A 46,992-nucleotide genomic window follows, 5' to 3' on the forward strand; every position below is an offset into this window, starting at 1 on the left:
AACGCCGGCATGCGCCCGACGGCCACTTCCGCCAGTACCAGCTCGAAGAGGAACACCGGCTGATCCAGGCCCAGAGTCTTGGCCAGCTCCGGATGCATTGCACCGAGGAAACCAACCAGGCGCCCTCCCCGCTCGATACGTGCGGTCTGGCCCGGATGCAGGGCCGGATGCTCGCCCGGCACGAAGCTGAAGGCATCGGCGGCGCCGGCATAGCCCAGCAGCGCCTCGACATCGGCTTTGAGGTCGTAGAAGTCCGCGCTCTCACGGCCATTGGCCCAGGCTTCCGGCAGGCGACTACCGCTAATCACACCAGCCAGCATGGCTTCCTGCTTCAGGCCTTCAAGCTGGCCGATGAAGCGCAGACCGCTCTCGAACAGGCGCACGCGCGACTGCTGACGGTTGAGGTTGTGCTCCAGCGCCTTGACCAGGCCCGGCCACAGCGAGGAACGCATGGCGGCCATGTCGGCGGAGATCGGGTTGGCCAACTGCAATGGCGCCATGCCCGGATTGAACAGTTCGAACAGCTTGGGATCGATGAAGCTGTAAGTGATGGCTTCCTGATAACCGCGAGCGACCAGCAGGCGACGCAGGGCCGGCAGCTCGGCACGGGCCTCGGCCTTGGCCTGCGGGGCCAGGCGAGCCTGCGGGTAACGTACCGGCAAGCGGTTGTAGCCGTACAGGCGGCCCAGCTCTTCGATCAGGTCCACTTCCAGGCTGATGTCGAAGCGGTGGCTCGGCACGCTGACCTGCCACTGACCGGAGCCCTGGGCGACGGTGCTCAGACCCAGCGCGTTGAGCAGGCGCTCGACCTCGGCGTCGTCCATGTCCATGCTCAGCATCTGACTGATGCGCTCGGCACGCAGGGTGATCGGCGCGACGTTCGGCAGATCGGCAGCGCTGGCTACTTCGATGATCGGACCGGCTTCGCCGCCAACGATCTCCAGCAGCAGCGCAGTGGCGCGCTCCATGGCGTTACGCGCCAGCTGCGAGTCCACGCCACGTTCGAAGCGGTGCGAGGAATCGGTGTGCAGACCATAGGAACGAGCCTTGCCGGCCACCGAGATGGTGTCGAAGAAGGCGCTTTCCAGGAACAGGTCACGGGTCTTGTCGCTGACGCCGCTGTGCTCGCCACCCATCACGCCGGCAATGGCCAGGGCGCGGTTGTGGTCGGCGATCACCAGAGTGTCGGCGCGCAGACTGACTTCCTGGCCATCCAGCAGGACCAGCTTCTCGCCCTCTTCCGCCATACGCACGCGGATGCCGCCGTTGATCTCGGCGAGATCGAAAGCGTGCATCGGCTGGCCAAGCTCGAGCATCACGTAGTTGGTGATGTCGACGGCAGCGTCGATGCTGCGGATGCCGGAACGACGCAGGCGCTCGACCATCCACAGCGGGGTCGGTTTGGACAGGTCGACATTGCGGACGACGCGGCCCAGATAGCGCGGGCAGGCCTTGGAGGCCAGCACTTCGACCGGGCGCACTTCGTCATGCGCAGCCGCGACCGGGGCGACGGAGACCGCCGTTACCGGAGCGGCATAGATGGCGCCGACTTCACGGGCCAGACCGGCTAGCGACAGGCAGTCGCCACGGTTCGGAGTCAGGCCGATCTCGATGCTGGCATCGTCCAGACCGAGGTAGTCGCGCAGGCTCTGGCCGACCGGGGCGTCTGCTGCCAGCTCCATCAGGCCATTGTTGTCGTCGCTGACCTGCAGCTCGGAGGCCGAGCAGAGCATGCCCTGGGACTCCACGCCGCGCAGCTTGGCCTGCTTGATCTTGAAGTCGCCTGGTAGCTCGGCGCCGATCATGGCAAACGGAATCTTGATGCCGGCACGGGCATTGGGTGCACCGCAGACCACTTGGAAGGTGGCACTACCGTTGCTGACCTGGCACACGCGCAGTTTGTCGGCGTCCGGGTGTTGTTCGGCGCTGAGGATCTCGCCTACCACCACGCCGCTGAACTGGCCGGCGACCGGGATCACGGCGTCCACTTCCAGGCCGACCATGGACAGGCGGGCCACCAGTTCGTCGCGCGAAACTGCCGGGTTTACCCAGCCGCGCAGCCACTGTTCACTGAATTTCATGCTGTCTGTTCTCCTTAAGCGAATTCGATACGGGGCGTGCGGCTAGCGGAATTGCGCCAGGAACCGCAGGTCGTTATCGAAGAACAGGCGCAGGTCATTAACGCCGTAGCGCAGCATGGCCAGGCGCTCGACGCCCATGCCGAAGGCGAAGCCGGAGTACTTCTCCGGATCGATGCCAGACATGCGCAGAACGTTCGGATGCACCATGCCGCAGCCCATCACTTCCAGCCAGCCGGTCTGCTTGCACACGCGGCAACCTTTGCCGGAGCACATCACGCACTGCATGTCGACTTCGGCCGATGGCTCGGTGAAGGGGAAGAAGGACGGACGGAAACGCACGCCCAGCGGCTTCTCGAAGAACACGCGGAGGAACTCCTCGATGGTGCCCTTGAGGTCGGCAAAGCTGATGCCCTCGTCGATCAGCAGGCCTTCGACCTGGTGGAACATCGGCGAGTGGGTGATATCGGAGTCGCAGCGATAGACGCGGCCGGGGCAGACGATGCGGATCGGCGGCTGCTGCGATTCCATGGTGCGCACCTGGACCGGCGAGGTGTGGGTGCGCAGCAGCATGTTGGCGTTGAAATAGAAGGTATCGTGCATCGCCCGCGCCGGGTGGTGGCCAGGGATGTTGAGCGCTTCGAAGTTGTGGTAGTCGTCTTCGACTTCCGGACCCTCGGCCACGCTGTAGCCGATATGGGTGAAGAACTGCTCGACGCGCTCGAGGGTGCGGGTGACCGGATGCAGGCCACCGGAGGCCTGGCCGCGGCCAGGCAGGGTTACGTCAATACGCTCGGACGCCAGCTTCTCGGCGAGCAGGGCCTGCTCAAGCACGGATTTGCGGGCGTTCAGCGCATCCTGAACCGAATTCTTGGCAGCGTTGATCAGGGCGCCAGCCTGCGGACGCTCTTCGGCCGATAGCTTGCCGAGGGTCTGCATCAGGGCGGTCAATTCGCCCTTCTTGCCGAGATACTGAACCCGGAGCTGTTCCAGGGTGTTCACGTCTGCGGTGTTTTGCACGGCCTCTAGCGCTTGCGAGACCAATGCATCCAGGTTTTCCATGTACGGACTCCAGATACGAAATAGGGGAAGAGCTTTAAGGCTCTTCCCCTATCTTTGACGTTGCCACCGGGCGAACCCGGTGATTGTCGGGGGACTTAAGCCAGAACGGCCTTAGCTTTCTCGACAATCGCAGCAAACGCCGCTTTTTCGTTCACTGCCAGATCGGCCAGAACCTTGCGGTCGATTTCGATCGACGCTTTTTTCAGGCCAGCGATCAGACGGCTGTAGGACAGACCGTTGACGCGAGCACCAGCGTTGATACGAGCGATCCACAGAGCGCGGAACTGACGCTTGCGCTGACGGCGGTCACGGTAGGCGTATTGACCTGCCTTGATCACAGCCTGCTTGGCAACGCGGAACACGCGAGAACGCGCGCCGTAGTAGCCTTTGGCGAGTTTCAGGATTTTTTTGTGACGAGCACGAGCGATAACGCCACGCTTAACACGAGCCATGAGTAATTACCTCTAAAATATCTTGACCGAATTAACGAACGCGCAGCATGCGCTCGACTTTTGCCTTGTCCGACGGATGCATCAGTTCGCTACCGCGAAGTTGACGCTTACGCTTGGTGGACATTTTGGTCAGGATGTGGCTCTTGAAAGCGTGCTTGTGCTTGTAGCCGGCAGCAGTTTTCAGGAAACGCTTAGCCGCGCCGCTTTTGGTTTTCATCTTTGGCATGTTTGGTACTCCGCATTCATTAACAACTGATAACCATCAGGCCTGCCAGTGCCCGGGAGGTTATTTACGCTTCTTGGGAGCGATGACCATCATCAGCTGGCGTCCTTCCAGCTTAGGATGCTGTTCTACGGTGCCGATTTCGGCGAGGTCGGTTTCGACCCGCTTCAACAGCTCCATACCCAGCTCCTGGTGGGCCATCTCACGACCACGGAATCGCAAGGATACCTTGGCCTTGTCCCCTTCATTAAGGAAACGTACCAGGTTGCGTAGTTTTACCTGGTAATCCCCTTCTTCCGTCCCTGGACGAAACTTGATTTCTTTAATCTGCTGCTGATGCTGGTTCTTCTTAGCGACAGCGGCTTGTTTCTTCTTCTCGAACAGGTGCTTGCCGTAGTCCATGATCCGGCAAACTGGCGGGACGGCGTCAGCGGAGATCTCTACCAGATCCAGCTTGGCTTCTTCAGCCACGCGCAGTGCCTCATCAATCGAAACGATGCCAACCTGCTCGCCATCCGCGCCAATCAGGCGGACTTCACGTGCAGTGATGTTCTCGTTGATCGGGGCCTTCGGGACGGCCCGCTTATCCTGTCTCATTTCACGCTTAATAGTGATTACTCCGAATCTTGGCGACCACGCCGGGAAACCGCTTGCTTGAGCTGCTCGGCGAACTGTTCCAGGGGCATCGAGCCCAGGTCTACACCTTCGCGGGTACGCACAGCAACGGATCGTGTCTCAACTTCCCTGTCGCCGATAACCAGGAGATAGGGAACCTTGAGCAAAGTATGCTCGCGGATTTTAAAGCCGATTTTTTCGTTTCTCAAGTCAGACTTGGCACGGAACCCGCTTTGGTTGAGAGTTTTCTCGACTTCCAGAGCAAAATCGGCCTGCTTGTCGGTGATATTCATGATCACCGCCTGAGTCGGCGCCAGCCAGCTCGGGAACGCACCGGCATAGTGCTCGATGAGCATGCCGATGAAGCGCTCGAAGGAGCCAAGGATGGCGCGGTGCAACATCACCGGTCGCGTACGGCTGTTATCTTCGGCGATATAGTTGGCATCCAGGCGCTCCGGCAGGTTCGGATCGTACTGCAGAGTACCGCACTGCCAGTTACGACCGAGGCAATCCTTCAGCGTGAACTCGATCTTCGGACCGTAGAAAGCACCCTCGCCCGGCTGGTATTCCCAGGCCAGACCCGATTCGTTCAGCGCATCGGCCAGAGCAGTTTCAGCGCGATCCCACAGCTCGTCGGAACCTACGCGCTTGGCCGGACGAGTGGACAGTTTCATGGCGATATCGGCGAAACCGAAGTCGGCATACACCTGCAGAGTCAGCTTGATGAAGTCAGACGCCTCCTTCTTCACCTGCTCTTCGGTGCAGAAGATATGCGCGTCGTCCTGAGTGAAGCCACGCACACGCATGATGCCATGCAGCGCACCAGAGGCCTCGTTGCGGTGGCAGGAGCCGAATTCGGCCATACGCAGCGGCAGATCACGGTAGGACTTCAGGCCCTGGTTGAAGATCTGCACGTGGCACGGGCAGTTCATCGGCTTCACCGCGTAGTCACGGTTTTCCGAACTGGTGGTGAACATGTTCTCGGCGTAGTTCGACCAGTGGCCCGAGCGCTCCCAGAGGATGCGATCAACCACCTGTGGCGTGCGCACCTCGACGTAGCCATGCTCGCGCTGCACCTGGCGCATGTACTGCTCCAGCACCTGGTAGACGGTCCAGCCAGCCGGATGCCAGAACACCATGCCCGGCGCCTCTTCCTGCAGATGGAACAGGTCCAGCTGCTTGCCGATACGGCGGTGATCGCGCTTCTCGGCCTCTTCGATGCGCTGGATGTAGGCCGCCAGCTGCTTCTTGTCCGCCCAGGCAGTGCCATAGACGCGCTGCAGCTGCTCGTTCTTCGAGTCGCCGCGCCAGTAGGCACCGGAAATCTTGGTCAGCTTGAACGACTTAAGGAAGCGAGTATTGGGCACGTGCGGACCGCGACACATGTCCACGTATTCCTCATGGAAGTACAGACCCATGGCCTTCTCGTCCGGCATGTCGTCGATCAGGCGCAGCTTGTATTCCTCGCCACGCGCCTTGAACAGCTCGATGACATCGGCACGCGGAGTCATCTTCTTGATGACGTCGTAGTCCTTGTCGATCAGCTCGGCCATGCGCTTCTCAATGGCCGCCATATCTTCTGGCGTGAAGGGGCGATCGATGGCGATGTCGTAATAGAAGCCTTCTTCGATCACCGGACCGATCACCATCTTGGCGTTCGGATAGAGCTGTTTCACCGCGTGACCGACCAGGTGCGCACAGGAGTGACGGATGATCTCCAGCCCCTCTTCGTCCTTCGGCGTGATGATCTGCAGGGTCGCGTCATTCTCGATCACGTCACAGGCATCCACCTGCCTGCCGTCGACCTTGCCGGCCAAGGTGGCCTTGGCCAGACCGGCACCGATGGACTGAGCCACCTCGAGCACGGAAACGGGACGATCGAACGAACGCTGACTGCCGTCGGGAAGAGTAATGATGGGCATGGCGCCTCCTCTCCTAGTGGTGACCCCTACCAAAGGTCACATGGGCTGGGATGAGCCAGGAAGCGATCCGGCGGCGCGCCTGCCAGACGATGGCAGGAGCCTTGCGGCAAACCGGAACAGACCGCAGTCACTGGAGGTAAACGAATCGCGGATGCTTTCAGAAAGCCAAAGCCCTGACAAGCAGCCAATAAAAAAGGGGTCGTATTAACGACCCCTTTCGGATTTGGTAGGCACAATTGGACTCGAACCAACGACCCCCACCATGTCAAGGTGGTGCTCTAACCAACTGAGCTATGTGCCTGCAATGGAGGCGCATTTTAGGGATATTCGCCGGGGTGTCAACACCTTTTTTCGCTAAGCCTCTGAAAAAGTGGATTTTTTGCCGCACAGCGGCACGTTGAAAATTTTGCACAGAGGCTAGCCGGCGCATTTCGACTCGGGTAGCATCGGCTCATTCCGTAAAAAATAAAGAACATAGGTTCAAATATGGCGCACACTCCCTACCCCCAGTCCTACTACGCCGCTTCGGCCAATCCGGTTCCGCAGCGTCCGGCGCTGCAGGGTGAGACCGAGACCGATGTCTGCATCATCGGCGCCGGCTACACCGGCCTCTCCACTGCCCTGTTCCTGCTGGAGAACGGCTTCAAGGTCACCATCGTCGAGGCCGCGAAGGTTGGCTTCGGCGCCTCAGGCCGTAACGGCGGCCAGATCGTCAACAGCTATAGTCGCGACATCGACGTGATCGAGCGCACCGTCGGCCCGAAACAAGCCAAGATGCTCGGTGACATGGCCTTCGAAGGCGGCCGCATCATCCGTGAGCGCATCGCCAAGTACGACATCAAGTGCGACCTGAAAGACGGCGGTGTATTTGCCGCCAACACGCCGAAGCACATGAAGCACCTGGAGTCGCAGAAGAAGCTGTGGGAGCGCTACGGCCACACCCAGCTGGAGCTGCTGGATGAGAAGCGCATCCGTGAAGTAGTGGATACCGACACCTATGTAGGCGGCATGCTGGACATGAGCGGTGGCCACATTCACCCGCTCAACCTGGCTCTGGGCGAGGCCGCTGCGGTCGAATCACTGGGCGGCATCATCCACGAGCAGAGCCCTGCTATTCGCGTCGAGCGCGGCGCCAATCCAGTGGTGCATACCCCGGAAGGCCGCGTGAAGGCCAAGTTCGTGGTGGTCGCCGGCAACGCCTACCTGGGCAACCTGCTGCCGGAACTGGCCAGCAAGTCCATGCCGTGCGGCACCCAGGTGATCACCACCGAGCCGCTGTCCGATGAACTGGCCAAGAGCCTGCTGCCGCAGGACTACTGCGTCGAGGACTGCAACTACCTACTCGATTACTACCGCCTGACTGGCGACAAGCGCCTGATCTTCGGCGGCGGCGTGGTGTATGGCGCTCGCGATCCGGCAAACATCGAGGCCATCATCCGCCCGAAGATGCTCAAGACCTTCCCGCAACTGAAGGACGTGAAGATCGACTTCGCCTGGACCGGCAACTTCCTGCTGACCTTGTCGCGCCTGCCGCAGGTCGGCCGCATCGGCGACAACATCTATTACTCCCAGGGCTGCAGCGGCCACGGCGTGACCTACACCCACCTGGCTGGCAAGCTGCTGGCGGAAACCCTCCGTGGCCAGGCAGAGCGCTTCGACGCCTTCGCCAGCCTGCCGCACTACCCCTTCCCGGGTGGCCGCCTGTTCCAGGTGCCGTTCAGCGCCATCGGCGCCTGGTACTACAGCCTGCGCGACAAGCTGGGCGTGTAATACCGACCGCCAACGAAAACGGCGCCCAAGGGCGCCGTTTTTCATTGAGAGTAGAGACTCAGATGGCCAGGATCGCCTGAGCCAGTTGCATATCGTCCATCTGCAGGGTCGGCTGCTTGCCACGAACGTGCTGGAAGGCCGCTTCCAGATGCGCGCCACGGATGGCACCGGCGCTGGCCACGAAGCTGGCAGCATCGTCCTTGGCCTCGCGCACCACTTTGTCATCACCGAAGCTGGACGAGGTAACGTCGCTCGTACCCTCCACCGAGTTGACGATGCCATCGGTGGTCACCACGAAACTGGTAGCCCCTACCTGCAGGCTCAGCCCCATTGCCAGAACAGCCAGCCAGTGTTTGCTTTGCATGATGCGAACTCCTGTAAACTTGTAAATATGTAGATGCGGCCTCGGCTGACGAATGCCAGCGCCCTGATCAAGGTATAGCAGCCAATGAGCCTGTAACGCGAGCAGCAGGCTCCAGCAGACAGCAAGATCAGCGAGCCAGTTCAGGCACCTTGGCAATTACCGGCAATTTGAGATAGCGCATCACGTCGGCGTCTGATTTGAGACTGTCATCCAGAAACTCCACCACAAATGCCAGCCCAATCCCGCCGAACAGTCCCACCACCAATACACCCAGCAACACCAGCCAAAGCTTGGGGCTCACCGGGCGATTGTTGATCGCCCCCCAGTTCACTACCGAGACGTTGCCTATCTTGGCGGCCGCCTGGGCAGAGAGGAAGCGAGTCTCCTCAGTCTTTTCCAGGTAGAGCTTGCGAGTGTCGCGCAGCACATCCAACTGCTGCACCAGGCGCTTGTATTCCGCCTCCTGCGCATTCAGCACATTGAGCCGATCCAGTGCTTCGCGCTCCAGAGCCAACCAGTTGTCCAGGGCCTGGCGCAGGCCGGCCAGCTGCGAATCGCTCTTGAGCAGATCGTCACGCAGGCGTGCATAGAGGGGGTTGATACCCTTCTGCGAAGATGAATAGCGCTGCCCTTCCTGCTCCTTCAGCAACCTCTGCACCACGCCAATTTCCTCGCGCACAGAGCGCAAACGCGGGTCGTCGACCGAGAAGCGCTGGACGATATCGGCTTCCTGCCGCTGCAGGTCCGCCAATTGCTTGTTCATCTCACTGATGGAGAAGTTGTTGGCCGACTCGGCGCCCGATAACTGGGTAGTAGCAGGTACGGACGTCAGCTGGTCACGCAGCACCTGGTTCTGTCGCTCGGCCTGGCTCACCGAAACCTTGAGTACATCGATCTGTTTGCGCACATCGCCCAGCCGCTCCATTTGCTGGCTGCGCTGTTTATCGACATCGACGATCTGCTGGTCGCCTCGGAAGCGGTCCACGGCCTTCTCGGTATCCGCCAACTGGCTGTCCAGCAGCGCCAGCTGATCGGTGAAGAAACCCGCCTGCTCTCGCTGGTAGATGCGTACACGTTCGCCCAGGTACTGTTTAACCAGGGCATTGACTCCGTTGGCGGCTGCCTCGGGGACTTTGCTGCGCAGTGTCACCTCGATGATGTTCGAGCTCTTCACCGCCTCGGCACTGAGATCCTTGACGAAGCGGGTAACCGCCTGCCCCTCCACAGTGCGATCGGCCGAGAGCGGGAAGAAATAATTCTCCAACCCGTTGTATGCGCTTTTTGCCATCTGCACCCAGCCCTTGGGGGTATACCAGGGGTGGTTGACGTCAATACCTGGGAACAGTGCCTGCGGCGTCAGCTCCTGCACCACCTTCTGCGCCAGGTCGACGCTGGTGAGGATGCCCGACTCGGAGTGCAGCTGCTCCTCCCGCACCACCGACATCATCGGTGTACGGAACTGGCTGGAGGCCAGCACCGGCATATAGATGTCTTCCTGGCCGATACGCACCAGCAGGCGCGCGGTTGACTCGTAGGTCGGAGACACCAGCTTGAGACCGGCGTAACCACCGATCACAGCAGCGAGGAAGAAGCAGCCAATCACCAGGCGGCGCTTGAAGAGGACGTTGAGGATATCGCGGAGATTCATGGCGCACTCACCTGGTTGACTTCATTGCGCAGGGCCTCCGCAGCGGGACGCTGGGTGCCATTGGAACGGAACACCCCGAAGGTCCCAAGACCATCCGGGGATGGGTAGTCCTCGAGCGAGAACCAGTAAAGACGCTGTACGTTGGCGGCAAGCTCGCCCTGATTGCCCTGGCCGAAGGGCTTGTCGGTGAGACGAAGCTCGACGAAATCCACCGTATCGCGCAAGCGTCTGGCTTGCTCCGCGTCGGTGACACCGAGACGGTTGTCGGCCACGAAGTAGCCCATCTCGGTGATCCAGATCGGCTTACCCGGATACCCCTTGAGCGTCATCATCAGCTGCAGGTTGAAGACCTTGCCCAGATACCCCGGATCGTTGTGACTGCCCACCACGCCAAGGGCGGCGTACTCAGAATCGTCGTCATCCATCTCGTCGGGCTCACGCACACCATCCCACCAGTCGAACAGGTAGGGATGCACCGCCATGATGTCGAAGGTATCGCCATAGTGCGGATCGGCCTCCCACAACTGCCAGAAGAAGATCAGATCCGACTTGGATAGCCCCGCATGCACCAGCTTGGCCGCGGGCCGCAGCGCACGGGTCTCCCGCTGCACCAGGCGCATCAGGCGGGTGAAGGCAGCCGCATCCGGCTCCGGCCCCCAGAAATTCTTGATGTTCGGTTCGTTCCACACCTGCCAGTAGAGGATCGGTGTGAAAGGCACTTTGGCCTTGCCGCCCGGGCCATAACGCTCGATGCAGGCTTTGAGGAAGCGTGCATAGTCGGCAAAGGCCTCTTCCTTGGGAGCCATCTCGTAGACATCGGTCGGCTTGCTCTCCGGGCGCAATGCCCAGTTCGGCGCGTAGTGGACGATAGGTAGCAGCTCGATCCCTTCCTCATGCGCAACCCGCACCAGGGTATCCATGCTGCGCCAGTTGTACTTGCCGCGAGTCGCCTCCACACGGCGCCACTCCCAATCCAGCCGCACCTGGGTCACGCCCAAGGCGCGCGCCTTCTGGAAACGCTTGCGCAGAGTCGGCTCGTCACCCGGTCCCCACATGGCATTGATGCCGATGGAAAGTGGTTCGGCTTGGACATGCGGGAGCGCCAGCAGCAGGCACAGCAGCAGTATCCAATGCCGGACCACACCATACGGTGCAAGGCGGTCCGTCGTGTTCATCAGTTGTCTCCGTCGCCATCCCGATCGATGATGTAGTTGACGCCGAAGCCCAGCTGCACGCCCTTGAACAGCACCAGATCGGTGATGTACTGCTGTACCCACTTGTTGGCGTTGGCAATTGGCGACCGCGGTATGTAGACGATGTCCGACGGTGTAAGGGCGACCTGCAGATCCGGACGACCGGCGGCGATAGCCTCGTCGCTCAGGTCCAAGTGGTAGGGGATAGGCTCGCCCTGGCTGCCCTTGCGGATCAGCACGATGGACTCCATGTTGGCCGTCGGCAGCGTTCCACCCACCCTGTAGATCGCCTGCATCACCGACATGCCGCTCTCCAGGGAAACCACCTGGGGCACGGCCACTTCGCCGCCCACGTAGGCGCGGAAGCCCTTGAAGGAGCGCACGATCACCGAGATCGCCGGATCCTTCAGGTGCTTGGCGTATTTCTCCGTCAGCAGGTCATCCACCTGCTGCGGCGTCAGGCCGGCCACTTTCACATCATCGACCAGCTGCAATGAAATGTAGCCGTCGGGGCGCACCACGGCCGTGTCATTCAGCTCCTGGGTGTAAAAGAACTTGATATCCAGGTCATCCCCAGGGCGGATGTAGTACTGCTGGTCCGGCACCAAGCCGTCCTGGCCGACCAGTGCCAACCCATCGGCGCCCGGCATGTTTTCGACTTCGATGGATGTACATCCCCCAGCCAGCAAAGCTGCCAGCAGCAGGAAAACCCTGCCTCCCCCCAGTACCGCCATAACGGATAGTCCCTTCGCAAGAATGATTGATCGCTTCACAACCAGCGGTACAGCCAGTCGGGAATGAAGTTGAGGCTGCGATTGAGCACCAGGCCGAGCAGCTCCCCGCCACTCTCCTGCAGACGCCGTGCCGCATATTGCGCAACCTGGCGACGCGTGCGATTGGCCTGGGCCACCAGCACCACACCGCTCATGCACTTGGCAGCCACCATCGCCACCGGCGACTGGGTAGGCGGAGGCATATCCCATAGCACCAGGGCGAAGCGTTGGTTGAGGCGCTCGAACAAGGCTTCGGTGTCCGCGTTGCCGATACCGAACAGGCGCAGGGCATCCGCCAGAGAGAGGCCAACCCGGGCCACCGAGCGTCCGGGGCTGCACAGACGATCGAGGTCGCCCTCCAGCCCCTCGCCTGCCGGCGCCTGTTCGGACACCTCCACCACCAGCACCTGACCGAAGGCCGCCGCCAGCTCTTCGGCGGCCTGCTGGGTAATGAAGCTGGCGCCGACCCGGCGGGCGACGCCAACGAACATCAACTGATTGAACTGGCGCTCACGAGCCTCCCGCAGGACCCGGGCCATGAGCTCCTGCATCGGCTGCGCCAGGCGACGGTCCTCGGCGGGCAGCGGCAGGGGTTGAGGATTGACAGCGTTCATGGTGTTCCCTTCAGGCCTTGCTCAGGCGTTTGCCGATTTCGATGATGGGTTTCTCCAGCAGCACATGGGCTGCCATGCCCACAGCCAGGGTCGCCAGGAAGGAGGCGACCACCAGCATCCAGGCCGTACTGGCCGAGGGCATCAGATAGAGGTACAGCGTGCCGAACACCCCCAGCACAAAGGGATGGGTCAGGTAGATGGAGTAGGACGCATCGCCCATGCGAACCATGATGTCGCGCTGGGTCCACTGACGCCCTGCCTCACGCTGCACTTTCTCGCGGTTCAGCAGCGTCAGCAGCAAGAGGCTGTATGCGCCACCAAAAGCCAGCACCCGTATGGGGTTTTCCTGGTTGATCTCGCCGGACTCGGCGAACAGCATGCCCAGCACAACCAGAACGGCGGCGAGAGCCAGCGGGCGCCACTGACCGAAGCGGCGCAGCCACTCCCAGTGGCGATAGACCAGCGCCCCCATGGTGAACTGCAGCATGTACAGCGACAGCACATGGAAGTCCCAGAAGCTCACACCACCCCATGCCTGCAGGCACCACTTGCCAAGCGCCAGAGCCGAGAGCCCGAGCATCACCGCCAGTAGCCAGCGGGAACCGAGGAAGCGGGCTACCAGGAACACCGTGGCGTAGAACACCAACTCGTGCTCTACCGTCCAGCCCACGAACAGCAGCGGCAAGCGCTCCTGCGGCAACATCAACAAGGACTGCGTGACCGATCCCCAGTCATGCTCTCCCGAGCCCATGGTCATGCTCGGGTTGTACAGCCAGAGCATCACCAGCAGGCCGGTAAAGAACATGTACAGCGGGAATATCCTGAAGAAACGGCTGATCAGCCAGCGCCGCGGCTCGAAGCGCGTGGTAAAGGTGATATAGGACATGATGAAGCCGCTGATCACGAAGAACATGTCCGGCGCCGAATAGCCCAGACGGTCGATGTACAAGCGCCCGGCCTGCTCCCAGCCAGGCAACTTGTGGGCCACGTCCAGCGCGTGAACGATCAGCACCATGAACACTGCAAGCCCACGCAGACGCTGGACGCTGAGCAGCTCCCCACGGTGCACCACTGCCGGAGACAGGGCACGCCCGTAGAGGTCACTGACACTCCGCAGCAGGGTGGTCATCGACGGGCCAGCAGCAAGGGCTGGGATTCGCCCTTGACCGTTTTGATGGAGACCTCGCTGAAACCGATACGCTTGCACAGGTCGATCAGGTAACTCGACTCGTAGGCGACCGCCGCCTCGGGGTTGGCCAGCGACTCCACGGCGGCAGCGCCGATGCGATGGGCGAAGGTATGGCGGGTCATGAAGGTAGGCGGCGGGAAGTCCAGGCAGAACACGTACATGGCCATGCAACTGCCCGGCCGCAGGATGCGGAAGGACTCTGCGCAGTAGTTGTGCAGCTCCTCCTCCAGCAGGTGGGTGTAGAGGGAGGTAGAGAACACCAGATCGGCGCTCGCGTCGTCCAGGGGGATCGAGTAGAAGGCCTTGCGCCCAGCCTCGTTGCGATAGGTAGCGCTGCTGTGGGTGGACTTGATGAAGTTGAAGCGCTCTGCGTCGAAATGATCGCGACACCAGGCGAGCATCTCGTCGTCGATATCGATGCCGGTGTAGTGACCGGTGAAGCGCTCTCCCTTGAAGTCGTAGTCGCGCATGTGATGGGCGTAGCGACCGCAGCCAACGCCGATGTCGACGATGTGCGAGTCCAGGCCGACAAAGCCCTTCTCCATCATGTAGTACCAGAAGTTACGCGCGGCCGTCAGGTAGACGATCTGGTTGTGGAACAGCTTCGAGCCGGCACCGATGCGTACGCGCATGTAGTTCGGCGGCAGGTTGCGGAATTCCTGGAAGAGCAGCCCTGGCATGACGTCACCCAGCGACAGCACATGCTTGAGAATCGGGTTGTAACTCAGCGTGGCGAGCGAGGGGGCCAGCTTTCTTGCCCAGCGGATCATCATGGGAACAGCTCCTCCATCTTCAGCCCCGGGGACAGTTCCACCGAGATCAGGTTCTTGTATAGGTCGAGCAATGTGTCCAGGTGGCGGCTGCGGGTATGATTGCGCGCGACCAGTGAGCGGGCCTCGCGCCCCAGTTCTACCAGGCTGGAAGCCTCGTCCATGGCACGCTGCAATGTCTCGGTCAGGGAGGCGGCGCTGACGCTCCTGGTGAGAAAGCCGGTGCGCCCATCCAGCACATAGTCGGGAATGCCGCCCACCGGAAAGGCCAGCACTGGCGTCTCGAAGGCCATGGCCTCGATCCCGACCAGTGGGCCCGGATCGTCCCAGACCGAGGGCAGCACGAAGAGGTCGGCGCGACGGTAATAGCCGGCCAGACGCTCCTGGGTCAGCCACTCGATGAACTCAATGCGCTCGGCGATGCCCAGCCTTTGAGCCAGTGCACGTGCAGCCGGCAGGCGCGGACCGGACGACACGGATACCAGTCGCCAGTCGCCCTGCACACCAGCCAGGGCGCGCACCAGTACTTCAAGACCCTTGCCCTTGACCGCCTGGCCGGTGAACAGCAGATGCAGGGGCCGATCACGCCCCGGCACTCCGTCATGCTTGTCATCGCCCATGGGCAACACGCCCAGGGCCTGCTGATCGAAGCGGCTGAAATAAGGCACCACCCTCACCCGCTGTTCGGTGAAGCCGTTCAGCAACAGCACACGACTCATGTGCCGACTGCCCACCACCGAGGCCGAGAAAGCCTGATAGGCAGCGCGCTCTTCCAGTTTGCCCGGCAGGTCCTGCAGCGCAGGCAGGCGTCCTCCGCTCCGGGACGGGCCAACCAGGCAACCTTGCAGGGCGCAGCTCCAGCCCAGGGGCTTCTGGCAACGGTCGCCCGGGAAACGCCGGCGGCCGCGCCGCAGGCACATGGAGGTGTAATCGTGGAAGGAGCGCAGCAGCGGCACACCTAGGCGCGGCAACAAGCGCAGCAGCGGCAGGTCACTGCACAGGTGCAGATGCAGCAGGTCCGGACGCCAGACTTGCAGAGCCGCCAGTGCTTCCTCGGCCGCACCGAGCTGGGTCAGCCCGGCCTTGGTCAGGGGCAGCAGGGTCACTCCACGGCAGTCGAGGAACTCCGGTACCACTCCACCACCATGGGCCAGCGCGACGCTGTGACCGCGCTCGGCGCAAGCACGAGCCAGCTCTAGCACGTAGTTGGGCAAACCACCTATGGTCAGGGTCTCCACCAGCAGGAGTATCCTCATCGGGCCTCCTCCAGCCGTGCCAGACCGACTGCCTCGGCGCGACTGTCGCTCAGCCCCAGACCAAGCAGCACCACCAGCAGGAAGTGCATGTTCTGCAGCAGGAGCATGTCCACCGAGGCGAACACCATGTAGGCCGCCAGCGTACCGATCGCCGCCAGGGTGAAAGGGGCTGCGTCATCCTTCAGGCGCTCGCGCCAGCGCCGGGCCAGTGCGCGAGCCACGATCACGAGAAACGCCACATATCCCAGCAGGCCCAGCAGGCCCGTGCCCGCGAGTATTTCCAGGTAGGTGTTGTGGGCATGCAGGGAGGCGTAGCCCAGTTCCACATTCAGGGTCACGCTGCGGGCAAAGAACTCGTCACGGAAATTGCCCAGCCCGACGCCCAGCAGCGGGTTGTCCTTGAACACATCGAACACCACGCCCCAGATGATCAGGCGATCCAGCACCGCTTCGGGTCGCCCCGGCACGAGGCCGGCAAGGGTACCGTCCCAGGTGGGGGATAGCGCCAGCACCGCCAGCAGGCCCAGCGCACCGAACAGCCCTGCCAACACCAGCCAGCGCAGCAATCCTGGGCGCAGTACCAGCTGCATGACCAGCACCAGGGTCAACGCCCCCAGCAAGCCGCCCCTGGACTTGGTCGCGGCCAGGCCGGCCAGGCACACCAGCAGGCACAGCCCCGCCAGCAGTCGCAACCAGGGACGAGGTGACAGGAACAGGTGGGCGATGGCCACGCTCATGCACATCACCAGGTACATAGCCAGGCCTTGTGCACCACCGAAGGCACTGCCCGCCCGCCCGGAGATGTCGAATGTATGGCGGATCTGCGCCAGGTCACCCTCGGGAATGGGCACTGGAATACCCAGCATACCGGTGATACGGGTGCCATTGCTGGCCAGCTCGTAAAGCCCGTCCACGGCGAACAGGCAAGGCACCAGCAGCAGGGTCAGCGCGACAAAAAGCCAGAAGCGCGGATCGGGGCGGAACACCAGCATCAGCAGCGGCAGCACCATGAACCATTCGACGATACGCAGCAGCTGCTTGAGGCTGTTGCCCTGGGCGATCGAACCCACCTGAGCCAGGCAAATGGCAATCAGAAATGGAGTGATCGCGCGCACCAGAATGGGTGCGCGCCAGCGCTCCAGTCGCGGCCCCTCTTCGCGCATCAGCATGAAAGGCCAGAGCAGGCACCAGATCACCAGCAGACCATCGGCGGCGTTGACCGGGATCCCACCCAGAGCTTTCTGAATCGGGATGGCCAGGCTGATCACGAAGGGAACCAGCACCAGCCCCGGATGCCGACTCAGCAGCAGCGCTCCACCCAGCCCCAACCCCAAGGCCATGCCTGGCAGTGGATAGAGCGTCGTGAGCAGCGCCAGGGCGAAGCCCAGCGGGAATGCCAACACCACCCCACGGCGAGCGATGCTGCCGTGTTCGGTGAGCCAGGCCTCAGACGCCACGCCCGGCCTCCTCGGCAAAAGGATTCATACCCATCACCCGCAGGTTGGAGCGCAGCAGGGCCAACGCGCCTTCTCGGCGCTCCGGTGCCAGATACAGCAGGGCTGCCCTGGCGCTGCCCAGCATCATCACCAGGTCGGTAAACAGCTTGAGCAGGCACAGCTCCCACAGTGCTCGGTGCTTGCGGTACAGGCGATAGCGGCTGCGACGCAGCTCATAGCGCATGCGCAGGGCAGTGGCACTCAGCTCCGGACGAGCCCGCTGGCCGCTGGGTGCCCTGCCCGAGGAGCGTCCGCCATGGTGCAGCACCCGAGCATCGGGCAGCAGCCACAGGGACCAGCCGGCGTTGCCGGCACGAGTGCACCAATCCACGTCCTCGTCGTACATGAAGAAGCCTTCATCCAGCACACCAACGCTGATCAGCAACGAACCGCGGATCATCATGCAGGCGCCATGCAGGCGTTCCAGAACCACGGGGGCCTCCTGGCCCTCGGCCGGAAACTGCGGACCGCGCAGGGCACGGCGGACCATCTCAAGCGGCGTCGGGAAGCGGCAGGGATAGTCCTGGTCGGCACCATCCGAGGCGTTCACCACCCGACCACTGACGGCCCCTACCTGCGGGTTCTGGTCCAGCGCCCGGATCATGCGGTCCAGGGTGCCGGCCTCGACCAGTGCATCGCTGTTCAGCAGCAGCACGTAGTCGCTGCGGCAGTCACGCAGTACCAGGTTGTTACCTGCGGCGAAGCCCAGGTTGGCTCCAGCATCGACTAGACGTACGTCCGGGTGCGCGGCGCCGATGAGCGTCAGGCTGCCATCTCCGGAATCGTTGTCCACCACCGCGATCTGCAAAGCCACATTGGTGGGTGCGAACTGTTTGAGAGAGTCGATGCACTCCACCACCAGCGCCGGAGTCTTGTAGTTAACGATGGATACCGTCAGCGTCGCGCTCATGTCGCCGCCCCTCCCTCTTCGCGCAGGCGCGCACCCAGCGCCCGGCAGTATGCCCGCAGGAAATCCTCGCCCAGCCCAGCAACCCCAAAGGCCTCATGGCTCCGCTGCATGTCCAGCCAGAAACCGTCATGCTCGCGCAAATCGCTTACCAGCAATTGGCCAGAACCGTGGCCCTCGATAAGCCATTGGGCGATTCGCCCGGTGGCCGTGCCGTGACCGGCGCCGAGGTTGTACAACCCCGGCCTCAGTCGCGACACAATCTGAGGGAGCCAGGACGCCAGGATCTCGACCGGCAGGAAGTCGCGTTCGACGAAGGGGCTCATGTCCAGCACGATCCGCGCATCCCCGACCAGGCTACGCGACGCCATGGCGAAGAAGCTGCGTCGCCCCTCCTCCAGCTCGTAGCCACAGACGTTGCTCAGCCGCAGCACAGTGAGGCGATCCCCGAGCAAGGCCGCCAGCGCTTCCTCGCTGTGCAGCTTGGCCATCCCGTAAGGATTGACTGGTTGCGTCGGCAGGGCTTCGTGCAAGCGCCCTCCAGCCCGGGCCGGACCATAGACCATGCGCGAACTGAGCATCAGGTAGCGCACCTCGGGGCGGCTCAGCAAGCGCTCACCCAGCTGCAGGTCGATGTCACGAGAGGCGCTGTAGGGCTCGCGCTTGAGGGAGTCGTTGAAGGCGCAGTTGATCAGGCAATCCACACCCTCCAGCCAGTCATCCTCCAGCAGCGCCTGGCGCCAGCCGACGAAGCGCCAGCCGGCTGCTTCCGGGCGCGCCTTCAGCGCCCGGCCGATGAAGCTGCCCTGCCCTACCACTGCCACCGTCATGGCTGGCTCCAGAAGTAGGCATGCATGCTCAGGCGCTGCCGCCAGCTCAGCGGCAGCAACCGATAGCGCTGCCCCAGAGCGAAGCCCAGGTATTTGCAGAAGGTACGCGTCAGCACACCGATCACAGCCAGTGGCTGCAACGGGCTAAGCGCCGCCGACAGCTCGCCGCGTAGGAAACGCATGCCTTCGCCCGAGGACGCCAGACGCACCCGACTCAACTCATCGTCCATGGCCATCAGGGTGCCGATATCGAAATAACGCCGCAGCTCCTGCGCCAAGCTGTAGGCATGGCTATGCACCGCCAGCGCCAAGGGCTGATAGACGCGCACGCCGCCGCGCTGGAGCAGGCGCAGGGCCGCGGCCATGTCCTCACCCATGGGCAACGCTTCGGGGAAGCCTCCGGCCGCCTGTAGCGCCTGACGCCGATAAGCAGAGAAGGAGTTGGAGCAGAACACGGCCTTGATGCCACGCGATGCCAGATCAGCCATACCGGTTCGATCCGCCACGGCCGGGTAATTGAACTCCCTGGCGAAGCGCTCGGCGAGTTTCGATCCTGGCCGGGGCAGCTGGCGGCCATAGACCAGCGCCACCTGTGGATCGTCGAAAGGCTCCAGCAGTTGTTTTAGCCAATCGGCGCCCTGCGGGCAGGCGTCCTGAGTGAGAAACACCACGAACTCGCTGTCGGCACACAGGGACAACCCAAGGTTGCGGGTGCTGCCGTGGCCGAACTCGCTGCGGCGAATGGCATGTAGCTCGAAGCCGGCAGCCCGGATGAGTTCGGCGCTGGTGTCGCTCGATTCCGAGTCGATGAACAGCACCCGGCGCGGTGCCTCGGGTAACGCCGCAAAAGCGGCAAAGAGACCCGGCAGGTAGCGCTCAGCGTTGAGCGTGAGGATCACCACGCTGCTGCGTGCCACGACATCAGAACGCATTCTTGCCTCCAAAGCCGCCCAGCACGGTCTTCAGCACGATCCACAGGTCCAGCTCGATGGACCAGTTCTGGATGTATTGGATGTCATAGGAGAAACGCTCGGTCAGGTGCTCCTCGGTGAAGGTGTTGCCACGCAGGCCATTGACCTGGGCCCAACCCGTAATGCCGGGGCGCACCTTGTAGCGTTCGACGAAATCCTGCACCACTGCCTCGTAGGTACGGTCGCCGGCTTTCACGCCCGGTGGGTGTGGTCGTGGCCCGACCACCGACATATGCCCCAGCAGCACGTTAATGAACTGGGGAAACTCATCGAGGCTGGTGCGCCGGAGGAACTCGCCCACCCGGGTAACGCGACTATCGCCACGCTCGGTGAGACGGATTTCCTTGCTCGCACCATCCGGATCGTGAGTCATGCTACGGAACTTGTAGATGCCAAACAGCTGGTTGCGCAGGCCGTAGCGCTGCTGGCGGAACAACACCGGACCAGGGGACTCCAGACGGATAGCGAGGGCGATCAGCAAGCCCAGTGGGAGGAAGGCAAGTAGTGCCGTGGCGGAGAAACCGATATCGAACAGACGCTTGAGCAGCCGCCCCTCTACCGGCAACCGATTCATACCCAGCAGCATCATGCGGTGCGGCCCCTGCTTGGGCCAGTTGGCGAAGGCATGCCGCAACACTGGCACCTCGGGCGCCAGGTAGACGCTGCCCAACTGGGTCCGTAGCAATGCGGCCAGTTCGTTGACGCGAACTCCGGCACTGTTGGGCAGGGCGATTACCACACCATCTATGTCACGAGGCAGGCTGCCCAGTTGCGAGGTATTGGCCAGCAGCGGCACCGGCAGGCTAGCCGGATCGATACGCGACTGGCGGTCCTCAATGAAGCCCACTACCTCGATATCCGGCTCATGCAGCGCCATGTGACGCGCGATGGCTATGCCCTGTTCTCCGGCGCCGACTATCACCAGCCGGGTGCTGTAGTTCCAGTGGCGCGCCAGGCGCTCCAGCAGGAGCCGCCCGCCGAGGGAGAACACCAGCACCAGCAACAGCAGCGCCACAAGAAGATGGATCGACAATAGCGGGTGCCCGGCCAGCAGCAGCAGGCACTGCAGTGCAGCGACCGCAATAACGGCGTTGAGCAGCGCGCTGGTGAGTTTCAGAGCCAAGTCTGCTCCGGGCTGGCCCAGCCCCTTGTAGGTACGTACCGGCATCGACATGCCGAACAGAACTAGGAACACGGCCCACAAGCGCAGCTCATCGCGCAGCCCTGCGGGCTCGCCACCTACCAGCAGCAGCAGCGTCAGCACCGCGAGGAAACTGGCGACGCCATGCACCAGGCGCAGCAACAAAAGCTCCACGCGCGCCAGCGCTGCCGCATCGAAACGGCGGCTAGCAGTCTTCCCTTCTTGCGCCACATTCTCGACACGCAGCCTCAGCGCACGCCGAACGGCCCCCATCGCCTCGCTCGAACCCATGGTCTCTCTCGGAATCTGTCGTTCACGGGGCGCCGCTCTGATCGAGACGGCGCGACCATCACTGGTTCAGACCTGCGCGACTTCGCGGGCAGCCACCAGCGCACCCAGTGCCGGCAGCATCAGCTCTCCAGGAGTGCCGAACAGCTCGGGGTAGCGATCCAGATTCGAGGCGTACCAATCCACCAGCATGCCTAGGTCATCCTTGAGGCTGTGCTGGGGCTTCCAGCCCATGTTCTGCAGCTTGTCCCATGAGATGGAGTAACGGGCATCGTTGAAAGGACGATCCGGCACGAACTCCACCACCTCGTCGAGGCCTCGGCCGAAATGGCCGCACAGCATCTCGGCCATCTGCAGGTTGGTGTACTCCTCGCTGGTACCGATGTTGTAGGTCTGGCCGATCTCACCCTGCTCGGCGACGAACAGCACCGCGCGCGCGAAGTCTCGCGTGCTGAGGTAGTGCCGACGATTGCTGCCATTGCCATGCAGCGGCAGGCGCCGGCCGGTCAGCAGGTGGCAGATGAAGCGCGGAATGATCTTCTCGGGGAACTGGCGGATGCCATAGAGGTTGTTTGCCCGGATGATCACGATGGGCTCGTGGTAGGACTGTATGTAGCCCCGCAGAATCATCTCGGCCGCAGCCTTGGAGGAGGAGTAGGGGTTGGTGGGCCGCAGCACATCGTCTTCGGCCGCCGCGCCATGCATGACCTCGCCATAGACTTCGTCAGTGCTGACATGCACCACTTTGGGCACTCGCTCCTGGCGGCAGGCCTCCATCAGTGCATGAGTGCCCAGAACGTTGGTGCGGGTGAACTCCAGAGAGTTGCCGAAGGAATTGTCCACGTGGCTCTCCGCTGCCGCATGGATCACTAGGCTGGCATCTTTCACCACCCGGCGACACAGCTCCAGATCCGCCACGTCACCGACCAGCAACTGAGCACGGTTGGAGAACACATGGTGGGAAATGTTTCTGACATCCCCCGCATAGGTCATCTTGTCCAGGATGACCACACGGGCATCCGGGTACTTCAGACAAGCCTCATCAACGATATGTGACCCGGCGAAACCGGCACCACCCGTAATTACGATCTTGCGCATGCAAAGTCCCTCCCCGGCAACTTTCCGAACACGGAAAGCCGAGCGTGATACCCATTATCAAAAATGGAGCTTTAGTTGAGTCGCACCTCAGCGCTTTTAACTTTCGCCCACTAGAGCAGTTAAAATTGACGCCATTTTTTTATCGTTATTATTTAAAGCAGTGCGCGACATCAACGGTTAGCTACACGCACCCAGAAAAAACAAACCAGCATCAGCAGACCAGCAAAATTCACGCCAGCGTATATGTGTGAAAGCCCATTTGAAGACAGGAAATTCCACGACAAAAAGCTAGCAAGCACTATCAGCAACAACGAAGTCGCATGATAGAGCAGGTTTGTGACGGGTATTCGAGCCGCCAACAGCGCCAACTGCAAGGGAGCTGCCAATGCAATGAACAACCCGCCTAAGGCCAGATAAAAAAGCGAGGCCTCCCCCGCCCGATATCCGTCTCCATAGAAGAGCGCCAGCAACGCGCCACCTTGCAGCCAGACGAGCGACACAAATACCAAGGCAGGCCCCATGAACAGCAGCGCCACCTTCCCTACGTATCGCGACAAAGCCTTGGGCGCCATCACCTGATAGCGCTCCATGAACCTCGGGCGAAAATAATTGGTCAATCCGATCAGCAGCGGATTCAGCAAATTCGCCAGCGCCATACACGCCGCAAAAATCCCGGCTCCCGCAGCCCCAGCCTTAGCCAAAACTAGCCAGGGGTAGAGCTGCGCCCCAGCCACATGGCATGTCGTACCCAGAATCAACCAGCGACCGTACTGAAAGTACTGACGCAACCAATACCGCGTCTCCCGCCCCCAGCCAGCCCTGAATTCAATGCTTAAGTGCCTGAAAAACAGAAAGATAGAGAAAGCTATCGCAACAGTAATCGCTACATAAGCTGTGGCGGCAGACAGATACCCCGTGACACCTAGAACGAAGACTAAAACAACTTGCAGGCCAGATGAAAGCACATCATTGCAAAATGCCATCGTCAATTTATTAGCGACATGTAAATGACGCTTAAACATTTCCCTGAAGGCAATAGCCAATAGTGCAAATGGCAAGGAGATAACAACACTCTCCAAACTCTGCACACCGGAAAGAAAGAGAATAGGAACACTCAGCCCCAAGACTACCGACAGGCCAAATACCCCGCAGTAGGCAGCCATAAGCATGGAGCTGCGTCGCGCAGGAGCACTTGAGTAGAAGTAGGTATAGGGCGTTGCCAGCAGGGCATCACTTATACAAACAGTCAGGAAGCAGAACGAGTATGCGACAGCGTAATAGCCAAGCTCCGCCTGCCCACCCCAGCGAGCAATAAGCAAACCAGTCAGAAAAGTTGAAATGCTTTGTGCCGCCTGCCCTGACAGCACGAACATCGCCCCCCCCAGATGCGCACGCATCCAAGCCAGGTATCTCGCCCCCATACGCCCCAACACCCCTATGCACGACTACCTAACTAACGGAAACTGCTGCGCCTCACCCAAGACTGCCAGCAGAACGACTGGCCCTCTGTACCATTGAAATGGGCTAACCAATAGAGAGTCGCCCACAGGATAGAAGGCACATAGCCACCAAACCAGCCCCGCCATCCACTACCGCTTGGCTCTCAAGTCCATTCGCACCACAAGTCGAGCTCAGATCCAATTCCGCAGACCGCTCTCAGGTTACTCGACTACCATCGCCGCCCTGCAAAGCCCCTTCTACCCCCACCTGAACACATGCCCCGCCGGCCTGCACCGCAGCTTTCCTGATAGAATCCCGCCCTTCGCGCACTGGCGAGCCTGCCGTCCGCTCTTGCACCTCTGCTTTCCGATCGCCGCCATGCCCCTAAAATCAGCTTCAACCGCAGACACCCAGCGCCCGCCACTCTGCCGCCGCTTCTCCGTCGCCCCCATGATGGACTGGACGGATCGTCACTGCCGCTACTTCCTGCGCCAGCTGTCCAGCCAGGCACTGCTCTACACCGAGATGGTCACCACCGGCGCCCTGCTGCATGGCGACACCCAGCGCTTCCTGCGCTACCACGACTGCGAGCACCCGCTGGCCCTGCAGCTGGGCGGTAGCAATCCTGTCGATCTTGCCGCCTGCGCACGCCTGGCCGAGGAGCATGGCTACGACGAGGTCAACCTGAACGTCGGCTGCCCCAGCGACCGGGTGCAGAACAACATGATCGGCGCCTGCCTGATGGGCCACCCGCAGCTGGTGGCAGACTGCGTCAAAGCCATGCAGGACGCGGTGAAGATTCCAGTGACGGTCAAACACCGCATCGGCATCAACGGCCGCGACAGCTACGCCGAGCTGTGCGACTTCGTTGGTACCGTACGCGAAGCCGGCTGCACCAGCTTCACCGTGCATGCACGCATCGCCATCCTCGAGGGCCTGTCGCCCAAGGAGAACCGCGAGATTCCGCCGCTGCGCTATGAGGTGGCGGCGCAGCTCAAGCAGGACTTCCCGGACCTGGAGATCATCCTCAATGGCGGTATCAAGACCCTCGAGGAATGCCAGGCCCACCTGCAGACCTTCGATGGCGTGATGCTGGGCCGCGAGGCCTATCACAACCCCTACCTGCTGGCGCAGGTCGATCAGCAGTTGTTTGGCCTGGACAAGCCGGTGATCAGCCGAGCCGAGGCGCTGACCCGCATGCGCCCCTATATCGAGCAGCATCTTGCCGAAGGCGGGGCGATGCACCATATCACCCGCCATGTGCTGGGTCTGGCCCAAGGCTTCCCTGGCGCCCGCCGCTTCCGCCAACTGCTCTCGGTAGACGTGCACAAGACCCAGGACCCGCTGGCCCTGCTCGACCAGGCCATCGAACTGCTCGCCGGCCACTGAAAAGCCCGCGCCAGACGTTGAAGCGCCCCGTGCGGCTCGGGTAAGGTCGAGGTCATGTAACGACAGGGCCTCGTCATGACCTCCAAGCTGGACCAACTCAAGCAGTTCACCACCGTGGTCGCCGATACCGGAGACCTCGACGCCATCAGCCGGCTCAAACCGGTAGACGCCACCACCAACCCCTCGCTGCTACTCAAGGCCGCCGCGCTACCGCGCTACGCCGAGCTACTGGACCAGGCAGTGGCCGGCTGCGCCGGTGACCTCGGCCTGGCCTGCGACCGCTTCGGCGTGGCCGTCGGCCAGGAGATCCTCAAGGTGATTCCGGGGCGCATCTCCACCGAGGTGGACGCCCGCCTGTCCTTCGACACCCAGGCCACCCTGCGCCGCGCCGAACGCATCATCGGCCTGTACGACCAGGCCGGCATCGGCCGTGAGCGAGTGCTGATCAAGATCGCCTCAACCTGGGAAGGCATACGCGCCGCCGAGCAGCTGGAGAAGTCCGGCGTCCAGACCAACCTGACCCTGCTGTTCTCCTTCGCTCAGGCCGCGGCGTGCGCCGACGCCGGCGTGTTCCTCATCTCGCCCTTCGTCGGCCGCATCTACGACTGGTACAAGAAGGCCGAAGGCCGCGACTTCGTTGGCGCCGAGGACCCGGGCGTGAAATCCGTCTCGCGCATCTACCAGTACTACAAGGCCAACGGCTACCCGACCGTGGTGATGGGCGCGAGCTTCCGTAATCCGGGCCAGATCGAACAGCTGGCGGGCTGTGACCGCCTGACCATCAGCCCCGAGCTGCTGCAGCAACTGGCCGACGACCAAGGCGAGCTGCCACGCACCCTCACTCCCGGTGCCGGCGAAGCGCGCCAGGCACTGGATGAGAAAGGCTTCCGCTGGGCCATGAACGAAGACGCCATGGCTACCGAGAAACTGGCCGAGGGCATCCGCCTGTTCGCCCGCGACCAGGAGAAACTGGAAGCACTGCTGGCCAACCGCAGCTGATCGGCAAGCAAATAAAAAGGGCGATATCCACAGTGGATATCGCCCTTTTTCATGCCCGCTCGAAACTCAGCTGCGCTCCAGCGCGCTCACCAAGTCGTGGAAGGCCTCGCGGTTGGACTCATTGAGCCCCATGAGAATACGGTGAGCTTCCAGCACCTTGGCCTTGACCACCTCTTCCGACTGGTCCTGCGATGGCAGGTCGCTCAGACACTCCGGGCACGGGATTGGCCGGTCGACGATGTTGAACACCTGATCAAAGCCCATGGACTGCAGCAGACGGGTGATGTCCTCGTGGGTGGTGACCACGGTGGGCAACAGGCCGATCTTCTGCCTGGACAGGATGGAGAGCTTGGCCAGCAGGCCAAGGGTAGTGCTATCGATGCTACGGGTTTCCGTCAGATCGATGACGATCGCCGAGAAATTCAGCGCCGAGAAGATTTTTTCGATCGTGGAATCCAGCGCCGAACACAAAGTCAGGCGGACTTCGCCGATGAACTTCAGAACGAAGGTACCGTCCTGCTCGGCGAACTGGATCCTACCGGGGCTATTCCCAGGATTCATGCAAGGTTCCTGCTCAACACCAGCAAGGCAATATCATCCGGCATCTCGCCGAGATTGGCCAGCCCGAACACCTGACGCAACCCGTCGAGGGTGCCACCAGCCTCGCTAACCAGCCTAGGCAGCGCGGCCTCTTTGTCTTTGAGCGTATCGCCGGGCAAAAGGTCCAGAATGCCGTCGGACATCAGACTGAGGCTGAAGGACTGCGGCAACTGCATGACCAGATCGTTGTAAGTGGCTTCTTCGAACAGCCCGACCGGCAGGCCGCGGCCCTCCAGGTATCGGGCCTCGCCCTCGCTGAACAGCACCGGCAACGGCAGATGGCCACCAATGCTGTAGGTCAGCTGGCCGCTCTGCAGGTCGATCACGCCGCCCAGCATCGTTACATGCTTGCCCAGCTTGCAGTTGATCAGGCCCCGGTTGATATGGCCGAGCACATCGGAGGGCTTGAACTCGGGCAACACACCATTGCGCCGCCACTCGTAGAGCAGGCGCGTGGTCATGAACTTGAGCAGCACGGTGACGAAGGCCGAGGAAGCGCCGTGGCCGGAAACGTCGGCCAGATAGAAGGCCACCCGATGCTCGTCGACACGGAAGTAGTCGGCGAAGTCGCCAGACAGGTACAGCGACGGGATGATCTGGTGCGCGAACTGCAGACCATCCGCCTCCCAGGGCGTGGTCGGCAGCATGTTCATCTGCACCTGGCGCCCGGCGTTCTGGTCTTCCTGCAGCAGATGCAGACTGGCCTGCAGCTCGCGGTTGGCCGCTTCCAGTTTTTCGCGATAGCGCTGGTTCTCCAGGCGCAGGTGCGAGCGATCCAGCGCGCGGTGCACCGAGTGCTCCAGCACGGCCAGGTCTTCCAGGGGCTTGATCAGGTAGTCAGCGGCGCCCAGGCGCAGGGCTTCCACCGCATCGTTCATCACTCCGGCGCCGGAGACGACGATGACCGGGACTTCGCTGTTGAGCACATTGATCCGGCGGATCAGTTCGAGGCCGTCGATCTGCGGCATGCGCAGATCGCAGATGATCAGGTCGGGCTGTTCACGCTCGAACACCTCCAATCCCTGCAGACCGTTCCCGGCCTGCAAGACCTGGAAACCGCTGTCGTCTAGATAGGCGGCGAGGCTCGCTCGCACTACCTCGTCATCATCGATAAGCAGCAGCTTGGCGCTGGTTTTGTGCATGGGCCATCCAGGCAAACGACGCCGGAAAGAAGTTGAACGTGGCGCCGGAGGCAGACGAAACGTCTACACCCGGTCGATTCAAGGCGCAGACGGTACTCCCATCCGCCAGGCGATTCAAGCAGCCTGCCGATTGTCGCCCAGCGCCTTTACACCTGAAATCGGCGGGGGTTATAAACCCTTGGGGAGCGCCCTTAAAACAAGAGGATAGGGTCCATGAGCCAGAATGATCGTGCCTACAGCGAGAAACGTGATTTCATCCGCATGCGACTGGAAACCCCGGTCACCCTCCACCACGCCGGCAAGGAAATCCAGGCCCAGTGCCTCGACCTGTCCAGTACTGGCATGCACGTGGAAGCCAACTGCCAACTGGCAATGGGCGATCAGGTGAAAGTACACATCCCTTCCGACCACAGCGAACTCAAGGGGCTCGAAGCCCAGACCGAAGTGGTGCGAGTGACGCCACTGGACAACGGCCGGACCTCGATAGGCCTGGCGATACTGTCGATGAGCTGAAAACAAGAAAGGCGGCCTAGGCCGCCTTTCTGCTGTTTCGGCTGGACGAATCAGAAGTCGTCCACGACTTCGCCGTCCTTCACGCGGAACTCGCGGTTCTGCAGGTAGGCGTTGCGGATGAAGATGTACTTGTCGCCGGTGATCATCTTCTCCGCCGACAGCAGGCTGGCGCGGGTGTCGACGACATTGACCGCACGGGTCACGTTGCGGGTCGGCACGTGGTCGATGTACGGGTACGGGCCGAGGAAGCTGTCCGGGATCTTGGCCGGGGCATCGCGCAGGCTGCTCGGACCGAGGAGCGGGATCACCAGGTACGGACCGCTGCCCACGCCCCAGGCGCCCAGGGTCTGACCGAAGTCTTCGTCGCTGCGCTGCAGGCCCATCTCGCTGGCCACGTCGAAGAAGCCCAGCAGGCCGACGGTGGTGTTGAAGATCAGGCGGCTGGTGTCGACGCCGGCGTCATGCACCTTGCCCTGCAACAGGTTGTTGGCCAGGTTGGTCACGTCGCCGATGTTGCGGAACACGTTGTGCACGCCATCTTCGAAGAATTGCGGGGTGACCGCCTGGTAGCCCTTGGCAACGGGCTTCAGTGCGTAGGTATCGAGAGTGTCGTTGAAGCTGAAGATCGGCCGATTGAGGCCCTCCCACGGGTCCTCCTCCGCAGCGCTCGCTGCCAGAGGCAGCACGGCCAGCATGGCGCAGGCGCACAAACGGCTCATTCGACCGAGCCAGCTCGCATCGATCATTCCCATTTACAGTCTCCCCATTGCATCAGTAGTGTGGCGGCACACGGCCAGCCGGAAATCCCTCTAGGCCGCGCAGTATAAACCTCGCCGCCGTCCATGACAGCAGCATAGCGGACTCCAGCATGTCGGAAAAACGCCTGCTCCACACCGCCCACATCCCCGTACGCTGGGGCGACATGGACAACTACGGCCACGTCAACAACACCATCTACCTGGAGTACGTCCAGGAGGCGCGCGTCGCCTGGTTCGCCAGCGTAGGTATCGACATCGATCACGCCCCCGAGGGCCCGGTGGTACTGCAGACCCTGCACACCTACCTGAAACCGGTGGTGCACCCGGCCACCGTGGTCATCGAGCTCTACGCCGGTGCCGTCGGACGCAGCAGCCTGGTGGTGGAGCACCGCCTGACCACCCTGGAAGACCCGCATAACTGCTATGGCGAGGGCCACTGCAAGCTGGTGTGGATCGATCACGCCAGCAACCTCTCAGTCCCGGTGCCGGCTGACGTACGCCGGGTCATGGGCTGCGACTGACCGTCACCGGATCGTCACAGGCGCTCGCTACCCTGCCCCGACCGCTTCGGGAAACGAGTCGCCATGCCAGAGTCCCAGTTCACCGCCCTTCTATTCGGCCTCACCGGCTGCCTGGTCGACCACGGCGCCCGTACCCTGCCGGTCGCCCTGCAGCACAGCGGACTGAGCGACCCACAGGACCCTCGCCTGCTGCCCGCCCTGCAATCCAGTGCGACCGAGCGCGCCGAAGCGCTGCCCGGCGTAGCCAAGCTGCTGCAGAAACTGCGCACCCAGCGCCTGCCGCATGCCTGGCTGGATGAACTGCCCGACCATGCGACCGGACCATTGACCAGCGGCTTGCCCTGCGAGGTAGCCAGCGCCCCACGCAACGGTGCACGCCCCTGGCCCGCGCCGGACAGCGTCTGGCAGACCCTGAGCCAGCTCGAAGTGAACCGCCTGGACGGCTGCGTGCTGATCGCTAGCGAGCCGCGCCTGCTGCAGGCCGGGCTCAATGCCGGGCTGTGGTGCATCGGCCTGGCCACCTGCGGCTCGCTGTGCGGCCTGGCCCTCGGTGATTGGCAGGCATTGCCAGCCACGGAGCGGGAGAAGTTGCGCGCCCAGGCCACCCTGGAGCTGTACAGGCTCGGCGCCCACTCGGTGATCGACCATCCCGGCGAGCTGGAGGCCTGCCTGCAGGATCTGGCCGTGCGCCGCAGCAAGGGTGAAAAACCCTGACACCATTTATTGCTGTGGATCAGGCAGCTGCTATCGACCTGGATTAACCTTCAGAGACGAGGGAGCGAACCCGTACGGCGCCGGCGGGTCCACTCTTGGGTAGTCAGAAGGAGAAGACCATGTCCCAACGCCTGAGCCAACACTTCCAGCAACTGCGCGACGAGCTCGCCAGCGACACCCCGCTGGACACCGAGGACCGCGCCGCGCTGCTCGAACTGATGCAGGAGATCGACCTGAAACTGGCCAAGGAGCTGGCCGGAGACCCCGATGCCACCTTGGTGGACGGCGTCAACCTGGCGGTCGAGCGCTTCGAGAGCCAGCACCCCACCCTCACCGGCACCCTGCGCAATATCCTGCAGAGTCTGGCCAACATGGGCATCTGATTCGCCCGCGCAGAAAAAAGCCCGCATGCGCGGGCTTTTTCGTTACTGGCGTACCAGCCGGCGGTTGTCCGGCGTGATCACCTCGGTGCTGCGGCAAGGGTTGATGTCCAGCCCGCCGCGGCGCACATAGCGCGCATAGACGGTCAGCTTCTGCGGCTTGAGCAGGCGCTGCAGATCGAGGAACACCCGCTCCACGCACTGCTCGTGGAAGTCCTGATGCTGGCGGAAGCTCACCACGTAAGCCAGCAGGCTGGCCGCATCCAGGCGCGGACCACGGTAGTCGACTACAAGAGTGCCCCAGTCCGGCTGGCCGGTGACCGGGCAGTTGGACTTCAGCAGGTGGCTATACAGCAGCTCTTCCACCACGTCGTCGCCACAGCGCAGCAGTTCCGGCCGCGGATGGGCGTAGTCGCTGACCGCGATCTCCAGATCATCGACGCAGCGCCCCGGCAGCGCGGCCACGCCCTCGGCGGCCACCTCGTCCAGGCCACGCACGCGCACCGCCACCGGCGCACCGGCGCAGGCCGACAGGTCACGCGCCAGTACCGCCTCGACCGCTGCCGCATCGGCGTAGGCGGTCTGGTTCAGCGAGTTGAGGTAGAGCTTGAACGACTTGGACTCGATGATGTTCGGCGAGTCGGCCGGGATGGCGAACTCGCCGATGGCCACCACCGGCTTGCCGGTCGGGGTCAGCCAGGACAGCTCGTAGCAGTTCCAGAAGTCCACGCCCCGATAGGGCAAGGTACTGGCCGTCAGCCCCAGTTCGGCCCACTTGGTGGTGCGGGAGATGGGGAACAGCAGCTCGGGAGCGTACTGGGAAACGTATTCGCTGGACTTGCCCAACGGCGAGTGTTCGGCGGGATGCTGCATGACGGCGGCCTGGAAAGCGGAAAAACGGCGGGCATTGTACCCCATGCCCGCCGCACGCTCAGAGCCAGAAACGCAGGCCGACCACCCAGGCGCCCTCCTCGTCATGCCCGCCCGCCGCGCGCAGCCAGTCACCCGAGCGGCCATAGGTCTTCTCCCAGACATAGCCGGCATAGGGCGAGAATTGCGGACTGGCCCGATAGTGCAGGCGCAGCCCGGCCTCCAGGGTGCTGCCACCAGCGCCGATGCCCAGGTCGCGGTCGTCGTCCAGGGCCAGGTCGTACTCCAGCTTGGGCTCCAGGGCCCAGCGCTGGGTCAGCAGCAGCTCGTACTCGGCATCAACGCGCAGCGAGGCGTCGCCGCGCTCGCTGAGGAACAGGTTGGTATCCAGCTCGACCCACTGCGGCGCCAGGCCCTTGAGGCCGAGCACCGCATAGCTGCGCACCGGCCCCGGCTGGTCGTCGTGGCGCAGGCCGGCTTGCCAGTCGAAGAACTCGGAAGCCATGCGCCGATACAGCAGCTGAGTCTCGCTGGAATCGGTCGGCCCGCCCTCTGCGCGCTCGCCGCTGCTTTTCAGCACCGCCTTGTGCAGGTCGTTGCCGTAGGTCGCCTCCAGCTCCCAGGCCAGGGCCTGGTCGTCGCCGTCGAAACGCTGCTCCAGGTGGTCGACGGCCAGTTTGGCCACCGGCATGGCGTCCATATGCTGTTCCATGGCCAGGGCCGGAGCGGCCAGCAGCAGGCCAAGGGCGAAATTAATGGTGCGCATGTTCGCTCTCCTTGGCGGCCGGCTGTGCGTTGTAGAACGGCTGGGCGCTGCCATCCGCAGCCTCCACCACTATCTTGCGGAACATGCCGCTGGCCATGTGGTAGATCAGGTGGCAGTGGAAGGCCCACTCGCCCATGGCGTCCACCGGCACGTCCACCTCCAGGCTCTGCCCGGGCGCGACGTTGACCACGTGCTTGAGCGGGTTGAAGCGGCCGTTGCCCTTGTCCAGCTGCATCCACATGCCGTGCAGGTGCATGGGGTGGTTCATCATGGTCTGGTTGACGAAGCGGAAGCGCACCCGCTCGCCGTATTTCAGCCGGATCGGCTCAGCCTCGGAGTACTTCACCCCGTCGAACGACCAGAAGTAACGCTCCATGTTGCCGGTCAGCTTCATCTCGATGGTGCGGTCCGGCGCGCGGTAGCCAGCGGCCGGGCGCATGGCCTTGAGGTCGCCGTAGACCAGCACGCGCCCGCCATCCACCGGTTCGGGGGCCACGCCGCTGCCGGCGGCATAGTCCGGGTTGCCGGCGGGCGCCATGGCCGAATGATCCATCCCGGCCATCTGCGAGTGATCCATGCCCGCCATGGATCCATGGTCCATGCCGGCCATATCGTGGCTCATGCCCATGTCACCCATGCTCAGCAGACGCGGCGCCCGCAGCGGCGGCGCTTCGGCGCGCATGCCGTCACGCGGCGCCAGGGTGGCGAGGGCCTGGCCGCGACGGTCCATGGATTCGGCGACCAGGGCGTAAGCCCGGCCTTCCTTGGGCTGGACGATCACGTCGTAGGTCTCGGCCACCGCCATGCGCAGCTGGTCGACCACCACCGGCTGCACATCGTTGCCGTCAGCCTGCACCACGGTCAGCGGCAGGCCGGGAATGCGCAGGTCGAAATAGCTCATGCCCGAGCCGTTGATGATGCGCAGGCGCACCCGCTCGCCCGGCTTGAACAGCCCCGTCCAGTTCTGCTCGGCGTCACGGCCGTTGACCAGGAAGCGGAAACCGCCGACGTCGGCGATGTCGGTCTTGGCCATGCGCATGTTGCCCCAGTCCCAGCGGTCCTTGACCGTGGCGCCCAGGCCGTCGCGGGCCACGTCGCGGAAGAAGTCGCCGAGGGTCTGCTGCTGGTCGTTGTAGTAGTCGGCCTGCTTCTTCAGGTTGGCCAGGGTGCGCTCGGGCTTCTCGTCCTGCCAGTCGAACAGCAGCACGGTGTACTCGCGGTCGTAGCGGTACGGCTCGCGCGCCTTGGGCTCGATGATCAGCGGGCCGTACAGGCCCTCCTGCTCCTGGAAGTCGGCGTGGGCGTGGTACCAGTAGGTACCGGACTGGTTGAGGGTGAAGCGGTAGGTGAAGGTATCGCCCGGCGCGATGCCGGGGAAGCTGATGCCCGGCACGCCGTCCTGGGTGTAGGGCAGGATGATGCCGTGCCAGTGCAGTGCGGTCATGCGGTCGAGCTTGTTGGTGACGGCGATCTCCACCGTCTCGCCTTCCTGGAAGCGCAGCTCCGGCGCCGGACTCTGGCCATTGATGGTCAGCGCCGGCCGGCTGCCGTCGCTGAAGCGCACCTCGCCCTCGTCGATCACCAGTTCGTAGCGCCCGGCCTGGGCGCCCAGGCTCAGGCCCAGCAGCGCGCAGAACAGCAGACGCCTCACGGCTGTACGTCCAGCTTGCCGGCCATGCCGGCCTGGTAATGCCCAGGCAGGTTGCAGGCGAACTCCAGGCCGGTGGCCTGCTTGAAGGTCCAGGTCAGCTCAGCGCTCTTGCCCGCGGGGATCAGCACGCTGTTAGGGTCGTCATGGCTCATCTGGCCGTGGTCCATGCCGGCCATGTCGTGGCCCATCTTCGAGTGGTCCATGGCCTGGATGCCATTCTCACCGAGCATGCCCATCTGCTGCATCATCAGCATCTGCTTCTGGTGCTCGGCATGCATGGCGGCATCGCCCAGGCTGAACTCGTGGAGCAGGCTGCCCTCGTTCTTCAGCACGAAACGCACCGTCTCGCCGGCCTTGACCTGTACCGAGGCCGGCTCGTAGTACATGTCGCCCAGCACTATCTCGACGGTGCGGTCGGCCTTGGCCGCCGCAGCCGGTTGGCCGAAGGAGAATTGGCCGCCATCGGCCAGGGCCGGCAAGCTGAGGGCGCACAGCAGCGGCAGGAAGAAACGTGCGGACATGGTCGAACTCCATCGTGGTTTTTCGCCACTCTAGAGAGCCGCCGCTGGCGCTAAGCTGACGCGAAGATTACATCTCTGTCAGCTTCGCCCCGCCCTACCCTCGACTGACGTATAAAGCCGACCGCCAATGCCATGAGTCCATCCATGAAGCTGCTAATCGTCGAAGACGAACCCAAGACCGGCCAGTACCTGCGCCAGGGCCTGGCCGAGGCCGGCTTCGCCGTGGAGCTGACCCAGGACGGCCTGAGCGGCGAGCACCTGGCGCTGACCGGCGACTTCGACCTGCTGATCCTCGACGTGATGCTGCCCGACCGCGACGGCTGGCAGATCCTCGCCAACGTGCGCGCGGCAGGCCTGGGCGTGCCGGTGCTGTTCCTTACAGCCAGGGACGCAGTCGAGGACCGGGTGCGCGGCCTGGAGGCCGGCGCCGACGATTACCTGGTCAAGCCCTTCGCCTTCACCGAGCTGCTGGCGCGGGTGCGCACGCTGCTGCGTCGCGGCGCCAGCACGCCGCAGGAACACCAGCTGCAGCTGGCCGACCTGAGTCTCGACCTGCTGCGCCGCCGCGCCGAGCGCGCCGGCAAGCGCATCGAGCTGACCGCCAAGGAGTTCGCCCTGCTGGAACTGCTGCTGCGCCGCCAGGGCGAGGTGCTGCCCAAGTCGCTGATCGCCTCGCAGGTGTGGGACATGAATTTCGACAGCGATACCAACGTCATCGAGGTAGCCATCCGCCGCCTGCGCGCCAAGGTCGACGAGGGCTTCGCCGCACCGCTGATCCACACGGTGCGCGGCATGGGCTATGTGCTGGAGGCGCGCGGTTGATGTCTCTCGCCAATCGCCTGGCCCTGCTGTTCGCCGCCTGCGCCGCCGCCGTGGCGCTGGTCGCCGGCGCCCTGTTCACCCGCGCCAGCGAGGCGCACTTCGTCGAACTGGATCAGCAGCAGCTGCAGGGCAAGCTGGCGGTGTTCGCCGAGCTACTGCAGGGCGTGACGGACAGCGAGAGCCTCGCCGCGCGCCGCCCGCAGCTGGAACAGGAGCTACAACGCCACCCCGAGCTGGCCCTGCGCATCCAGGGCGCGGATGGCCAACTGTGGTTCACCAGCCAGCCGCTGCTCGCCCACCTGCCCCAAGGCGACGAACAGATCGGCCGCTGGCAGCACCAGGGCACCGATTTTCGCGTGATCGAGGAACAGCTGGACGGCGGCCTGCGCCTCAGCCTGCTGCTGGATATCACCCACCACCAGCACTTCCTGGCCCGGATGCAGCGGCTGATCTGGCTCTGCGTCGGTCTCTCGGCCCTGGCCACCGCATTGCTGGGAGCCTGGGTCGCCCGCCGTGGCCTGCGCCCGCTACGGCAGATGACCGGCGTGGCGCGGCAGGTCTCGGCGCAGTCGCTGACTGCGCGCCTGCCACTGGAGGGTATCCCTACCGAGCTGCGCGAACTGGGCGAGGCCTTCAACGCCATGCTGGCCCGCCTGGAAGACGCCTTCGCGCGGCTCTCAGCCTTCTCCGCCGATATCGCCCACGAGCTGCGCACGCCGCTGTCCAACCTGCTGACCCAGACCCAGGTCACCCTCGGCCAGCCGCGCGAGCTGGCGGACTACCGAGAAGCGCTGCACTCCAATCTGGAGGAGCTGCAGCACCTGGCGCAGATGGTCGGCGACATGCTCCTGCTGGCCAAGGCCGACAACGGCCTGCTGCAGACCCGCCGCGAGCCGCTACTGCTGGAGAGTGAACTGACGGCGCTGGCCGACTATTTCGCGCCGCTGGCCGAGGATGCCGGGGTGAGTATCCAGATCGAGGCCGAGGGCACGCTGATCGCCGACCGCCTGCTGCTGCGCCGCGCCCTGTCCAACCTGATCGACAACGCCCTGCGCTTCACCCCGGCCGGCGGCGAGCTGCGCCTGGGCGCGACAGCAACGCGGATCGAGGTGGCCAACCAGGGCACGGAGATCCCCTTTGATCTGCGCGAGCGTCTGTTCGACCGCTTCTACCGCGCCGACCCAGCGCGCCGCGAAGGTGGCGCCGAGCACGCCGGCCTGGGCCTGGCCATCACCCGCTCCATCGTCCAGGCCCACGGCGGCAGCATCCGCTGCGAGTCCACAGGTGGCTGGACGCGCTTCATCATCGAGCTGCCAGCGGCCTAGGCCACCGCAGGCGCAGCCTCTTCCAGGCGGATCGGCCGCCAGCGGCGCAGCAGGGTATAGAGCGTCGGCACCACGAACAGGGTGAAGAAGGTGCCTACCAGCAGGCCGCCGACTATGACCATGCCGATCTGCTGGCGACTCTCGGCACCGGCGCCGGTGGCGATGGCCAGCGGCAGCGAGCCGAGAACCATGGCGCCGGTGGTCATCAGAATCGGCCGCAGGCGCTGCACCGAGGCCTCCAGCACCGCCTCGCCCAACTCGCGACCCTCGCGCAGCAGGTGATTGGCGAACTCGACGATGAGGATGCCGTGCTTGGTGATCAGCCCGATCAGCGTCACCAGCCCCACCTGCGAGTAGATGTTGAGGGTGCCGCCGAACAGCTTGAGCGCCAGCAGCGCGCCGGCCATCGACAGCGGCACGCTGAACAGGATGATCAGCGGGTCGAAGAAGCTCTCGAACTGCGCCGCCAGCACCAGGAAGATGAACAGCAGGGCCAGCACGAAGATCAGCGCCACGCCGCTCTCGGAGTCTTTGAAGTCGCGCGAGGTGCCGGTGTAGTCGAACTGGGTGTCCGGCGGGAAGATGCCGACCGCGGTGTCTTCCAGGTGGTCCAGCGCCTCGCCCAGGGTAAAGCCGGAGCCGACGTTGGCGGTCACCGTCACCGCGCGCAGCTGGTTGAAGTGGTTGAGCTCGCGCGGCGCCACCGTCTCGCGCACGTCGATCAGGTTGGAGAGCTGCACCATGTTGTCGTTGCGCCCGCGCACGTAGACCCGGTTGAGGTCCTCGGGGTTGCTGCGGTCTACGTCCTGCAGCTGCACCAGCACGTCGTACTGCTCGCCGTTCTGTTTGAAGCGGGTCACCTGGCGGCTGCCGAACAGACTCTCCATGCTGCGGCCGATGGTGGCCACGTCGGTGCCCACCGCCACTGCCTGCTCACGGTTGACCGTGACCTTGAGTTGCGGCGTGTTGAGCTTGAGGTCGGTGTCCAGGCTTTCCAGTCCCGGATAACCGCGCACCTCGTCGAGCAGCTTCTCGACATAGGGCTGCAGCTCGGCGTACTCCAGCGAGGAGCGAATCACGAAGTTGACCGGCTGGTTGCGCGCACTCTGCCCCAGCGGCGGGCGGTTGATCGGGAAAGCGCGCACGCCGGGGATGTCCTGCAGCTTGGGCAGCAGCTCGTCGCGGATCTCGAATTGGCTGCGCTCACGCTTGTCCCAGTCCTCCAGCTTCATGAACGACAGGCCCTGGGCCACGGTGGGGAAGCCGACGATGACCATGTAGCGATTGGTCTCCGGCACCGACTCGTAGGCCGCCTCCAGCTGCCGCGCATAGTGGCTGGTGTAGCCGACCGTGGCGCCATCGGGGCCGTTGATCGAACCGACGATGGTGCCGGTGTCCTCGGTCGGCGCCAGTTCGCTGCGCAGGCCGCTGAACAGCCAGGCGCACAGCAGCAGGATGATCACCAGCAGCGCCGCCACCGCCCACCAGGCACGCAGGGTGCGCTCGAGCAAATGGCGATAGTTGTAGGTCAGGCCGTTGAGGAAGCCTTCGATCAGGTTGTACACGCGGTTGTGCTTCTGCTGCGGCACATGGGCCTTGAGCAGGTGACCACACATCATCGGCGACAGGGTCAGGGCGACGAAGCCGGACACCAGCACGGCGCCGGCCAGGGTCCAGGCGAACTCGGTGAACAATTTCCCGGACGTGCCCTGCATGAAGCCGATCGGTGCGTACACCGCGGCCAGGGTCAGGGTCATGGCGATCACCGGGAAGGCGATCTCGCGGCTGCCGATGAAGGCCGCCTGCATCGGCTTCATGCCCTGCTCGATATGCCGGTGGATGTTCTCCAGCACCACGATGGCGTCGTCCACCACCAGGCCGATGGCCAGGACCATGGCCAGCAGGGTCAGGGTGTTCACCGTGAAGCCCATCAGCGCCATCAGCGCGCAGGCGCCGATCAGCGACACCGGGATGGTCACCAGCGGAATCAGGGTGGCACGCAGCGAACGCAGGAACAGGAAGATGATCAGGATGACCAGGATCACCGCTTCCCAGATGGTGGCCTGGACGTTCTTGATCGACTCGCGGATGAACAGCGAGTTGTCGTTGGCCACCGCCATCTCCATGCCCTCGGGCAGCAGCTTGCGAATCTCCGGCAGCGCCTCCTCGAGGCCATCGGAGATTTCCAGCGGGTTGGCCGTGGCCTGCTTGATCATGCCCACCGCCACCGCCGGGCGGCCCTTGAAGCGCACCACGGTGCGCTCGTCGGCGGCGCCGATCTCTGCATGGCCGACGTCGGCCAGGCGCAGCAGGTAGCCGCGCGAGTCGTCGAGGATCAGTTGGTTGAATTCCTCCGGAGTCTTCAGGTCGGTTTCCGACAGCACGGAAAACTCGCGCTGCACCGACTCGATGCGCCCGGCAGGAATCTCCACGTTCTGCCGGCGCAGGGCGTCCTCCACGTCCTGCACGGTGAGGTCGTGGGCGGCCAGCTTCTCCGGGTCGAGCCAGATGCGCATGGCGTAGGTGCGCGCACCGCGGACCTGCACCTCGGACACGCCGGGGATGATCTGCAGGCGATCCTGCACCACCCGCTCGATCACGTCGGTGATCTCCATGGCGGAGAAGCGCTCGCTGTAGAAGGCCAGCCAGATCACCGGCTGGGCGTCGGCCTCGACCTTCTGCACCATCGGCTCGTCGATCTCGTCCGGCAGCAGGCTGCGCACCCGACCCAGGCGGTCACGCACGTCGTTGGCCGCCTCGTCGGAATTGGTACCGAGGCGGAACTGCGCGGTGATCTGGGTGTTCTCCGAGCGGCTGATGGAGCTGACGAAGTCCAGCCCCTCGATGCCCGACAGTACGTCCTCGATCGGCTGGGCGACCTGCGACTCCATGATCTCCGGGCTCGCGCCGGGATAGATGACGTTGACCGTGACGATCGGCACGTCGATGTTCGGGTACTCGCGCACCGCCAGGCGCTGGTAGGCCAGCAGGCCGAGCAGCACGATGATCAGCGACAGCACGGTGGCGAACACCGGCCGGCGGATGCAGATGTCGGAGAGGGTCATGCGCCTTCACCGCGCGGAACGGTGCGCACCTCGCGCCCCGGGGCGACCTTCTGCCAGCCGGCACTGATCACCGTCTCGTCGCCCTGCAGCCCCTCCACCACCTCGGCGCGGCCACGCAGGCGCTGGCCGATGCGGATCTGTCGGCGCTCGACCTTGCCAGCCACCACCAGGTTGACGAACAGCAGCTGGCCCATGGGCATCACCGCCTCTTCCGGGATCACCAGGGCCTTGGGGCGCTCGGCGAGGATCACCGAGACCTTGACGAACTGGCCGGGCTTGAGGCGCCGGTCGGTGTTGCTGACCTGGGCGCGGATGGCCTGGCTACGGCCGACCTCGTCCAGGCGCGGGTTGAGGGCGATGATCTGGCCGATGAAGCGCTCGCCGACGTAGGCATCCAGCGACAGCTCCACGCTCTGCTCGACGTGCACTTGGCTGGCCGCCTTCTGCGGCACGCGGAAATCCACCTTGAGCGGGTCGAGTACTTCCAGGTTGACGATGTCGTCGCCGGCATTGAGATAGTCGCCTACGCTCACCTGGCGCAGGCCGAGCACGCCATCGAAGGGCGCGCGGATCTGCGTCTTGTCCAGGCGCGCCTGGGCCAATGCCAGGCTGGCGCGTGCCGCCTGTTGCTGCGACTGCGACTCGTCGAGGGCCTGGGCGTTGCTGGCGCCACGTTTGAACAGCAGCTGATTGCGCACGAAGCTCTTCTCGGCCAGCCCCAGGTTGGCCTGGGCCTGAGCCAGCTCGGCACGAGCGATGGCATCGTCCAGGCTAACCAGCAGGGTGCCGGCCTTGACAGCTTCACCCTCGCGGAAATGCAGGCTGGCCACCCGGCCCTCGACCTCCGGGCGGATGGTCGCCGACTCGTCCGAGCGTAGCGAACCGAAGGTGATCAGCTCGTCGCGCACCAGCGTCCGCTCCGGCGTGACGACTTCGACCAGTGGCGCCTGTTCGGCCATCACCAGGCCATTTCCGAGCAGGCCCAGGAGCAGCGGCCACAGCATGCGACGGACAATCATCCAACTTGCCTCTTGGAATCGTACTGAGCGGGAAGTCTAGCGATTCTGCCCTCGCCGAATCGTCAGCGACATGTAAAAACGGCGCCACGCTGTGACGCCATGTTTCCCACCAGTACCGCCGCTTACTGGCGCATGCCCCTGCCGCTCTTCAGCAGGCGGATGCAGACGATGTACAGGATGCTGCTGGCCAGCAGCATCATGCCGATGGCGATACCGATATTGATGTCGGACACGCCGAGGATGCCGTAGCGGAACGCGTTGACCATATGCAGGATCGGGTTGGCCAGCGACACCGTCTGCCAGAACTGCGGCAGCAGGCTGATCGAGTAGAACACCCCGCCCAGGTAGGTCAGCGGCGTCAGCACGAAGGTCGGCACGATCGAGATGTCATCGAAGTTGCGCGCGTACACCGCGTTGATGAAACCGCCCAGGGAGAAGGTGATGGCTGTCAGCAGGATCACCAGCACCGTCACGCCCAGGTGATGCACCTGCAGGTGGGTGAAGAACAGCGACAGCAGCGTGACGATGAAGGCCACCGCCAGGCCGCGCAAAGCGCCGCCGATGGTGTAGCCGATGAGGATGGTGTGCGGCGATACCGGCGACACCAGCAGCTCCTCGACATTGCGCTGGAACTTGCTGCTGAAGAAGCTCGACACCACGTTACTGTAGGAGTTGGTGATCACCGACATCATGATCAGCCCCGGCACGATGAACTCCATGTAGCTGAACTGGCCAACACCGCCGACCTGGCTGCCGATCAGGCGGCCGAAGATCACGAAGTACAGGGCCATGGTGATGGCCGGCGGCACCAGGGTCTGCGGCCAGATGCGCATGAAGCGCCGTACTTCGCGGCGCACGATGGTCTGCAGGGCGACCCAGTTGGAGGCGAGTTCCGGGCTCATTGCGCCACCTTCGCCAGGTTCTTCTCGACCAGGGACACGAACAGCTCCTCGAGACGGTTGCTCTTGTTACGCAGGCTCAGTACCTCGACCTTCTGCGCCGCCAGCTGGCGGAACAGTTCGTTGACGCCCTGGCTCTTCTCCACCTGCACCTCCAGGGTGTGGTCATCGACCATGCGTGCCGGGTAGCCGACCAGTTGCGGCATGACCAGGGTCGACTCCTTGAGGTCGAGCAGGAAGGTCTCGACGTGCAGGGTCTTGAGCAGGTCCTTCATGCTGGAGCGCTCGACGATGCGGCCGTGGTCGATGATGCCGATGTGGCGGCAGAGCTGCTCGGCCTCCTCCAGGTAGTGGGTGGTGAGGATGATGGTGATGCCCTGCTGGTTCAGCTCGGTGAGGAAGCCCCACATCGAGCGGCGCAGCTCGATGTCCACGCCGGCCGTGGGCTCGTCGAGGATCAGCAGGCGCGGCTGGTGGATCAGCGCGCGGGCGATCATCAGCCGGCGCTTCATGCCGCCGGACAGCTCGCGCGAGGCGTTGTCGCGCTTATCCCACAAGCCGAGCTGGGTCAGGTACTGCTCGGCACGCTCCTTGGCCTGCTTGAGCGGAATGCCGTAGTAGCCGGCCTGGGTAGTAAGGATGTCGAAGCACTTCTCGAACTGGTTGAAGTTGAACTCCTGCGGCACCACGCCCAGGCAGCGCTTGAGGCCGGAGGGGTCGCGATCGAGGTCATGGCCGAACACCTCGACCGAACCGCCGCTCTTGTTCACCAGGGTGGAGAGGATGCCGATGGTGGTCGACTTGCCGGCGCCATTGGGGCCCAGCAGGGCGAAGAAATCGCCTTCGGCGACATCGAGGTCGATGCCCTTAAGGGCCTGGAAGCCGTTGGCGTAGGTCTTGGTCAGTTGCCGGATGGACAGCGCGGAACTCATGAGAGATAGCTACTCAGCAAGGGGAAGGCTTAGATAAGGCTCAGGGCGAGCAATTGCAACCATTCGTTGCAGGGTAGCCTGCCCGCCTCCGCCCCAGGAAAAAAGCCCGGCGGGCTGATGTTAACTATCGAATTTCTTTATGCCCGCCACTTCGGACTGCAGATCACCACGTAGAAAGGCCGAACCCTCCTCGAACAGATGCGGATAGCAGCAGCGCAGATGATCGAAGAACAGCTCCAGCGGCAGCTCGTCGAACTGACCGTGGTCGACCAGGTACTCCATGTAGCGCTCGCCATCGCTGTTGAACGGGTGGAACACGCTGTCGCTGCGCCCATCGAATTCCAGCGGCGCCACTTTGAATATCTGGCACAGCGCCAGGTTGAAGGCCGGCGTGGCCTTGACCCATCGACCCTCGATGAACAGCTCGGTGTAGCCGTGCATGGCGAACACCTCGCTACGCAGCATCTCGATCAAGCGCGGGGTGGACAGGTGGTTGCGCACGTCGGCCAGGCCGATGCGCGCCGGTATGCCGCAATGCCGGGCGCAGGCAGCCAATAGCAGTGCCTTGGGCACGCAGTAGGACTCCCCCGCGGCCAGCGCGTGGCTGGCCTTGAGGGTGTCGTGGTCGGCGCTGAACACGTAGGGGTTGTAGCGAATCTGGTCGCGCACCGCGTAGTACAGGCTCACTGCCTGCTCACGCGGGTCGCGGCTGGTGCCCCGCGAACGTTCAGCGAACTCGACTACCCTGGGGTGGTCACTATCCACGAAGCGGCTGGGAAGAAGACTGGGCTGCATCGAGACTCTCCTGAGACTTGGCCCAGTCTATCCAGCCCCACCGAGCCGGAGAGACGACGATCCGGCCAAGCTCGCCGGCCTTAGCGCCAAGCCGGCCTCAAGGAGGATTGCGCATGCTCGCTGTCTGGTTGCTGATTCTGTTGTTCGGCGTCGCCTATCTCGCCTACTCCCGCATCGCCCCCCTGCCCGGCCTGGGCCTGGTGGCCGCGTACCTGATCCTGCTCGGCCTGTTCGGCGATGCCCCGGACTGGCTGGAGCTGGTGCTCTGGCTGCTGTGGCTCGGCGTGGCCATTCCCATCGCCCTGCCCGAACTGCGCCGCAAGCTGATCACCGGCCCGCTGTTCGGCTGGTTCCAGAAGGTGCTGCCGCCGATGTCCGCCACAGAGCGCGATGCCATCGAGGCCGGCACGGTGTGGTGGGATGGCCAGCTGTTCAGCGGCCGCCCGGACTGGCAGGTGCTGCTCGACTACCCCGCCGCCAGGCTCAGCGAGGAGGAACAGGCCTTCATCGACGGTCCGGTGGAAGAACTGTGCGGCATGGTCAGCGACTGGGAGATCGGCCAGCAGCTGGATCTGCCCGAGAAGGCCTGGCAGCACATCAAGGGCAACGGCTTCTTCGGCCTGATCATTCCCAAGGAATACGGCGGCAAGGGCTTCTCCGCCTACGCCCACTCGCAGGTGGTGATGAAGCTGTCGACCCGCTCCGGCGACCTCGCCTCCACCGTGATGGTGCCCAACTCCCTCGGCCCGGCCGAACTGTTGCTGCACTACGGCACCGACGAACAGCGCCAGCACTACCTGCCGCGCCTGGCGCGCGGCGAGGAAATCCCCTGCTTCGCCCTCACCGGCCCGCTGGCTGGCTCCGATGCCGGCGCCATGCCGGACACCGGCATCATCTGCAAGGGCCAGTGGAATGGCGAAGAGGTCATCGGCCTGCGCCTGAACTGGGAGAAGCGCTATATCACTCTTGGTCCGGTCGCCACCCTGCTCGGCCTGGCCTTCAAGGCCTACGACCCGGACCACCTGCTGGGCGAGCAGGAGGAGCTGGGTATCAGCCTGGCGCTGATTCCGACCGACACCCCCGGCGTGGAGATCGGCCGCCGCCATCTACCCTCAGGCGCCGCCTTCATGAACGGCCCCAATGCCGGCAAGGACGTGTTCGTGCCGCTGAGCTGCCTGATCGGCGGCCAGGAATACCTCGGCAAGGGCTGGATGATGCTGATGAACTGCCTGTCCGTGGGGCGCTCCATCTCCCTGCCCGCCGGCGGCACCGGCGCGGCGAAGATGTCGGGCCTGGTCAGCGGTCAGTACTGCCGCGTGCGCGAGCAGTTCGGCGTGCCTCTAGCGGCGTTCGAGGGCATTCAGGAGGCACTGGCACGCATCGCCGGCAACGCCTGGATGATGGACGCCGCGCGCACCCTCACCGCCAGCGCGGTGGACCTGGGCGAGAAGCCCTCGGTGCTGTCGGCCATCCTCAAGTACCACCTAACCGAACGCGGCCGCGAGTGCATCGGCCACGCCATGGACGTGCACGGCGGCAAGGCCATCATCATGGGCCCGAATAACTACCTGGCCCGTGCCTGGCAGGGTGTGCCGGTATCGATCACGGTCGAGGGCGCAAACATCCTCTCGCGCAACCTGATGATCTTCGGTCAGGGCGCGATTCGCTGCCATCCGTTCGTGCTGGATGAAATGGCCCTGGCCGGTCGCGAGGATCATGAGCAGGCGCTGCTGGAGTTCGACGAGCTGCTGATGAAGCATGTCGGCTTCGCCGTCGGCAACGCCGCCGGCACCCTGCTCCACGGCCTGACCTGCAGCCGCTTCGGCAACGTGCCGGGCGACAACCTCAGCCGCCCCTACTTCCGCGCCCTCAATCGCCTGGCCGCTGCCTTCGCCCTGCTGGCCGACAGCACCATGATGCTGCTGGGCGGCGAGCTGAAGCGCCGCGAACGGTTGTCCGCACGCCTCGGCGATGTGCTCAGCCATCTTTATCTGGCCAGCGCCGCGCTCAAGCGCTATCACGACCTGGGTAACCCTGAGCCGCTACAGCCGCTGCTGCGCTGGGCCCTGGAGGAGAACCTCGGCCTGGCCGAACAGGCGCTGGAGGAGTTGCTCGGCAACTTCCCCAACCGCATCTTCGGCTGCCTGCTGCGGGTGCTGGTCTTCCCCCTCGGCCGCCGCCATCGTGGACCGAGCGACGAGCTGGACGCCGAAGTCGCGGCGATTCTCGGACGCACGCGCGGCGACCTGGCCTTGGAAAGCCTGCTGGACGGCTGCTACCGGCCACGAGGAGCGGACGATCCGGTGGCGGCGCTGCAACGCGCCGTCGACCTGCTCGATGGTAGCGCCGATACCCAGCGCAAGTTGCACAAGGCGCTCAAGTCCGGCCTGCAGGCGCGCCCTGGCGAGCATGAAATCGACGCTGCGCTACGCAAACAGCTGCTGGACGCACAGGAAGCGGAGCAGCTGCGCCAGGCCGAGGCCGCGCAGCGCAAAGTCATAGATGTCGACGACTTCGCCAAGGAGGATCTCAAGCTGAGTCGCGGCAAGGTGCGCTGAGCGGCGGTTCGGGACAGCACGGGCGCGGAGACTTATACTCCGCGCCCGTTTTCGTTTTACAGGACACCCGCCATGGCCACTGCCTACCTCGACCACCACCTCGCCCTGCTTGCCCACCTGCGCGGAATCCTGGTCGCCCTAGGCGAAGCCGAACAGGTGGAGGACGACACCCACGCGCTGTTCCTCGAGCGTTTCGACGAGCTACTGGCACAGCTGCCGGTCGACCCGGAGAGCAGCCAGTACCTGGGCCAGGACATCATCAGCCAGGTGTTCCACCGCTACCCGCAGATCGCCCACCTGGTACCGCGCGACCTGCTGTGGTTCTTCGGCGGCGACTGCCTGCACTTCATGCCGGACGAAGAGATCGACATGTTCCAGCGCCTGGATGAACGCCGCTTCGAGGCCGAGGAGAACGACGAGCCGTTCGACTGGAACCGCGAGAAGCAGTTGCTGGCCCTGCCCGACGACAGCGCCAAGCACTGATCGCCAGATACGCAAAAGGCCCGCCGGCAATGCCGAGCGGGCCTTTTTTCATGGTGTAAATCGCGCACAAACGAAAACGCCACCCGATTGGGTGGCGTTTCGTGAATTTGGAGCGGGAAACGAGACTCGAACTCGCGACCCCGACCTTGGCAAGGTCGTGCTCTACCAAC

General features: G+C 63.6%; 44 protein-coding genes and 1 tRNA gene (1 of these 45 only partly in view). 11 read left to right on the forward strand and 34 right to left on the reverse strand.

Translation table 11 applies throughout. The features are described from left to right. The 7 genes from pheT to PTT45_RS00320 form a co-directional block, all read right to left on the reverse strand. Positions 1-2,081, reverse strand: partial view of a phenylalanine--tRNA ligase subunit beta gene (gene pheT, locus PTT45_RS00290; RefSeq protein WP_273810859.1) — the 5' portion only. It extends 298 nt beyond the left edge of the window; 2,081 of the gene's 2,379 nt are visible here — the first part of the coding sequence; its start codon is at positions 2,079-2,081; its stop codon lies off the left edge, out of view. Between the two features lie 42 nt (positions 2,082-2,123). Next, entirely contained in the window at positions 2,124-3,140 is a 1,017-nt protein-coding gene (gene pheS / locus PTT45_RS00295) for a phenylalanine--tRNA ligase subunit alpha (RefSeq protein WP_273810860.1), read from the reverse strand. A 95-nt stretch (positions 3,141-3,235) separates the two neighbouring features. Continuing rightward, entirely contained in the window at positions 3,236-3,592 is a 357-nt protein-coding gene (rplT, locus tag PTT45_RS00300; protein WP_003243409.1) for a 50S ribosomal protein L20, read from the reverse strand. A gap of 31 nt (positions 3,593-3,623) precedes the next feature. Then, positions 3,624-3,818, reverse strand: coding sequence for a 50S ribosomal protein L35 (gene rpmI / locus PTT45_RS00305; RefSeq protein WP_021701550.1), 195 nt, complete (start codon positions 3,816-3,818; stop codon positions 3,624-3,626). 60 nt (positions 3,819-3,878) lie between these two features. After that, positions 3,879-4,430, reverse strand: coding sequence for a translation initiation factor IF-3 (infC, locus tag PTT45_RS00310; protein WP_273810911.1), 552 nt, complete (start codon positions 4,428-4,430; stop codon positions 3,879-3,881). Further along, positions 4,430-6,352, reverse strand: coding sequence for a threonine--tRNA ligase (gene thrS, locus PTT45_RS00315; RefSeq protein WP_273810865.1), 1,923 nt, complete (start codon positions 6,350-6,352; stop codon positions 4,430-4,432). Before thrS ends, infC begins: the two co-directional genes overlap by 1 nt. Positions 6,353-6,576: 224 nt before the next feature. Continuing rightward, a tRNA-Val gene (locus PTT45_RS00320) sits at positions 6,577-6,653 on the reverse strand. A gap of 185 nt (positions 6,654-6,838) precedes the next feature. Here PTT45_RS00320 and PTT45_RS00325 point away from each other — a divergent pair. After that, a complete protein-coding gene (locus PTT45_RS00325; RefSeq protein WP_273810866.1) occupies positions 6,839-8,122 on the forward strand; it encodes an NAD(P)/FAD-dependent oxidoreductase in 1,284 nt (427 codons plus the stop codon). A gap of 58 nt (positions 8,123-8,180) precedes the next feature. Here the strand turns inward: PTT45_RS00325 and PTT45_RS00330 are convergent, their stop codons facing one another. The 15 genes from PTT45_RS00330 to PTT45_RS00400 all read right to left on the reverse strand — a co-directional run bounded on the left by PTT45_RS00330 (position 8,181) and on the right by PTT45_RS00400 (position 24,033). Beyond that, positions 8,181-8,486, reverse strand: a complete 306-nt coding sequence (locus PTT45_RS00330; protein ID WP_273810867.1) for a DUF2388 domain-containing protein — start codon at positions 8,484-8,486, stop codon at positions 8,181-8,183. 127 nt (positions 8,487-8,613) lie between these two features. Next, the gene (locus PTT45_RS00335; protein WP_273810868.1) at positions 8,614-10,134 is read right to left on the reverse strand and encodes a GumC family protein; all 1,521 of its coding nucleotides are present in this window, start codon (positions 10,132-10,134) and stop codon (positions 8,614-8,616) included. Next, positions 10,131-11,309, reverse strand: coding sequence for a hypothetical protein (locus PTT45_RS00340; protein WP_273810869.1), 1,179 nt, complete (start codon positions 11,307-11,309; stop codon positions 10,131-10,133). The genes PTT45_RS00335 and PTT45_RS00340 overlap by 4 nt, the downstream gene beginning before the upstream one ends. Next, positions 11,309-11,977: a polysaccharide biosynthesis/export family protein gene (locus tag PTT45_RS00345; protein ID WP_273810870.1), complete on the reverse strand. Its 669-nt coding sequence runs from the start codon at positions 11,975-11,977 to the stop codon at positions 11,309-11,311. Before PTT45_RS00345 ends, PTT45_RS00340 begins: the two co-directional genes overlap by 1 nt. 119 nt (positions 11,978-12,096) lie before the next feature. Further along, a complete protein-coding gene (locus PTT45_RS00350; protein ID WP_273810872.1) occupies positions 12,097-12,714 on the reverse strand; it encodes a hypothetical protein in 618 nt (205 codons plus the stop codon). Between the two features lie 10 nt (positions 12,715-12,724). Beyond that, positions 12,725-13,843 carry an acyltransferase family protein gene (locus PTT45_RS00355; protein ID WP_273810873.1) on the reverse strand — a complete coding sequence of 373 codons (1,119 nt, stop codon included), beginning with the start codon at positions 13,841-13,843 and terminating at the stop codon, positions 12,725-12,727. Beyond that, entirely contained in the window at positions 13,840-14,676 is an 837-nt protein-coding gene (locus tag PTT45_RS00360; RefSeq protein ID WP_273810874.1) for a class I SAM-dependent methyltransferase, read from the reverse strand. The genes PTT45_RS00355 and PTT45_RS00360 overlap by 4 nt, the downstream gene beginning before the upstream one ends. Further along, positions 14,673-15,929 carry a glycosyltransferase family 4 protein gene (locus PTT45_RS00365; RefSeq protein WP_273810875.1) on the reverse strand — a complete coding sequence of 419 codons (1,257 nt, stop codon included), beginning with the start codon at positions 15,927-15,929 and terminating at the stop codon, positions 14,673-14,675. The genes PTT45_RS00360 and PTT45_RS00365 overlap by 4 nt, the downstream gene beginning before the upstream one ends. Continuing rightward, the gene (locus tag PTT45_RS00370) at positions 15,926-17,386 is read right to left on the reverse strand and encodes an O-antigen ligase family protein (RefSeq protein WP_273810877.1); all 1,461 of its coding nucleotides are present in this window, start codon (positions 17,384-17,386) and stop codon (positions 15,926-15,928) included. The genes PTT45_RS00365 and PTT45_RS00370 overlap by 4 nt, the downstream gene beginning before the upstream one ends. Next, positions 17,376-18,335, reverse strand: a complete 960-nt coding sequence (locus tag PTT45_RS00375; RefSeq protein WP_273810878.1) for a glycosyltransferase family 2 protein — start codon at positions 18,333-18,335, stop codon at positions 17,376-17,378. The genes PTT45_RS00370 and PTT45_RS00375 overlap by 11 nt, the downstream gene beginning before the upstream one ends. Continuing rightward, the gene (locus PTT45_RS00380; protein WP_273810879.1) at positions 18,332-19,162 is read right to left on the reverse strand and encodes an NAD-dependent epimerase/dehydratase family protein; all 831 of its coding nucleotides are present in this window, start codon (positions 19,160-19,162) and stop codon (positions 18,332-18,334) included. Before PTT45_RS00380 ends, PTT45_RS00375 begins: the two co-directional genes overlap by 4 nt. Further along, on the reverse strand, positions 19,159-20,094 hold the full coding sequence (locus tag PTT45_RS00385; protein ID WP_273810880.1) for a glycosyltransferase family 2 protein: 936 nt from the start codon (positions 20,092-20,094) through the stop codon (positions 19,159-19,161). Before PTT45_RS00385 ends, PTT45_RS00380 begins: the two co-directional genes overlap by 4 nt. Further along, positions 20,084-21,436: an exopolysaccharide biosynthesis polyprenyl glycosylphosphotransferase gene (locus PTT45_RS00390; protein ID WP_273810881.1), complete on the reverse strand. Its 1,353-nt coding sequence runs from the start codon at positions 21,434-21,436 to the stop codon at positions 20,084-20,086. Before PTT45_RS00390 ends, PTT45_RS00385 begins: the two co-directional genes overlap by 11 nt. A 195-nt stretch (positions 21,437-21,631) precedes the next feature. Then, positions 21,632-22,660: a GDP-mannose 4,6-dehydratase gene (locus PTT45_RS00395; RefSeq protein ID WP_273810882.1), complete on the reverse strand. Its 1,029-nt coding sequence runs from the start codon at positions 22,658-22,660 to the stop codon at positions 21,632-21,634. Between the two features lie 170 nt (positions 22,661-22,830). Then, a complete protein-coding gene (locus PTT45_RS00400; protein ID WP_273810883.1) occupies positions 22,831-24,033 on the reverse strand; it encodes a lipopolysaccharide biosynthesis protein in 1,203 nt (400 codons plus the stop codon). A 445-nt stretch (positions 24,034-24,478) separates the two neighbouring features. Here PTT45_RS00400 and dusA point away from each other — a divergent pair, with 445 nt between their 5' ends. Both dusA and tal read left to right on the forward strand, forming a co-directional pair. Then, positions 24,479-25,489: a tRNA dihydrouridine(20/20a) synthase DusA gene (gene dusA, locus PTT45_RS00405; protein ID WP_273810884.1), complete on the forward strand. Its 1,011-nt coding sequence runs from the start codon at positions 24,479-24,481 to the stop codon at positions 25,487-25,489. Positions 25,490-25,564: 75 nt separating this feature from the next. Beyond that, positions 25,565-26,488 carry a transaldolase gene (tal, locus tag PTT45_RS00410; RefSeq protein ID WP_273810885.1) on the forward strand — a complete coding sequence of 308 codons (924 nt, stop codon included), beginning with the start codon at positions 25,565-25,567 and terminating at the stop codon, positions 26,486-26,488. A 66-nt stretch (positions 26,489-26,554) separates the two neighbouring features. Here the strand turns inward: tal and rssC are convergent, their stop codons facing one another. Both rssC and rssB read right to left on the reverse strand, forming a co-directional pair. Further along, positions 26,555-27,049: an anti-sigma factor antagonist RssC gene (gene rssC / locus PTT45_RS00415; RefSeq protein ID WP_043310650.1), complete on the reverse strand. Its 495-nt coding sequence runs from the start codon at positions 27,047-27,049 to the stop codon at positions 26,555-26,557. Continuing rightward, positions 27,046-28,230, reverse strand: a complete 1,185-nt coding sequence (rssB, locus tag PTT45_RS00420; protein ID WP_273810887.1) for a two-component system response regulator RssB — start codon at positions 28,228-28,230, stop codon at positions 27,046-27,048. The genes rssC and rssB overlap by 4 nt, the downstream gene beginning before the upstream one ends. A gap of 213 nt (positions 28,231-28,443) precedes the next feature. Here rssB and PTT45_RS00425 point away from each other — a divergent pair, with 213 nt between their 5' ends. After that, positions 28,444-28,743 (forward strand): PilZ domain-containing protein, encoded by a 300-nt coding sequence (locus PTT45_RS00425; RefSeq protein WP_273810888.1) that lies wholly within the window; start codon positions 28,444-28,446, stop codon positions 28,741-28,743. 50 nt (positions 28,744-28,793) lie between these two features. Here the strand turns inward: PTT45_RS00425 and PTT45_RS00430 are convergent, their stop codons facing one another. After that, the gene (locus tag PTT45_RS00430) at positions 28,794-29,495 is read right to left on the reverse strand and encodes an MlaA family lipoprotein (protein ID WP_273810889.1); all 702 of its coding nucleotides are present in this window, start codon (positions 29,493-29,495) and stop codon (positions 28,794-28,796) included. Between the two features lie 116 nt (positions 29,496-29,611). On the opposite strand from PTT45_RS00430, the gene PTT45_RS00435 reads away from it, so the two are divergent. The 3 genes from PTT45_RS00435 to PTT45_RS00445 all read left to right on the forward strand — a co-directional run bounded on the left by PTT45_RS00435 (position 29,612) and on the right by PTT45_RS00445 (position 31,119). Then, the gene (locus PTT45_RS00435) at positions 29,612-30,022 is read left to right on the forward strand and encodes an acyl-CoA thioesterase (protein ID WP_273810890.1); all 411 of its coding nucleotides are present in this window, start codon (positions 29,612-29,614) and stop codon (positions 30,020-30,022) included. Positions 30,023-30,085: 63 nt separating this feature from the next. Continuing rightward, positions 30,086-30,736, forward strand: a complete 651-nt coding sequence (locus PTT45_RS00440) for an HAD family phosphatase (RefSeq protein ID WP_273810891.1) — start codon at positions 30,086-30,088, stop codon at positions 30,734-30,736. Positions 30,737-30,855: 119 nt separating this feature from the next. Further along, on the forward strand, positions 30,856-31,119 hold the full coding sequence (locus tag PTT45_RS00445; protein ID WP_273810892.1) for a DUF4404 family protein: 264 nt from the start codon (positions 30,856-30,858) through the stop codon (positions 31,117-31,119). A 42-nt stretch (positions 31,120-31,161) separates the two neighbouring features. On the opposite strand, the gene queF is transcribed toward PTT45_RS00445, so the two are convergent. The 4 genes from queF to PTT45_RS00465 are packed head-to-tail and all read right to left on the reverse strand — an operon-like array spanning position 31,162 to position 34,924. Next, a complete protein-coding gene (gene queF, locus PTT45_RS00450) occupies positions 31,162-31,989 on the reverse strand; it encodes an NADPH-dependent 7-cyano-7-deazaguanine reductase QueF (RefSeq protein ID WP_273810893.1) in 828 nt (275 codons plus the stop codon). A gap of 58 nt (positions 31,990-32,047) precedes the next feature. Then, positions 32,048-32,752: a copper resistance protein B gene (locus PTT45_RS00455; protein WP_273810894.1), complete on the reverse strand. Its 705-nt coding sequence runs from the start codon at positions 32,750-32,752 to the stop codon at positions 32,048-32,050. Further along, positions 32,739-34,403 carry a copper resistance system multicopper oxidase gene (locus PTT45_RS00460; protein WP_273810895.1) on the reverse strand — a complete coding sequence of 555 codons (1,665 nt, stop codon included), beginning with the start codon at positions 34,401-34,403 and terminating at the stop codon, positions 32,739-32,741. The genes PTT45_RS00455 and PTT45_RS00460 overlap by 14 nt, the downstream gene beginning before the upstream one ends. Next, positions 34,400-34,924 (reverse strand): cupredoxin domain-containing protein, encoded by a 525-nt coding sequence (locus tag PTT45_RS00465; protein ID WP_273810896.1) that lies wholly within the window; start codon positions 34,922-34,924, stop codon positions 34,400-34,402. Before PTT45_RS00465 ends, PTT45_RS00460 begins: the two co-directional genes overlap by 4 nt. A gap of 144 nt (positions 34,925-35,068) precedes the next feature. Here PTT45_RS00465 and PTT45_RS00470 point away from each other — a divergent pair, with 144 nt between their 5' ends. Further along, positions 35,069-35,746: a heavy metal response regulator transcription factor gene (locus PTT45_RS00470; RefSeq protein ID WP_273810897.1), complete on the forward strand. Its 678-nt coding sequence runs from the start codon at positions 35,069-35,071 to the stop codon at positions 35,744-35,746. After that, positions 35,746-37,071: a heavy metal sensor histidine kinase gene (locus PTT45_RS00475; protein ID WP_273810898.1), complete on the forward strand. Its 1,326-nt coding sequence runs from the start codon at positions 35,746-35,748 to the stop codon at positions 37,069-37,071. Before PTT45_RS00470 ends, PTT45_RS00475 begins: the two co-directional genes overlap by 1 nt. On the opposite strand, the gene PTT45_RS00480 is transcribed toward PTT45_RS00475, so the two are convergent. The 5 genes from PTT45_RS00480 to PTT45_RS00500 form a co-directional block, all read right to left on the reverse strand. Continuing rightward, on the reverse strand, positions 37,068-40,136 hold the full coding sequence (locus tag PTT45_RS00480; RefSeq protein ID WP_273810899.1) for an efflux RND transporter permease subunit: 3,069 nt from the start codon (positions 40,134-40,136) through the stop codon (positions 37,068-37,070). The two genes, PTT45_RS00475 and PTT45_RS00480, sit on opposite strands and share 4 nt — an antisense overlap. Beyond that, complete coding sequence (locus tag PTT45_RS00485) at positions 40,133-41,155, reverse strand: efflux RND transporter periplasmic adaptor subunit (RefSeq protein ID WP_273810900.1); 1,023 nt, start codon at positions 41,153-41,155, stop codon at positions 40,133-40,135. The genes PTT45_RS00480 and PTT45_RS00485 overlap by 4 nt, the downstream gene beginning before the upstream one ends. 122 nt (positions 41,156-41,277) lie before the next feature. Beyond that, the gene (locus PTT45_RS00490; RefSeq protein ID WP_273810901.1) at positions 41,278-42,057 is read right to left on the reverse strand and encodes an ABC transporter permease; all 780 of its coding nucleotides are present in this window, start codon (positions 42,055-42,057) and stop codon (positions 41,278-41,280) included. Then, positions 42,054-42,986: an ABC transporter ATP-binding protein gene (locus PTT45_RS00495; RefSeq protein WP_273810902.1), complete on the reverse strand. Its 933-nt coding sequence runs from the start codon at positions 42,984-42,986 to the stop codon at positions 42,054-42,056. The genes PTT45_RS00490 and PTT45_RS00495 overlap by 4 nt, the downstream gene beginning before the upstream one ends. Positions 42,987-43,106: 120 nt before the next feature. Beyond that, positions 43,107-43,781: a transglutaminase-like domain-containing protein gene (locus PTT45_RS00500; RefSeq protein ID WP_273810903.1), complete on the reverse strand. Its 675-nt coding sequence runs from the start codon at positions 43,779-43,781 to the stop codon at positions 43,107-43,109. 113 nt (positions 43,782-43,894) lie between these two features. Here PTT45_RS00500 and PTT45_RS00505 point away from each other — a divergent pair, with 113 nt between their 5' ends. Continuing rightward, positions 43,895-46,339: an acyl-CoA dehydrogenase gene (locus PTT45_RS00505; RefSeq protein ID WP_273810904.1), complete on the forward strand. Its 2,445-nt coding sequence runs from the start codon at positions 43,895-43,897 to the stop codon at positions 46,337-46,339. Between the two features lie 72 nt (positions 46,340-46,411). After that, positions 46,412-46,822 (forward strand): PA2817 family protein, encoded by a 411-nt coding sequence (locus PTT45_RS00510; RefSeq protein ID WP_273810907.1) that lies wholly within the window; start codon positions 46,412-46,414, stop codon positions 46,820-46,822. The last annotated feature ends 170 nt before the right edge of the window (positions 46,823-46,992 follow it).

The sequence above is a fragment of the Pseudomonas sp. Gutcm_11s genome, from assembly GCF_028649395.1.
In the GTDB taxonomy this organism is placed as follows: Bacteria; Pseudomonadota; Gammaproteobacteria; order Pseudomonadales; family Pseudomonadaceae; genus Aquipseudomonas.

Excerpts from the sequence above, each read along its gene's own strand:
- PTT45_RS00345 (WP_273810870.1), bottom strand. The coding sequence starts at position 11,977 with ATGCCGGGCGCCGATGGGTTGGCACTGGTCGGCCAGGACGGCTTGGTG.
- PTT45_RS00475 (WP_273810898.1), top strand. The coding sequence starts at position 35,746 with ATGTCTCTCGCCAATCGCCTGGCCCTGCTGTTCGCCGCCTGCGCCGCC.
- PTT45_RS00350 (WP_273810872.1), bottom strand. The coding sequence starts at position 12,714 with ATGAACGCTGTCAATCCTCAACCCCTGCCGCTGCCCGCCGAGGACCGT.
- PTT45_RS00325 (WP_273810866.1), top strand. The coding sequence starts at position 6,839 with ATGGCGCACACTCCCTACCCCCAGTCCTACTACGCCGCTTCGGCCAAT.
- PTT45_RS00375 (WP_273810878.1), bottom strand. The coding sequence starts at position 18,335 with ATGAGCGCGACGCTGACGGTATCCATCGTTAACTACAAGACTCCGGCG.
- PTT45_RS00340 (WP_273810869.1), bottom strand. The coding sequence starts at position 11,309 with ATGAACACGACGGACCGCCTTGCACCGTATGGTGTGGTCCGGCATTGG.
- PTT45_RS00380 (WP_273810879.1), bottom strand. The coding sequence starts at position 19,162 with ATGACGGTGGCAGTGGTAGGGCAGGGCAGCTTCATCGGCCGGGCGCTG.
- PTT45_RS00500 (WP_273810903.1), bottom strand. The coding sequence starts at position 43,781 with ATGCAGCCCAGTCTTCTTCCCAGCCGCTTCGTGGATAGTGACCACCCC.
- PTT45_RS00355 (WP_273810873.1), bottom strand. The coding sequence starts at position 13,843 with ATGACCACCCTGCTGCGGAGTGTCAGTGACCTCTACGGGCGTGCCCTG.
- PTT45_RS00430 (WP_273810889.1), bottom strand. The coding sequence starts at position 29,495 with ATGGGAATGATCGATGCGAGCTGGCTCGGTCGAATGAGCCGTTTGTGC.
- PTT45_RS00495 (WP_273810902.1), bottom strand. The coding sequence starts at position 42,986 with ATGAGTTCCGCGCTGTCCATCCGGCAACTGACCAAGACCTACGCCAAC.
- PTT45_RS00435 (WP_273810890.1), top strand. The coding sequence starts at position 29,612 with ATGTCGGAAAAACGCCTGCTCCACACCGCCCACATCCCCGTACGCTGG.
- PTT45_RS00470 (WP_273810897.1), top strand. The coding sequence starts at position 35,069 with ATGAAGCTGCTAATCGTCGAAGACGAACCCAAGACCGGCCAGTACCTG.
- PTT45_RS00485 (WP_273810900.1), bottom strand. The coding sequence starts at position 41,155 with ATGATTGTCCGTCGCATGCTGTGGCCGCTGCTCCTGGGCCTGCTCGGA.
- queF (WP_273810893.1), bottom strand. The coding sequence starts at position 31,989 with ATGCAGCATCCCGCCGAACACTCGCCGTTGGGCAAGTCCAGCGAATAC.
- PTT45_RS00455 (WP_273810894.1), bottom strand. The coding sequence starts at position 32,752 with ATGCGCACCATTAATTTCGCCCTTGGCCTGCTGCTGGCCGCTCCGGCC.
- rplT (WP_003243409.1), bottom strand. The coding sequence starts at position 3,592 with ATGGCTCGTGTTAAGCGTGGCGTTATCGCTCGTGCTCGTCACAAAAAA.
- PTT45_RS00360 (WP_273810874.1), bottom strand. The coding sequence starts at position 14,676 with ATGATGATCCGCTGGGCAAGAAAGCTGGCCCCCTCGCTCGCCACGCTG.
- pheS (WP_273810860.1), bottom strand. The coding sequence starts at position 3,140 with ATGGAAAACCTGGATGCATTGGTCTCGCAAGCGCTAGAGGCCGTGCAA.
- PTT45_RS00385 (WP_273810880.1), bottom strand. The coding sequence starts at position 20,094 with ATGCGTTCTGATGTCGTGGCACGCAGCAGCGTGGTGATCCTCACGCTC.
- PTT45_RS00425 (WP_273810888.1), top strand. The coding sequence starts at position 28,444 with ATGAGCCAGAATGATCGTGCCTACAGCGAGAAACGTGATTTCATCCGC.
- dusA (WP_273810884.1), top strand. The coding sequence starts at position 24,479 with ATGCCCCTAAAATCAGCTTCAACCGCAGACACCCAGCGCCCGCCACTC.
- PTT45_RS00480 (WP_273810899.1), bottom strand. The coding sequence starts at position 40,136 with ATGACCCTCTCCGACATCTGCATCCGCCGGCCGGTGTTCGCCACCGTG.
- PTT45_RS00490 (WP_273810901.1), bottom strand. The coding sequence starts at position 42,057 with ATGAGCCCGGAACTCGCCTCCAACTGGGTCGCCCTGCAGACCATCGTG.
- PTT45_RS00445 (WP_273810892.1), top strand. The coding sequence starts at position 30,856 with ATGTCCCAACGCCTGAGCCAACACTTCCAGCAACTGCGCGACGAGCTC.
- PTT45_RS00395 (WP_273810882.1), bottom strand. The coding sequence starts at position 22,660 with ATGCGCAAGATCGTAATTACGGGTGGTGCCGGTTTCGCCGGGTCACAT.
- rssC (WP_043310650.1), bottom strand. The coding sequence starts at position 27,049 with ATGAATCCTGGGAATAGCCCCGGTAGGATCCAGTTCGCCGAGCAGGAC.
- rpmI (WP_021701550.1), bottom strand. The coding sequence starts at position 3,818 with ATGCCAAAGATGAAAACCAAAAGCGGCGCGGCTAAGCGTTTCCTGAAA.
- PTT45_RS00365 (WP_273810875.1), bottom strand. The coding sequence starts at position 15,929 with ATGAGGATACTCCTGCTGGTGGAGACCCTGACCATAGGTGGTTTGCCC.
- PTT45_RS00505 (WP_273810904.1), top strand. The coding sequence starts at position 43,895 with ATGCTCGCTGTCTGGTTGCTGATTCTGTTGTTCGGCGTCGCCTATCTC.
- rssB (WP_273810887.1), bottom strand. The coding sequence starts at position 28,230 with ATGCACAAAACCAGCGCCAAGCTGCTGCTTATCGATGATGACGAGGTA.
- PTT45_RS00330 (WP_273810867.1), bottom strand. The coding sequence starts at position 8,486 with ATGCAAAGCAAACACTGGCTGGCTGTTCTGGCAATGGGGCTGAGCCTG.
- PTT45_RS00465 (WP_273810896.1), bottom strand. The coding sequence starts at position 34,924 with ATGTCCGCACGTTTCTTCCTGCCGCTGCTGTGCGCCCTCAGCTTGCCG.
- tal (WP_273810885.1), top strand. The coding sequence starts at position 25,565 with ATGACCTCCAAGCTGGACCAACTCAAGCAGTTCACCACCGTGGTCGCC.
- PTT45_RS00400 (WP_273810883.1), bottom strand. The coding sequence starts at position 24,033 with ATGTTCGTGCTGTCAGGGCAGGCGGCACAAAGCATTTCAACTTTTCTG.
- PTT45_RS00335 (WP_273810868.1), bottom strand. The coding sequence starts at position 10,134 with ATGAATCTCCGCGATATCCTCAACGTCCTCTTCAAGCGCCGCCTGGTG.
- thrS (WP_273810865.1), bottom strand. The coding sequence starts at position 6,352 with ATGCCCATCATTACTCTTCCCGACGGCAGTCAGCGTTCGTTCGATCGT.
- PTT45_RS00510 (WP_273810907.1), top strand. The coding sequence starts at position 46,412 with ATGGCCACTGCCTACCTCGACCACCACCTCGCCCTGCTTGCCCACCTG.
- PTT45_RS00440 (WP_273810891.1), top strand. The coding sequence starts at position 30,086 with ATGCCAGAGTCCCAGTTCACCGCCCTTCTATTCGGCCTCACCGGCTGC.